The 57671-nt window shown below is 61.1% G+C and carries 45 protein-coding genes and 1 pseudogene (1 of these 46 running past the window's edge); 28 read left to right on the top strand and 18 right to left on the bottom strand.

Features of this window, described 5'->3' with window-relative positions; translation table 11 throughout:
* Window positions 1-1110, bottom strand: the 5' portion of a protein-coding gene (locus AACW30_RS06525) for an amino acid ABC transporter permease (protein WP_106579518.1). 72 nt of this gene lie to the left of the window's left edge; 1110 of the gene's 1182 nt are visible here — the first part of the coding sequence; the start codon lies at window positions 1108-1110; its stop codon lies off the left edge, out of view.
* 72 nt (window positions 1111-1182) lie between these two features.
* Entirely contained in the window at window positions 1183-2214 is a 1032-nt protein-coding gene (locus AACW30_RS06520; protein ID WP_106579519.1) for an amino acid ABC transporter substrate-binding protein, read from the bottom strand.
* Window positions 2215-2561: 347 nt separating this feature from the next.
* Between AACW30_RS06520 and AACW30_RS06515 the strand changes: the two genes are divergently transcribed.
* Both AACW30_RS06515 and rhlB read left to right on the top strand, forming a co-directional pair.
* Window positions 2562-3218 (top strand): alpha/beta hydrolase, encoded by a 657-nt coding sequence (locus AACW30_RS06515; RefSeq protein ID WP_106579520.1) that lies wholly within the window; start codon window positions 2562-2564, stop codon window positions 3216-3218.
* A gap of 96 nt (window positions 3219-3314) precedes the next feature.
* Window positions 3315-4784, top strand: a complete 1470-nt coding sequence (gene rhlB / locus AACW30_RS06510) for an ATP-dependent RNA helicase RhlB (RefSeq protein ID WP_200624535.1) — start codon at window positions 3315-3317, stop codon at window positions 4782-4784.
* 123 nt (window positions 4785-4907) lie between these two features.
* Here the strand turns inward: rhlB and moaE are convergent, their stop codons facing one another.
* The 6 genes from moaE to AACW30_RS06480 form a co-directional block, all read right to left on the bottom strand.
* Window positions 4908-5357 (bottom strand): molybdopterin synthase catalytic subunit MoaE, encoded by a 450-nt coding sequence (gene moaE / locus AACW30_RS06505; protein WP_106579522.1) that lies wholly within the window; start codon window positions 5355-5357, stop codon window positions 4908-4910.
* A gap of 2 nt (window positions 5358-5359) precedes the next feature.
* Entirely contained in the window at window positions 5360-5602 is a 243-nt protein-coding gene (gene moaD, locus AACW30_RS06500) for a molybdopterin converting factor subunit 1 (protein ID WP_106579523.1), read from the bottom strand.
* Window positions 5599-6072 (bottom strand): cyclic pyranopterin monophosphate synthase MoaC, encoded by a 474-nt coding sequence (gene moaC, locus AACW30_RS06495; protein ID WP_056858942.1) that lies wholly within the window; start codon window positions 6070-6072, stop codon window positions 5599-5601. Before moaC ends, moaD begins: the two co-directional genes overlap by 4 nt.
* Window positions 6073-6188: 116 nt before the next feature.
* Complete coding sequence (locus AACW30_RS06490; protein ID WP_200624534.1) at window positions 6189-9920, bottom strand: autotransporter domain-containing protein; 3732 nt, start codon at window positions 9918-9920, stop codon at window positions 6189-6191.
* 315 nt (window positions 9921-10235) lie between these two features.
* Window positions 10236-11630, bottom strand: coding sequence for a PhoH family protein (locus AACW30_RS06485; RefSeq protein WP_053254513.1), 1395 nt, complete (start codon window positions 11628-11630; stop codon window positions 10236-10238).
* A 348-nt stretch (window positions 11631-11978) separates the two neighbouring features.
* Window positions 11979-13103 (bottom strand): polysaccharide deacetylase family protein, encoded by a 1125-nt coding sequence (locus AACW30_RS06480; RefSeq protein WP_200624533.1) that lies wholly within the window; start codon window positions 13101-13103, stop codon window positions 11979-11981.
* Between the two features lie 682 nt (window positions 13104-13785).
* Here AACW30_RS06480 and yaaA point away from each other — a divergent pair.
* The 15 genes from yaaA (at window position 13786) to AACW30_RS06405 (ending at window position 33729) form a co-directional block, all read left to right on the top strand.
* On the top strand, window positions 13786-14565 hold the full coding sequence (yaaA, locus tag AACW30_RS06475) for a peroxide stress protein YaaA (RefSeq protein WP_106579528.1): 780 nt from the start codon (window positions 13786-13788) through the stop codon (window positions 14563-14565).
* A gap of 899 nt (window positions 14566-15464) precedes the next feature.
* Window positions 15465-16781, top strand: a complete 1317-nt coding sequence (locus tag AACW30_RS06470) for a nucleotide sugar dehydrogenase (RefSeq protein WP_106579580.1) — start codon at window positions 15465-15467, stop codon at window positions 16779-16781.
* 83 nt (window positions 16782-16864) lie between these two features.
* Entirely contained in the window at window positions 16865-18346 is a 1482-nt protein-coding gene (gene alg8, locus AACW30_RS06465; protein ID WP_164487910.1) for a mannuronan synthase, read from the top strand.
* A 36-nt stretch (window positions 18347-18382) separates the two neighbouring features.
* Window positions 18383-19549 carry an alginate biosynthesis protein Alg44 gene (locus AACW30_RS06460; protein WP_106579530.1) on the top strand — a complete coding sequence of 389 codons (1167 nt, stop codon included), beginning with the start codon at window positions 18383-18385 and terminating at the stop codon, window positions 19547-19549.
* An 86-nt stretch (window positions 19550-19635) separates the two neighbouring features.
* Window positions 19636-21063 (top strand): alginate biosynthesis TPR repeat lipoprotein AlgK, encoded by a 1428-nt coding sequence (gene algK, locus AACW30_RS06455; protein ID WP_234452619.1) that lies wholly within the window; start codon window positions 19636-19638, stop codon window positions 21061-21063.
* Window positions 21060-22547 carry an alginate export family protein gene (locus AACW30_RS06450; RefSeq protein ID WP_119738436.1) on the top strand — a complete coding sequence of 496 codons (1488 nt, stop codon included), beginning with the start codon at window positions 21060-21062 and terminating at the stop codon, window positions 22545-22547. The genes algK and AACW30_RS06450 overlap by 4 nt, the downstream gene beginning before the upstream one ends.
* A complete protein-coding gene (gene algG / locus AACW30_RS06445) occupies window positions 22547-24121 on the top strand; it encodes a mannuronan 5-epimerase AlgG (protein ID WP_124416479.1) in 1575 nt (524 codons plus the stop codon). Before AACW30_RS06450 ends, algG begins: the two co-directional genes overlap by 1 nt.
* A gap of 11 nt (window positions 24122-24132) precedes the next feature.
* Window positions 24133-25581, top strand: a complete 1449-nt coding sequence (locus AACW30_RS06440; protein WP_106579582.1) for an alginate O-acetyltransferase — start codon at window positions 24133-24135, stop codon at window positions 25579-25581.
* Between the two features lie 8 nt (window positions 25582-25589).
* Window positions 25590-26699 (top strand): mannuronate-specific alginate lyase, encoded by a 1110-nt coding sequence (locus tag AACW30_RS06435; RefSeq protein ID WP_119738432.1) that lies wholly within the window; start codon window positions 25590-25592, stop codon window positions 26697-26699.
* A gap of 216 nt (window positions 26700-26915) precedes the next feature.
* Window positions 26916-28448, top strand: a complete 1533-nt coding sequence (locus AACW30_RS06430; RefSeq protein ID WP_106579534.1) for an MBOAT family O-acyltransferase — start codon at window positions 26916-26918, stop codon at window positions 28446-28448.
* Between the two features lie 12 nt (window positions 28449-28460).
* Entirely contained in the window at window positions 28461-29645 is a 1185-nt protein-coding gene (locus AACW30_RS06425) for an alginate O-acetyltransferase (RefSeq protein WP_200624532.1), read from the top strand.
* A 16-nt stretch (window positions 29646-29661) separates the two neighbouring features.
* The gene (locus AACW30_RS06420) at window positions 29662-30318 is read left to right on the top strand and encodes an alginate O-acetyltransferase AlgF (protein WP_053254501.1); all 657 of its coding nucleotides are present in this window, start codon (window positions 29662-29664) and stop codon (window positions 30316-30318) included.
* A 173-nt stretch (window positions 30319-30491) separates the two neighbouring features.
* The gene (locus AACW30_RS06415) at window positions 30492-31943 is read left to right on the top strand and encodes a mannose-1-phosphate guanylyltransferase/mannose-6-phosphate isomerase (protein WP_106579536.1); all 1452 of its coding nucleotides are present in this window, start codon (window positions 30492-30494) and stop codon (window positions 31941-31943) included.
* A 494-nt stretch (window positions 31944-32437) separates the two neighbouring features.
* Entirely contained in the window at window positions 32438-32902 is a 465-nt protein-coding gene (locus tag AACW30_RS06410) for a multidrug transporter (protein WP_106579538.1), read from the top strand.
* Window positions 32903-32916: 14 nt separating this feature from the next.
* Complete coding sequence (locus AACW30_RS06405) at window positions 32917-33729, top strand: SDR family oxidoreductase (RefSeq protein WP_119738424.1); 813 nt, start codon at window positions 32917-32919, stop codon at window positions 33727-33729.
* Here the strand turns inward: AACW30_RS06405 and AACW30_RS06400 are convergent.
* Entirely contained in the window at window positions 33726-34583 is an 858-nt protein-coding gene (locus tag AACW30_RS06400) for a LysR family transcriptional regulator (RefSeq protein ID WP_169368261.1), read from the bottom strand. The two genes, AACW30_RS06405 and AACW30_RS06400, sit on opposite strands and share 4 nt — an antisense overlap.
* Before the next feature lie 111 nt (window positions 34584-34694).
* Here AACW30_RS06400 and AACW30_RS06395 point away from each other — a divergent pair, with 111 nt between their 5' ends.
* Together AACW30_RS06395 and AACW30_RS06390 are read left to right on the top strand one after the other, a co-directional pair.
* The gene (locus AACW30_RS06395; protein ID WP_200624531.1) at window positions 34695-35882 is read left to right on the top strand and encodes an MFS transporter; all 1188 of its coding nucleotides are present in this window, start codon (window positions 34695-34697) and stop codon (window positions 35880-35882) included.
* On the top strand, window positions 35875-36276 hold the full coding sequence (locus tag AACW30_RS06390) for a nuclear transport factor 2 family protein (protein WP_119738417.1): 402 nt from the start codon (window positions 35875-35877) through the stop codon (window positions 36274-36276). Before AACW30_RS06395 ends, AACW30_RS06390 begins: the two co-directional genes overlap by 8 nt.
* A gap of 119 nt (window positions 36277-36395) precedes the next feature.
* Here AACW30_RS06390 and AACW30_RS06385 read toward each other — a convergent pair whose 3' ends face one another.
* Genes AACW30_RS06385 through AACW30_RS06370 form a run of 4 tightly spaced genes read right to left on the bottom strand, consistent with a single transcriptional unit; the run spans window position 36396 to window position 41156 of the window.
* A complete protein-coding gene (locus tag AACW30_RS06385) occupies window positions 36396-37256 on the bottom strand; it encodes an efflux RND transporter periplasmic adaptor subunit (RefSeq protein WP_106579543.1) in 861 nt (286 codons plus the stop codon).
* A gap of 10 nt (window positions 37257-37266) precedes the next feature.
* A complete protein-coding gene (locus AACW30_RS06380) occupies window positions 37267-37467 on the bottom strand; it encodes a DUF1656 domain-containing protein (RefSeq protein ID WP_106579544.1) in 201 nt (66 codons plus the stop codon).
* On the bottom strand, window positions 37457-39634 hold the full coding sequence (locus AACW30_RS06375; RefSeq protein WP_169368258.1) for an FUSC family protein: 2178 nt from the start codon (window positions 39632-39634) through the stop codon (window positions 37457-37459). Before AACW30_RS06375 ends, AACW30_RS06380 begins: the two co-directional genes overlap by 11 nt.
* 10 nt (window positions 39635-39644) lie before the next feature.
* On the bottom strand, window positions 39645-41156 hold the full coding sequence (locus AACW30_RS06370) for an efflux transporter outer membrane subunit (protein WP_200624530.1): 1512 nt from the start codon (window positions 41154-41156) through the stop codon (window positions 39645-39647).
* Between the two features lie 182 nt (window positions 41157-41338).
* Here AACW30_RS06370 and AACW30_RS06365 point away from each other — a divergent pair, with 182 nt between their 5' ends.
* The 5 genes from AACW30_RS06365 to AACW30_RS06345 all read left to right on the top strand — a co-directional run bounded on the left by AACW30_RS06365 (window position 41339) and on the right by AACW30_RS06345 (window position 46762).
* Window positions 41339-42307, top strand: coding sequence for a LysR family transcriptional regulator (locus tag AACW30_RS06365; protein WP_010213008.1), 969 nt, complete (start codon window positions 41339-41341; stop codon window positions 42305-42307).
* 1108 nt (window positions 42308-43415) lie between these two features.
* Window positions 43416-44390 carry a 2-hydroxyacid dehydrogenase gene (locus AACW30_RS06360; protein WP_200624529.1) on the top strand — a complete coding sequence of 325 codons (975 nt, stop codon included), beginning with the start codon at window positions 43416-43418 and terminating at the stop codon, window positions 44388-44390.
* A 131-nt stretch (window positions 44391-44521) separates the two neighbouring features.
* Window positions 44522-45424, top strand: coding sequence for a chemotaxis protein CheV (locus AACW30_RS06355; RefSeq protein ID WP_200624528.1), 903 nt, complete (start codon window positions 44522-44524; stop codon window positions 45422-45424).
* 3 nt (window positions 45425-45427) lie between these two features.
* Window positions 45428-45910 (top strand): GNAT family N-acetyltransferase, encoded by a 483-nt coding sequence (locus tag AACW30_RS06350; RefSeq protein WP_200624527.1) that lies wholly within the window; start codon window positions 45428-45430, stop codon window positions 45908-45910.
* 108 nt (window positions 45911-46018) lie between these two features.
* A complete protein-coding gene (locus tag AACW30_RS06345) occupies window positions 46019-46762 on the top strand; it encodes a YkgJ family cysteine cluster protein (protein ID WP_106579550.1) in 744 nt (247 codons plus the stop codon).
* A gap of 19 nt (window positions 46763-46781) precedes the next feature.
* Here the strand turns inward: AACW30_RS06345 and AACW30_RS06340 are convergent, their stop codons facing one another.
* From AACW30_RS06340 to AACW30_RS06325, 5 genes and pseudogenes are all read right to left on the bottom strand, one after another.
* Complete coding sequence (locus AACW30_RS06340; protein ID WP_234452617.1) at window positions 46782-47945, bottom strand: transporter substrate-binding domain-containing protein; 1164 nt, start codon at window positions 47943-47945, stop codon at window positions 46782-46784.
* Window positions 47946-48104: 159 nt separating this feature from the next.
* A complete protein-coding gene (locus AACW30_RS06335) occupies window positions 48105-49151 on the bottom strand; it encodes a methyl-accepting chemotaxis protein (protein WP_442793519.1) in 1047 nt (348 codons plus the stop codon).
* 246 nt (window positions 49152-49397) lie between these two features.
* Window positions 49398-49592 (bottom strand): annotated as a pseudogene (locus tag AACW30_RS31490) (PAS domain-containing protein); the annotation flags it as partial.
* Window positions 49593-49786: 194 nt separating this feature from the next.
* Window positions 49787-50578, bottom strand: coding sequence for a transporter substrate-binding domain-containing protein (locus AACW30_RS06330; protein WP_200624525.1), 792 nt, complete (start codon window positions 50576-50578; stop codon window positions 49787-49789).
* Between the two features lie 165 nt (window positions 50579-50743).
* Entirely contained in the window at window positions 50744-50977 is a 234-nt protein-coding gene (locus AACW30_RS06325; protein ID WP_106579552.1) for a hypothetical protein, read from the bottom strand.
* Between the two features lie 218 nt (window positions 50978-51195).
* Between AACW30_RS06325 and AACW30_RS06320 the strand changes: the two genes are divergently transcribed.
* The 4 genes from AACW30_RS06320 to AACW30_RS06305 are packed head-to-tail and all read left to right on the top strand — an operon-like array spanning window position 51196 to window position 57496.
* Window positions 51196-52362: an efflux RND transporter periplasmic adaptor subunit gene (locus tag AACW30_RS06320; protein ID WP_106579553.1), complete on the top strand. Its 1167-nt coding sequence runs from the start codon at window positions 51196-51198 to the stop codon at window positions 52360-52362.
* Window positions 52359-55454, top strand: a complete 3096-nt coding sequence (locus AACW30_RS06315; RefSeq protein ID WP_119735568.1) for a multidrug efflux RND transporter permease subunit — start codon at window positions 52359-52361, stop codon at window positions 55452-55454. The genes AACW30_RS06320 and AACW30_RS06315 overlap by 4 nt, the downstream gene beginning before the upstream one ends.
* 10 nt (window positions 55455-55464) lie before the next feature.
* The gene (locus tag AACW30_RS06310; protein ID WP_053254480.1) at window positions 55465-56142 is read left to right on the top strand and encodes a heavy metal response regulator transcription factor; all 678 of its coding nucleotides are present in this window, start codon (window positions 55465-55467) and stop codon (window positions 56140-56142) included.
* A complete protein-coding gene (locus tag AACW30_RS06305) occupies window positions 56132-57496 on the top strand; it encodes a heavy metal sensor histidine kinase (RefSeq protein WP_106579555.1) in 1365 nt (454 codons plus the stop codon). Before AACW30_RS06310 ends, AACW30_RS06305 begins: the two co-directional genes overlap by 11 nt.
* The last annotated feature ends 175 nt before the right edge of the window (window positions 57497-57671 follow it).

Genomic DNA, 57671 nt, shown 5'->3' with positions numbered 1-57671 from the left:
GTACACGCTCATGGTGATGGCAATAACCTCGATGGCCTGGCCGGTCTGGTTGAGCACCGTACCGGCAAACAGCGACACCATTTCCGGGTAGCCGATACCGGCGGCCAACGACGAGTTCTTCGCCAGGTTCAGGTATTGGCTGGTCAGCGGCGGAATGATCACCCGCAGGGCTTGCGGAATGATGACCTTGCGCAGCGTCGGCCCAGGGCGCAGGCCCAGGGAGCGCGCGGCTTCGGTCTGGCCGTGGCTGACGGACTTGATGCCCGAACGCACGATCTCGGCAATAAACGCCGCCGTGTAGACGGTAAGCGCCAGGGTCAATGCCAGCAGTTCGGGGATCAGTACCCAGCCGCCCACGAAGTTGAAGCCTTGCAGCTTGGGCATTTCCCAATGCAGTGGCGCGCCGAAAATCAGGGCGCACAGCGCCGGGATCAGAATGAACAACGCCAGACCCGCCCAGAACTTATGGAAGGGTACGCCGGTGGCTTCAAAGCGCTTGTTGGCCCAGCGAGCCATCAGCACGATTGCCACGATGGCGACCACGACGCTGACCACAAACGGCCAGAAACCGTCGGCGGCAATCGCTGCCGGCATGTTCAGGCCACGGCTGCTGACAAAAAACGTGTCACCAAAGTTATGGCTGTTGCGCGGCCCCGGCATGGTCAGGAACACCGCGAAGTACCAGAACAGGATCTGCAACAGCGGTGGGATGTTGCGGAAGACTTCCACATACACCGTCGCCAGTTTGTTGATCATCCAGTTGGGCGACAAACGCGCCACGCCGATGATAAAGCCGAGCAGGGTCGCCAGGACCACACCGATCACGGTCACCAGCAAGGTGTTGAGCAGACCGATCACAAAGACGCGGGCATAGCTGTCCGATTCGGTGTAGTCGATCAGGTGCTGAGCGATGCCGAAGCCGGCACTGCGCTCAAGAAAGTCGAACCCCGAGGTAATGCCCCGGTGTTGAAGGTTGGTCTGTGTATTGTTGAAGAGGTACCAGCCCAGCGCGACGACCGCCACAATCGTGATGATCTGGAAGAGCCACGCACGCACTTTAGGGTCGCTGAAGCTGAGCTTCTGCTTGGGTGCGCCGATTTGATTTTGCATGAAGTGCCCCGCAAATAATGGAACAGAACATCACCCGGTGGTTGGCCCACCGGGTGATAGAACCATCAGCGATCAGCGCACAGGGGGTGCGTATTGAATGCCACCGTTGGTCCACAGTGCGTTCAAGCCACGGTCGATTTCCAGTGGTGTGCTTTTGCCGAGGTTTTTCTCGAACACTTCACCGTAGTTACCGACCTGCTTGACGATCTGGACAACCCAATCTTTCTTCACTTTCAGGTCTTTGCCGTATTCGCCGTCAGCACCCAGCAGACGCGCAACGTCCGGGTTCTTGGTGGACTTGGCTTCAGCTTCGACGTTTTTCGAAGTGATACCGGCTTCTTCAGCGTTGAGCATGGCGTAGCCAACCCAGCGCACGATGGCCAGCCACTCGTCGTCGCCGTTACGCACGACCGGGCCCAGAGGTTCTTTGGAAATGGTTTCCGGCAGCACCACGTAGTCTTTCGGCGAGGCCAGCTTGCTGCGCTGTGCGTAGAGCTGGGACTTGTCGGAAGTCAGCACGTCACAACGACCGGATTCCAGCGACTTGGCGCTTTCATCGGAGGTGTCGAAGGTGATCGGGGTGTATTTGAGGTTGTTGGCGCGGAAGTAGTCCGACACGTTCAGCTCAGTGGTGGTACCGGCCTGGATGCAGATGGTTGCACCGTCCAGTTCCTTGGCACTTTTCACGCCGAGCTTGTTGTTAACCAGGAAGCCAACACCGTCGTAGTAGGTGATGAAGCCCGGGAATTTCAGGCCCATGCCGGCATCGCGAGAGCTGGTCATGGTGGTGTTGCGCGACAGGATGTCGACTTCGCCGGACTGAAGCGCGGTGAAACGCTCCTTGGCGTTCAACTGGCTGAATTTGACCTTGGTCGCATCACCGAAAACGGCAGCGGCCACAGCGCGGCAAACGTCAGCGTCGATCCCCAGGATCTTGCCGCTGGCATCCGGCACCGAGAAACCCGGCAGGCCGTCACTCACGCCACATTGCACGAAGCCTTTCTTCTGCACAGCGTCCAGGGTTGCGCCGGCTTGGGCGAAACCACTGACACCCAATACGGCGGCCGCGCACACGATGGCCAGGGTGGATTTCAATACCTTCATTCAAACCTCCAGTTTTGCTCTTGTTGTGTCGGAGCTCGAACCTCAGCGCACCCTTATGAGGCGATATCGACCCGTGTTGGCTTTTTTTAGGGTCAAGCGGCATGAAGTTGTCGCAGTAATTCCAGTTGCTATCCCCCAAGCGGCAGTCACTGATAGTGTTACCGTCGTGAGTTAGTCCTGACATCGACCTACACATAGCAAGGCCCGTACCAGAGTGATGGCTGAGTCGTTTCAGCCCATGGTCAATAGGAAAAGATTCAACCTTGCGACATTCTCTTAACAGATCAACCCGTCACGCACCGTTCCGACGCACCCAATCGGAGCGCACGCACATTAATGGAGCAGACATGACCGAACCCTTGATTCTTCAGCCCGCCAAGCCCGCAGACGCCTGCGTAATCTGGTTGCATGGCCTGGGTGCCGATCGCTACGACTTCCTGCCGGTGGCCGAGGCGCTGCAGGAAAAATTGTTGACCACCCGCTTTGTGTTGCCTCAGGCGCCGACGCGTGCGGTGACCATCAATGGCGGCTACGAGATGCCCAGTTGGTACGACATCAAGGCCATGAGCCCGGCCCGTTCGATCAGCCTGGAAGAGCTGGAAGCCTCCACCACCATGGTCACGGACTTGATCGAGGAGCAGAAGAGAACCGGAATAGACGCTTCGCGTATTTTCCTTGCCGGTTTTTCCCAGGGTGGCGCCGTGGTATTCCACACCGCTTTCCTGAAATGGCAGGGCCCGCTGGGCGGCGTCATTGCCCTCTCCACCTACGCCCCCACCTTTGGCGATGAACTGCAATTGTCCGCCAGCCAACAACGCATTCCCGCGCTGTGCCTGCACGGCCAGTACGATGATGTGGTGCAGAACGCCATGGGCCGCAGCGCCTACGAGCATTTGAAGAGCCGTGGTGTCACCGTGACATGGCAGGAATACCCAATGGGGCACGAAGTGTTACCCCAGGAGATACACGACATCGGAACCTGGCTGACCGCTCGCCTAGGCTGAAAACCGCACATTATGTAGCCGTGTGACCAACGCACTACGCCGCGCCCGATTCTTGCATTACACTGGCCGGCGTACATTCCTTAACCAATTAATGAGATGACCGTGCTCAAAGCACTTAAGAAGATGTTCGGCAAAAGCGAGGCTGAGCCGCTCGCGCCTGTTCCCAGTGCTCCTGTCCCCTCATCCGGCAGCCGCAATGACGGTAAACAGCCAGACCGGACCGCACCTGCTGCCTCACCGAAGAAGCCACCGGTGATCGCGCCTGAACCGGCAAAATCCGCCGAGGCCGAGCCTGCACCTGCGCCCAAGGCACCCCGCCGCGAACGCGCGCCCAAAGCGCCCGTGATTGCGTGGAAACTTGAAGACTTCGTCGTCGAGCTACAGGAAGGCAAAACCCGCTTCCACGATTTCAAACTGGCGCCGGAACTGATGCACGCCATTCAGGACCTGGGGTTCCCGTACTGCACGCCGATCCAGGCGCAGGTGCTGGGTTTCACCCTCGCCGGCAAAGACGCCATCGGCCGCGCGCAGACCGGCACCGGCAAGACCGCCGCGTTCCTGATCTCGATCATCACCCAGCTGCTGCAAACGCCGCCGCCCAAAGAACGCTACATGGGTGAGCCGCGCGCACTGATCATCGCGCCGACCCGCGAGCTGGTGGTACAGATCGCCAAGGACGCCGCCGACCTGACCAAGTACACCGGCCTCAACGTCATGACGTTCGTGGGCGGCATGGACTTCGACAAGCAGCTCAAGCACCTCGAAGCTCGCCATTGCGACATCCTGGTTGCCACCCCGGGCCGCCTGCTCGACTTCAACCAGCGTGGCGATGTGCACCTGGACATGGTCGAAGTGATGGTGCTGGACGAAGCCGACCGCATGCTCGACATGGGCTTCATCCCGCAAGTGCGTCAGATCATTCGCCAGACCCCGCCGAAAAACGAGCGCCAGACGCTGCTGTTCTCCGCGACCTTCACCGAAGACGTGATGAACCTCGCCAAGCAGTGGACCACCGACCCGTCCATCGTCGAGATCGAGGCGCTGAACGTTGCCAGCGAAAACGTCGAACAGCACATCTACGCCGTGGCCGGCGCCGACAAGTACAAGCTGCTTTACAACCTGGTCAATGACAACGGTTGGGAGCGCGTGATGGTGTTTGCCAACCGCAAGGACGAGGTGCGCCGCATCGAAGAACGTCTGGTGCGCGATGGCGTCAACGCCGCGCAACTGTCGGGCGACGTGCCGCAGCACAAGCGCATCAAGACCCTGGAAGGCTTTCGCGAAGGCAAGATTCGCGTGCTGGTGGCCACCGACGTGGCCGGGCGCGGGATTCACATCGACGGCATCAGCCACGTGATCAACTTCACCCTGCCGGAAGTGCCGGACGACTACGTCCACCGCATTGGCCGTACCGGGCGTGCCGGCGCTGCGGGCGTGTCGATCAGTTTTGCAGGCGAGGATGACTCGTATCAGTTGCCTTCGATCGAGACGTTGCTGGGCCGCAAGATCAGCTGCGAGACGCCGCCAACGCATTTGCTGCGCGCTGTGGAGCGTAAACGCCCGTAAGCCGAATGCGATTAAACATGTGGGAGCTGGCTTGCCTGCGATGCAGACACCTCGGTGAGTCAGTCCCACCGCGGTGATGCTTTCGCAGGCAAGCCAGCTCCCACATTGGGTTTTGCATCAACCTTACTTCCAACGATCCGCCGCCGCGTGATCGCTGCCCCGCCCTTCCACCCAACGCGGCCCTTCAGGCGTGTTTTCCTTTTTCCAGAACGGCGCCCGCGTCTTCAGGTAGTCCATCACAAACGCACAGGCCTCAAACGCGGCCTGGCGATGCGCGCTGGCGGCAGCCACAAACACAATCGGCTCGCCCGGTTCAAGCGCGCCGATCCGGTGCAGCACTTCCAGCTTGAGCAATGGCCAACGCTGTTCGGCCTCGACCGTTATCTTGGCCAAGGCTTTTTCGGTCATGCCCGGATAGTGCTCAAGAAACATCCCCGACACGTCGCGACCATCATTGAAGTCGCGCACATAGCCGACAAAACTCACCACCGCGCCGACGCCGACATTGGCTGCGTGCATCGCATTGACTTCGAAGCCCGGATCAAACGCCTCGGCCTGTACGCGAATAGCCATGCTCAGCCTCCCGTCACGGGCGGGAAAAACGCCACTTCGTCGCCGGCCTGCACCGGCTCATCAAGGCCGCACAGTTCTTCGTTACGCGCGCACATCAAGCTGGACTCATTGAGCACGGCAAACTCCGGGTCATTGGCCAACGCGAGGCGCACCGCATCGACGGTGGCGAAATCGCCTTCCATCTCCAGCGAATCAAAGCCCACCGCTTCGGCGTAGCGGGCAAAAAACAATACGTTGATGCTCATGCCTGGTCCGCCTTGAAATGCCCGCTTTTGCCGCCAAGCTTTTCCAGCAGGCGAATACTTTCGATGGTCATGCCGCGGTCCACGGCCTTGCACATGTCGTAGATCGTCAGCGCCGCGACGCTGGCGGCGGTCAGCGCCTCCATCTCCACGCCGGTCTGGCCGCTGAGCTTGCAGCGCGCAAGGATATGCACGGCGTCCACGCCGTCGGCGCGCAGCTCAACCTTTACACCGGTCAACATCAGCGGGTGGCACAGCGGAATCAGATCACTGGTTTTTTTCGCCGCCTGAATCCCGGCAATACGGGCCACGGCAAACACGTCACCCTTGGGGTGGGCGCCGTCGACAATCATTTTCAGGGTGTCGGGCAGCATGCGCACCCGCGCTTCGGCCACGGCCTCGCGGAACGTCACGGCTTTGTCAGTGACGTCGACCATGTGGGCGCGACCTTGGGAATCGAGATGAGTCAGCACAGGGATACTCCTGATCAGAAGCGGCAATTGTAAACCCGTGACTCAAATTTGCGCAGGGCTGTTTATCCCATGAATAAAGGGGCGCAATGCGCCCCTTTATGCAGGACAACACCAGGTTAGAAGCGGAAGGTGAATCCGGCATTGATCCCGTTGTTGTTACCGCGGTTGGACAGCAAACCGCTGTAGTTCAAGGACACCAGCGTGTCCTTGGTCAAGGCCATTTCCGCGCTGGCCTTGATCACCGCGCCATCACGCGCCACGGGCACGCTGTTGACAGCGAAGGCGGTGTCGCTGCCGGCAAACTTCAGCGAGGCGTCACGATCGGTGTCGCCAAACTGATGCTCCCAACCCAGCTCGCCGCGCAAGGTGACGGCCGATGTCGAGCTGACCGGCAATTGGGTATGCGCGCGCAGGCCCAGGGTGGACAGCGTGGCGTCCTGGCTTTGCTTGCTGGCATGCAAAGCGGCGGCGCCGCCCTTCTCCTTGAACGAATCACTCTGGTAGTTCAGGTACGTCAGGTTGGCGAAGGGTTCGAACAGGTTCCATTGGGTGTAGCCGATCTCGGCAAACACCTGGTCGGTCCGCGCGTTGTAGTCGGCCTTGTCGTAGTCCGACTGGTTGGCGTAAGCCACGCGGCGCGAAGTGTCCAGGCGATGCCAGGTGGTGGCGCCACCCAAGCGCAGGGCAATCGCCTCGAAGCGTTTGCCGCCATAGACCGACAGGTGATAGTTGTCGCTGTCCGCCGAAGCCGACTCACCATTGAGATGGCTCTGGGTGTAGCCAGTCGCTGCGCCCACACGCCAGCCGTCACCAACCTCGGTGTCCAGCCCCAGCAGCACACCACTGGTGGACGAGGAATAACCGCTGGCATTGTTGTCGCCGCTGACGTTGTTGCGACCACCCAACAGTTGCACCCAGCCGCCGTTGTCGCGGGCGTCGATCTGCGCGCTGGAGTCCAATGACTGAGCCTGTTGCAGCCGGCCGTTGACCGCCTCACGAAGGTAGCGGCTGTCAGCCATTTGCGCTGCCGCCACATCCGAATGCAGTTGCCCTGACAGCTGCTTGAACGCCGCCTGCGCCTGGGCTGCCGAGTCTGAAGCGAGCAGGCTTTCATACACTGGGCTACCCGCGCCCAATGCCTCGGCCGCCGTCGCCACGGCGCGCTCGTTACGGGTTTGCGCAACGCTGGCAAAGGTCGTCTGGTTGCGTTCTACGGCCAGGGTCAGCGCGTTAGGCTGGTAATTGAGTTGGGTCCCGATGAACAGATAATTAGGCGAGATCGCCGCAAACTGTCCATTGATACCCTGGGTGGCGGTGAGGATGTTGAACGGCTGGCCCAACAAGCTACGCGCCTCGGTGGCGGACAACAGGTTAGGGCTGTTCTCCAGAGACACGGTCACCACACCGCCATTGAGGGTGGCGACGCCGCTGCTCTGGATCTGGTCGCTTCGCCCGTTGGGGCCGACTTCGACGGCATACACCGAGCCCGGGTTGAAGGTCACGTCGCCCGTGTGCAGCATGCCAATCGAGTGACCCGGTGCCACACGGCCACCGCTGTTGACGGTCAAGGCACCCACCGTGCCGTTGCCGGCCAGTGTGCCGCCCAGCGTGGTCATCACGCCGTTATCGGCATTGCGCGTGCCCACAGCGCTGTCATCCACGGTTACGGCGGACGTCAATGAACCGTCCACCGACAGCTTACCGCCGCGCACCCACGTGCTGCCGGAGTAGGTGTTCTGGCCTTCCAGCACCAGTTCGCCATCGCCGGACTTGGCCAGACTGCCGACATAGGTCGTGCCGGTGAGCAAGTCTTTGCCACGGGCCAGCGTTGCCTGTTCGCGCGCATGGCCGATTTCGTATTCAAACTGATCATCGTCAGAGGCATTCGCCGGCAAACCGTTGAGCCAACCTTTTTGTTGCTGGGTGGCCGCCCAGGTCGCCTGCTCGGTGGCGTCCTCTACACGGCGGGCGCGGATCGCTTCATCGGAAATCGGGTTAGCCCAGATATCGCGTGTGCCGGTAGGCAATGCCACCGCCACCGACCCCAGGAACTGCCCCGGCCCCTGCATGGCTTTTTGCAGGTTGGGCAAGCCCCAACCGCTGACCACGCCGGGCACTTGCGGGGTGCCTGGCGCGGCATCGTGCACCGGTTGCAGGTTGTCGTAGGTGCGACCGCCAGTCAGGGTGCCCACGGGCGTGTCCGGACCGTCCGGCGCTTGCAGGCTGGAAGTGGTCAGCAACACATCACGGGCCTGGCTGGCGGTCATGTAAGGGAAGCGCTGGATCACCAGCGCCAACGCCCCGGAGACGCTCGGCGCTGCGGCCGATGTACCGTTGGCATTCGGGATGATTTCACCTTCTGGCCCGGTGGACGGAATCCCCGAGACGCCCATCACGCACCACCACTTGGAGGTGCCGCAACGGTTGTAGACCTGCGCGCTGGTCTCGTCGTAACCGGTGATCGAGAGGAATTTGCCTTCGATGTCCGGCTTGAAAAACGGCAGGTTGGCGTTGGTGTCCGGGTTGGCACCGTGGCTGTCGTTACCCGCCGAGATGATCTGGATAAAGGTGTTTTGCCGCGCCGCGTCGGCCATGGCGTCCATCCAGGTTTTCTGCCCGGCGTGGGCCTTGTCCCAGAACGGGCGATAGGCAGCCTTCATGTCGCGCAAGTTGTCCGCCGCACTGTCGCCGACATCGCCGAAGTGGTTTTCTACGTCGTTGCGCGAGTTCTGCCCCCAGCTCTGGTTGACGATCGACACATTCTTCGCGGCCAGCGCGTTGTAGCTGGCCATGAACGCGTTGTAGTCCAGATCGTTGGAGCCCTGGAAGCGGTTGTCGTCGGTGCCGCCGGTATTGGCGACAAAAATATTCGCGTCAAACGCGATGCCGTGCATGCCGGTGCCGTTGCGGCTGGCGCCGAGTACACCGGACATTTCCGTACCGTGGCCGTCGTTAATGGTGGGGTCGTACTCACCGGAAATACTGAAGTGCTCGCCTTTTTGAAACTCGCCGTCCAGGGTGTCGTGGAGATAGCGCGGGTGGGTGGCGTAGTACTCGCCGGTGGACGTCACCGCCTGCACGCGGTCCTGGCCCTCGGCATTCTTGCCCTGGAACTCGAAGTGCTCGGTGAGAATGCCCGAGTCCAGCACGCCCACGTTCACACCTTTGCCGGTCATGCCCAAGGCATAGGCGTAGTACGCGTTGGTGCGGTCCAGGCCGGAGTTGACCTGGGCTTCGGGGGTTTTCCAGGTTTGCGCGTTGGCGCGCCAGTCACGGGTAGCGGCGGCCCAGGATTGGCCTGCGTTCAGCTGCGCGCTGAGGTTGCTGCTGACGCCCGGCTCTACGTAGGTGTAGGGCTTGGCAGCCGGCAGGTTGGCGAGGATAGCCTTGGAAAAATCGAGAATATTGGTGGTGTAACGTCCGCTGTTGCTGAAGAGCCGGCTGCGGTAGTAATCCAACCGCGAGGCGTAGTCCAGCGGGCGCTTGGTGTCGCCGAGCATGGCGCCGATGGTCAGGTTTTCGGGTTGCAGCTCGTAGTTTTGCTTGAGGGCTGAATCGAACTTGCCGGACTGTGCGGCGAAGTCCTTGGCGGCCAGATCGACGATGTCTGCGTAACCAAAGCGCAGGTTCTTGTAGACATCGGTGTTGGGACCAAACGATGCCACGGCTTTCCTGAAGGCCGACTCCAACACCTGGGCGGTGTAGGGGTTGCTGTCATCTGCCCAGGCCATTTGGCCCTGACCCAGCCATAAGGCCAGGCCGAGTGCGATGGGCGTGAGAGGTATCGACCTGAAACCTGAGGCGCGTTTACGTTGAGACAAAGTGGAGCCATTACCTGCTACTTCCATGTTCCTTTCCCTTTGGATATGTGCGTCGTCAATGAGCGATGTATCGGGCTTTTTGTAATAGGCAGGGTCACGCAGAAAACCCACACGGGTCTTCGAAACGTCGTCGAATCAATGAGGTGAATTTCCGACGGGGGTCACGCAATGTTCTTATGGTTTTTGCGGCGAGAAAAAATGTAACAAAATAATTACAAAGTCCACAAGCACCCACGGCGCTAAATCGCAGGCAAATGTCGCACATAACAAAAACCCCGGATTTCGCGAGAAATCCGGGGTGGTTCGTGGCATTTAGCCACCAACTACGACAGGGTCATGTTTTTACAGGTGGGACTCGGCGTACTCGGCCAGGATCGAACGAGGCACCCCTTGCAGCGCGATATGCACGCCGTTCGGGAAGTCCTTGAAGCGTTCCGTCAGGTAAGTCAGCCCGGAGCTGGTCGCGGACAGGTAAGGCGTGTCGATCTGAGCCAGGTTGCCCAGGCACACCACTTTGGAACCGGCACCGGCACGCGTGATGATGGTTTTCATCTGGTGCGGCGTGAGGTTCTGGCATTCATCGATCAAAATCAGGCTTTGCTGGAAGCTGCGGCCTCGGATGTAGTTGAGGGATTTGAACTGCAACGGCACTTTGCTGAGGATGTAATCGACGCTGCCATGGGTGTTTTCGTCATCCATGTGCAAGGCTTCGAGGTTATCGGTGATCGCGCCCAGCCACGGCTCCATTTTTTCTGCTTCGGTGCCGGGCAGGAAGCCAATTTCCTGGTCCAGGCCCTGCACACTGCGGGTGGCGATGATGCGGCGATAACGCTTGGTCACCATGGTCTGCTCGATGGCCGCGGCCAGGGCGAGGATGGTTTTCCCCGAACCTGCGGCGCCGGTCAGGTTGACCAGGTGGATGTCCGGGTCGAGCAGCGCATACAGCGCCAGGCTCTGGTAGATGTCACGCGGTTTCAGGCCCCAGGCTTCCTGGTGCAACAGGGGTTCCTGATGCAGGTCGAGGATCAGCAGTTTGTCGACCTGGATCTCTTTGATCCAGCCCACAAACCCCTGTTCGTCGATGATGAATTCATTGATATGCACGGCCGGCAGGTTGTCGGTCAGCTGTACCTGGTGCCAGGTGCGGCCGTGGTCCTGACGGGTTTCAACTTTGCTGACGCGGTCCCAGAACGAGCCGGTCATGGTGTGATAACCGCGCGACAACATCGACACGTCGTCAACGAGTTGGTCGGTACTGTAGTCCTCGGCAGCGATCCCACACGCTCGTGCCTTGAGGCGCATATTGATGTCTTTGGTCACCAGCACCAGGCGCAAGTCCTTGTCACGAGCGTGCAGGTCGATCAATTGGTTGATGATTTTATTGTCGTTCAGGTTTTCCGGCAGCAGGCTGTTGGGCTCGCTGCGCTTGTTCATCAGGATCGACAACAAGCCCTTGGGCCCGCTTTTGCCACGCTGGATCGGCACGCCGACTTCAACGTCCTCGGGCGAGGCTTCGCCCAGGGTCTTGTCGATCAGGCGGATGGCCTGGCGGCATTCGGCGGCAACGCTGTGGTGCCCGCTTTTGAGTTTGTCGAGCTCCTCAAGCACGATCATCGGGATGGCGACGTGGTGTTCTTCGAAGTTGAGCAGTGCGTTTGGATCGTGAATCAATACGTTGGTATCAAGCACATAAAGGATTGGCTGGTCGGAAGAAGGGTTACGTCCATGATCATCCATACTCGGTCACCTTTGTGGGAGCCAGTCGACGCAATACCTGGGCGGTGCTGCGCCTCGATTCGACCACCGACTGCACCGTAGTGACGTCAAGTGCAGTGCCCACATGAGGAGTCTTGGAAGACGCCACCTGTGTTGCAGGTTTCGGCGATCTGACTTCGTAATACCGCAAAAGCGATGACAGGAAAAAGCACTTTGACGCTTTTTTGAAGTTTATTTTTCAGGATGACGAATAGCACTAGCCGAGTGCCAGCCACCCCGTTAAAGTCGGAAGTCCGCCTGCATCGAAATGTCGCACAAAATCACCCCGAAAACGCCTCATCCCCAACAGGGCCGGGCACTTGCGCTTTTTCAGCGAAACGCCTCCCGGCAGTCCTGCCAACCCAGCCCACTTTGCGCCGTTGCCTGCAGCAACATCGGCAACGCGACCCGTGCCTTGTCCTGGGTGTCGTGAAACACAATCACGCCTTTGCGCCACAGCAACATCAACGTCAGCACCCGCTGCGCGGACTCATCAGCCTTGAGTTTGCCCGGTTCGTCCTGTGAATCGATGTCCCACAACGCCACCTGTAAACCTTGCGCCTGGAAGAAGCCCTGGCTGTCGGCGCGACGCTGGCCATAGGGCGGGCGAAACAGCGGCACGTAGTTTTCCGGCATCAGGTTCTGCGCCAGCGCAGCACTGCGGGTGATCGAGCTTTGCCAGTCGACCCAATGGCTGTGGGACCGGTACTGCCAACCCTGGGTGCCTACGCACTGGCCTTGGTACAGCGCCTGCACATCGGCGGCGGAACTGCGCTCCACACGGGTTTGCAGGCTGCTGCCGAGGGCGAAGAAAGTGGCGTTCATCTTTTGCTTGCGCAGGTAGTCGGTGAGCCAGTCGGTATTGCCGCTGACCGGCGCAGGGCCGCCGTCGAAGGTCAGCAGGAACAGGCGGTCGTTGAGTTCATCGCCATTGCGTTCGTGGTCGCCGAAACGCAGGACTTCACTGCTGATTTGTGGGAACAGTGCGGCTTTGCGCAGCAGTTCGTCGAGGTAGCGTTCGTGGAAATTATGGCTGGGGTTGGCCCAGCCTATATAGAAGGATTTGTCGCTGACCTGGAATTTGCCGGCTTGCTCGCGCAGGTCGTCCATGCTTTCGACCAGGTAGCAGAATGAGGCGTCTTCTTCGCAGCTTTGTTGGGCGAAGGTGTAGTTTTCCAACAGGCGCTGCCAGAGCTGGCGGCGCAGGTCGTCGATGGCGGCCAGGTTGATGATCTTCAGCCCCAGGCGTTGTTTGAGCGCGGCTTCGTCCTGGGCTTCGCTGGCGATTAAGCTGTGGGCGAACATCAGGATCTCGGCGCGAGAAGCGACATCGAACAGCGCGGGGCTGCTGAGCTTTTCGGGCCAGGTGGTGCGGTCCAGACTGGCTACGTCAACCGGCGCCGCCTGGGCGCCCAGGCACAGCAAACAAGCTGACAGTAAAAACGCAATTCGCACACGGGGTCTCCCTTTCCAGAGTTGTCGGGCACTATAGCCGATCGTCCGGGCTGGGTTATTGGGTTGGTGGGGATATCCGTTATGTGGGTGATGGCCGAGATGGAAGCCGAACTCAATCGAATGTGGGAGCGGGCTTGCCTGCGAGGGCATCAACCCGGCGTACCTGGCTGACCGAGTTGCCTGCATCGCAGGCAAGCCAGCTCCCACAGAAAAGCCAAGCACTGCGGTGCTGGCAGTTGAACTCGGTCAACGTGTGGGAGCGGGCTTGCTCGCGAAGGGGGTGGATCCGTCAGCTCATGGGTAGCTGGCACACTGCCTTCGCGAGCAAGCCCGCTCCCACATTTGGAGCCCAGCGCATCAGATAGAGGTGTGTTGCTGTGCGCTTGATCCGCTTCTACCACTCAGGTCGGCTACCAAGTCGCCGTGCTCTGCTTTTGATCTGACAGGCCCCGTCAACCACGCTGGCCGAACGCAGGCGAGGCGCCGGGTGGTGAGTGGTTACTTTTGGCTGGGCCGGCATTCCGGGCGTTTGCCAAAAGCGACCCGCCGTAAGCGCGCAACCACCAGCCGCCGTTACCGCAGCAACGGATACGCCCCCACAGCAGCCCCCTATCACCATCATAGGTGGAGTCAAACCCCGCGACCCCCTAGAATCCCCCCCACGATTACAGGAGCCAACTTCATGCTGATGGTGATTTCCCCCGCCAAAACCCTCGACTTCGAGTCCAAGCCGGTCACCCCGCGCTTCACCCAGCCGCAATACCTGGACCACTCCCAGGCGCTGATCGAACAACTGCGTGAACTGAGCCCTGCCCAAATCAGCGACCTGATGCACGTCTCCGACAAGATCGGCGGCCTCAACGCCGCGCGCTTCGGCAGCTGGACCCCAGCCTTCACGCCAGAAAACGCCAAGCAGGCCTTGCTGGCCTTCAAGGGCGACGTCTACACCGGCCTCAACGCCGAGACCTTCAGCGACGCCGATTTCACCTACGCCCAGGACCACCTGCGCATGCTCTCGGGCCTGTACGGCCTGCTGCGCCCGCTGGACCTGATGATGCCGTACCGCCTCGAGATGGGCACCAAGCTGGCCAACGCCCGCGGCAAGGACCTCTACGCCTTCTGGGGCACCCGCATCAGCGAGTGGCTCAACGAAGCGCTTGCCGAACAAGGCGATGACGTGCTGCTCAACCTGGCCTCCAACGAGTACTTCTCGGCGGTCAAACGCACGGCCCTGAACGCGCGGATCATCAACACTGAGTTCAAGGACCTGAAAAACGGCCAGTACAAGATCATCAGCTTCTATGCCAAAAAAGCCCGCGGCATGATGAGCCGCTTTGTGATCCAGGAGCGCATCAACGATCCGGCCAAGCTCAAGCAGTTCGATCTGCAGGGCTATCGCTTCAACGCCGAGCAGTCCAAGCCGGACAACCTGGTGTTCCTGCGCGATCACGCACCGGAATAAAGCCGTACCCGCTCTAAAAACACTGAAATCCAACTGTGGGAGCGGGCTTGCTCGCGAAGACTGGTCGAGTCAGAACATCGGTTACTGACAGACCGCCTGCGCGAGCAAGCCCGCTCCCACATTTTTTTGTGCGCATTTCAGGCCCACAATCGTCATTAATCTGGCGCCAAAAAATATCCTGTCGAATTCCTAACGAATCTTTCACTCGACATTTCTGAATTTTTTTCGTAGTGGCACCACTTTTTTAAAACACTAGTGGCACAAAACTATCCCTTCGTGCCAACTACCTGTAACTACTGGCCCAAATAGCAAGTGCTATCAATATAGTACCAGTGCCATCTTTTCTAATATTTCAAGAAATTTCCGAAAACAGGATGAGTGGCCAGGAACTTCACCCTAAAGCACCGCTCATACCACCGGTAACGAAATTCTCTGTTGCTGTAAGAGATGACTTACATGGCGACCAACGGAAGTAGCAAAGTTGTCACATTTAACTTTGACTCAGGGGTCATATTACAAACCGATTAGTTAAGCGCGGCGATAAGGATGCATTGCCACCCACTATAAGGCCAAGGCTCAGCTTCCCCTAATGGGTCAGTGAGACCACCCAAGGCATTGATACTTAAAGGCTTACAGCCTCTATCAAGGCTCTGCGGCACTGGCGCCAGGCCCTTCTCCCAGGAAGGCCGGCTGCATTACAGGGCAAGCCCCAATAACAAGGCCACGTTTCGCACAACTTGAGTGCAATAGTTAGTCACTCGTTATTCAACATGCCTGTACGCGGCAAGTCGGCGTCTATTCGCCCAACTTTCGCGGCATCAGTGACGCTTGCAAACATGAACTCCGGCCATCTAATTGGCATGATTAATATCGTCTTCAATGACAAAGAGGTAAATGCGATGCGCATCAGCATATTTGGTTTGGGTTACGTTGGCGCAGTGTGTGCCGGTTGCCTGTCTGCCCGTGGCCACGAAGTGGTCGGCGTGGACATCTCCAAGGAAAAGATTGACCTGATCAATGCGGGCAAATCGCCAATCGTTGAACCGGGTCTGGGCGAACTGCTGAGCCAGGGTATCGAGACCGGGCGGCTGCGCGGCACGACCAATTTCGCCGAGGCCATCCGCGATACCGACTTGTCGATGATCTGCGTGGGCACGCCCAGCAAGAAAAACGGCGACCTGGAACTCAACTACATCGAATCGGTATGCCGCGAGATCGGTTTTGTCCTGCGTGACAAAACCACCCGCCACACCATCGTGGTCCGCAGCACCGTATTGCCGGGCACCGTGGCCAATGTGGTGATCCCGATCCTCGAAGACTGCTCCGGCAAGAAAGCCGGCGTCGACTTCGGTGTTGCGGTCAACCCGGAATTCCTGCGTGAATCCACCGCCATCGCCGACTACGACCTGCCACCGATGACCGTCATCGGCGAGTTCGACAAAGCCTCCGGCGATGTCCTGCAGTCGCTGTACGAGGAACTCGACGCGCCGATCATCCGCAAGGACATCGCCGTTGCCGAAATGATCAAGTACACCTGCAACGTGTGGCACGCCACCAAGGTGACCTTCGCCAACGAAATCGGCAACATCGCCAAGGCCGTCGGCGTCGATGGTCGCGAAGTGATGGAAGTGGTCTGCCAGGACAAAACCCTCAACCTGTCCCAGTACTACATGCGCCCGGGCTTCGCGTTCGGCGGTTCGTGCCTGCCCAAGGACGTACGCGCCCTGACCTACCGCGCAGGCTCCCTGGACGTGGAAGCGCCGCTGCTCAACTCGCTGATGCGCAGCAACGAATCCCAGGTGCAGAACGCCTTCGACATCGTCGAAAGCCACGACAAGCGCAAAGTCGCCCTGCTGGGCCTGAGCTTCAAGGCCGGCACCGATGACCTGCGTGAAAGCCCACTGGTGGAACTGGCGGAAATGCTGATCGGCAAGGGCTACGACCTGAGCATCTACGACAGCAACGTCGAATACGCCCGTGTTCACGGCGCGAACAAAGACTACATCGAAGGCAAGATCCCGCACGTTTCGTCCCTGCTCAACTCGGACTTCGACGCGGTGATCAACAACTCCGACGTGATCATCCTTGGCAACCGCGACGAGAAATTCCGTGCCCTGGCGCATAACGCACCACACGGCAAGCAAGTGGTCGACCTGGTGGGCTTCATGTCCAAGGCCACCAGCGTGAGCGGCCGCACCGAAGGCATTTGCTGGTAACAGCAACAGCAAGTTCCGGGCTGCAAGCGTACCAATCCCCAGCGCTTGCAGCCTGGAGCCTTCTTCACCTTCGGATGACGCTTATGTCCAAGTTAAAACACGTACTGCTCCAATCCGCCGGCTGGCTGTTGTTTTTGAGCCTGCTGATGGGACTCGCCCTGCTGTTACCGGCGAGTACGTTCGACTCCGAGTCGAAGAATTTTATTTTCCTGATTGGCGCCGTCGGCATCTGGCGCTACTCGATGGGTGCTACGCATTTCTTTCGCGGCATGCTGTTCCTGTACGTGGTCTACCCACACCTGCGCCGCAAAGTGCGCAAGCTGGGCAAAGCCGCCGACCCCTCCCATGTATTCCTGATGGTCACAAGCTTTCGTATCGACGCGCTGACCACCGCTCAGGTGTACAGCTCGGTGATTCGCGAGGCCATCGAATGCGGCTTCCCGACCACCGTGGTCTGCTCGCTGGTGGAAATGAGCGATGAGCTGCTGGTGAAAAGCCTGTGGGAACGCATGAACCCGCCGGACCACGTGAAGCTTGATTTTGTGCGCATCGCCGGCACGGGCAAGCGCGACGGTCTGGCCTTTGGCTTTCGCGCCATCTCCCGCCACCTGCCGGATGACCGCGCCGTGGTTGCGGTGATCGATGGCGACACCGTGCTCGCCGAAGGTGTGGTTCGCAAGACCGTGCCGTGGTTCCAGCTGTTCGGCAATGTCGGCGGCCTGACCACCAACGAGTTCTGCGAAGTGCGCGGCGGCTACATCATGAGCGAATGGCACAAGCTGCGCTTCGCCCAACGCCACATCAACATGTGCTCCATGGCCCTGTCCAAGCGCGTGCTGACCATGACCGGGCGCATGTCGGTGTTCCGTGCCAGCGTGGTCACCGACCCAGGCTTCATCGCCGACGTTGAAAGCGACTCGCTGCAACACTGGCGCCTGGGCCGTTTCAAGTTTTTGACCGGCGATGACAAGTCCAGCTGGTTCAGCCTGATGCGCCTGGGCTACGACACGTTCTACGTGCCGGACGCCGCGATCAACACCGTGGAACACCCGCCGGAAAAGAGCTTTATCAAAGCCAGCCGCAAGCTGATGTTCCGCTGGTACGGCAACAACCTGCGCCAGAACTCCCGTGCCCTGGGCCTGGGTGTACGCCGACTCGGCCTGTTCACCAGCGTGGTGCTGTTCGACCAGCGTGTGTCGATGTGGACCTCCCTGCTTGGCCTGACGGTGGCCTTTATCGCCACCTTCAAATACGGCGGCGCATTCATCCTTGCGTACCTGCTGTGGATCGGCATCACCCGCCTGATCCTGACCCTGCTGCTGTCGTGCTCCGGCCACAAGATCGGCCCGGCCTACCCGGTGATTCTCTATTACAACCAGATCATGGGCGCGCTGGTGAAGATCTACGTGTTCTTCCGCCTTGATCAACAGTCCTGGACCCGCCAGGACACCAAACTGACCCGCGATTTGGCCAGCTTTCAACGTTGGTTCAACACCTGGTCGTCTCGGACCATGACCTTCTCCGCCGGCAGCATTTTCGTCGCCGTGTTGCTGATGATGGTCTGACCCTGCCAAGCCTGAATTAACTAGGAACTACACACCATGAATAGCCAAGTAAACGCCAACGTTGTCCACGAATCCGAAGCCCAGCGCCAACATGCCCGGGTGAAAATCCCGGCCAAGCTGCGCTTCTTCAACACCGACCGCACCCAGACCGAAGCACGGGTGATCGACCTGTCCGCCGGCGGCCTGGCGTTCACCGCCACTCAGCCGTTGACCGTCGGTGAAGTGCACAAGGGCCGCCTGCAATTTGTCATCGATAACCTCGGCCTGGCGATGGACGTAGAGCTGCAGATTCGCTCCTATGACCGCCAGACCGGCCGCACCGGTTGCCAGTTCCAGAACCTGGACGCCCAGGATATTTCCACCCTGCGCCACCTGATCACCTCGCACTTGTCCGGTGACATCGTGACCATGGGCGACGTGCTGGCGACCCTGCAGCGCGACAACTTCACCAAGGCGCGCAAGGTCAAGGACGGCGGCAGCAACATGAGCGCCGCGGGCCGCCTGCGCGCCGTTGTGTTCAGCGCAGGTATCTTCATCGTCGGCCTGGCAGCGTTCGGTTTCATCTTCAAATCGGTGTACGGCATGTACTTCGTCAGCCACGCTCAGGCTGGCCTCGTCAGCGTGCCGGGCATGAACGTGACCATGCCGCGTGACGGCACCGTGCAAAGCCTGCTCAAAGGTGACGCGGTCGCCGCCAAAGGCGCGCCACTGGCGACCTTCAGCACCAGCATGCTCGATGTGCTCAAGGGCCATCTGGACGAAGACCAACTGCAACCGGCCAAGGTTGAGGAGCTGTTCGGCAAGCAAATGACCGGCACCCTGACCTCGCCTTGCGATTGCGTGGTTGCCCAGCAACTGGTCGCCGACGGTCAGTACGCCAGCAAAGGCGATGTGATCTTCCAACTGGTGCCACGCGGCAGCCTGGCCAATGTGGAAGCGCGCTTCACCTACCGCCAGTTCGCCGACGTTCGCCCAGGCACACCGGTGAGCTTCCAGGTTGCCGACGAAGAACAGATCCGCACCGGCACCATCGTCAGCAGCACCAGCCTGAACAGCGCCGACCTGTCTTCCGACATCCGCGTGCAGATCAAGCCGGATGCGCCGCTGGACAGCACCTACGCCGGTCGCCCGGTAGAAGTGACCAGCGACCGCGGCCCATCGCTGAACTGGCTGATCGATAAAGCCACGGCTCACGGTCTGTAAGCGAGGACATGCCTGTGACGACTCCTATTCCGACTACTCCACAATCCTTGTGGGAGCGGGCTTGCTCGCGAAGGGATCAGCGCGGTATGCCTGATGTACCGCGTCGCCTGCTTCGCGAGCAAGCCCGCTCCCACATTGGATCTCTGTGCACACTGGCATTGGCGATCTCTTTGACTGGTTGCGCCGGCCTGCCCGACCAGCGCCTGGCCAACGAAGCCCTCAAGCGCGGCGACACGGTCACCGCCCAGCAAAATTACCAGCAGCTGGCAGACCTGGGTTACAGCGAGGCCCAAGTGGGCCTGGCCGATATCCAGGTGACCACCCGTGACCCCGAGCAAATCCGCCAGGCCGAAGCCACCTACCGCGCGGCCGCCGATACCTCGCCACGCGCCCAGGCCCGTCTGGGTCGCCTGCTGGTCGCCAAGCCCGGTGCCACCGAGGCCGAGCAGCACGAGGCTGAAGGCCTGCTGAAAAAAGCCTTTGCCAATGGCGAAGGCAATACCCTGATTCCGCTGGCGATGCTGTACCTGCAATACCCGCACAGCTTCCCCAACGTGAATGCCCAGCAACAGATCAGCAAGTGGCAGGCGGCGGGTTACCCGGAAGCAGGTTTGGCTCAGGTGCTGCTGTATCGCACCCAGGACACCTACGACCAGCATCTGGATGACGTGGAGCGCATCTGCAAGGCCGCGCTGAACACCACCGACATCTGCTACGTCGAGCTGGCCACGGTCTACCAGAAAAAAGCCGAGCCGGAAAAACAGGCCGAGCTGCTCAAGCAAATGGAAGCCGGCTACAGCCGTGGCACCGTCACCGCACAGCGTGTCGACAGCGTGGCCCGCGTGTTGGGCGATGCAACCCTGGGCAAGACCGACGAGAAAACCGCGCAAGCCCTGCTGGAAAAAATCGCCCCCGGCTACCCCGCTTCCTGGGTCAGCCTGGCGCAACTGCTCTACGACTTCCCGGAACTGGGCGACGTCGATCAAATGATGAAGTACCTGGACAACGGCCGCGCCGCCGACCAGCCGCGCGCCGAGCTGTTGCTGGGCAAGCTCTATTACGAAGGCAAGTGGGTCCCGGCAGATGCCAAGGCCGCCGAAGCACATTTCGAGAAAGCCGTGGGCAAGGAAGTGGCCGCCGATTACTACCTCGGCCAGATCTACCGCCGTGGCTACCTGGGCAAGGTCTATTCGCAAAAAGCCCTCGACCATTTGCTCACTGCTGCGCGCAACGGCCAGAACAGCGCCGACTTCGCCATCGCGCAATTGTTTTCCCAAGGCAAGGGCACCAAGCCCGACCCATTGAACGCCTACGTCTTCAGCCAGTTGGCTAAAGCCCAGGACACGCCAGAGGCCAATGACTTGGCCACGCAGCTAGAAGCCCCGCTCACGCCAGAGCAACGCGCCGAAGGCCAACGCCTGGTGCAACAGGAACTGGCCGCGCGCGGCACCCTGGCCCAGAGCACGCTGCAACTGCACGCCCTGCAAGAAGAAGACGGCGAGGAATCCCTATGAAGCTCAACCCATTCGTCAAGGCCGGCATCGGCCTGACCTTCGCCCTGCTGTGGTCGTGCCCGACCCTGGCCGCGCTGACCGAAGCCAAGAACTTCGGCCTGGAAGTCAAAGCCACCGCGCAATCGGAAGATGACCGCGACCTCGGCACGCAGAAAGGCGGCGACGTCAACGGCATCGGCCTTGACCTGCGCCCGTGGGTCTACGGCGAAAGCGGCGCGTGGAGCGCCTACGCCATGGGCCAGGCGGTCGTGTCGAGCGACATCATCGAGACCGACACGCTGCAACAGTCCTCCGATGACACCACCGAACAATCGAGCAACGACGACCGCAAAGCCAAAAAGAACTACCTGGCGCTGCGCGAGTTCTGGGTCGGCTACAGCGGCTTTACGCCCTACCCTGGCGAGATCCTCAAGTTCGGCCGCCAGCGCCTGCGCAATGACGACGGCCAATGGCGCGATACCAACATCGAGGCGCTGAACTGGACCTTCGACACCACCTTGCTCAAGGCCAACGTCGGCGCTGCCGAACGCTTCAGCGAATACCGCACCGACCTCAAGGAACTGTCGCCCAAGGACAAGGACCGCCAGCACTTCTACGCTGACGCCGCCTACCAGTGGACGCCGGGGCAGTGGATCGGCCTGCGCGGTCATCACACCCATGATGACGGCAAGCTCGATTACGCCGAACCGGGCGTAGCCACCGACCCGTTGGACAAGCGCGAAAACGGCGACCTGACCTGGCTCGGCATCGAAGCCAACAGCGACGCCTACAACTGGCGCAACACCAACACCGTCAACTACTGGGCCAGCGTCACCGGCATGAAAGGTGACCGCGACACGGTCAACGCACTCAACGCCGACGGCACCCGCCCCACCCAGGCCAAGCGCAGCGATGATGTGAGTGGCTGGGCGACTGACCTGGGCGTGCGCCTGCGCCTGGACCCGCAATGGCAAGTCGGCGCGGCGTACTCCCGCGCAAGTGCCAACTACGAGCAGAACGGCCTGCAAAGCAACCGTTCGAACTGGACCGGCACCCAGTCGCGCGTGCACCGCTTCGGCGAGGCGTTTCGTGGCGAGATGAACAACATGCAGTCCATGAGCCTGTTCGGTTCCTGGCAGCTGCGCGAGGACTATGACGCCAGCCTGGTCTATCACAAATTCTGGCGTGTCGACGGCAACAAACCGGTGGGCAGCAACGGCATCGATGCCGTGCAGAACAACACCGATGACGTGACCGGCGCGATCCTGTCCAGCACTTCCCTGCCGCTTGAAGACGGCAAGAAAGACCTGGGCCAGGAGATGGACCTGGTGGTCACCAAGTACTTCAAGAAAGGCCTGTTGCCGGCGGCGCTGAGCCAGTCGATCGACGAACCGTCGGCCCTGGTGCGCTTGCGTGCCGGTGTGTTCAAGCCAGGTGACGCGTATGGCAGCCAGGTCGACTCGTACATGCATCGCGCCTTTGTCGACGTGATCTGGAAGTTCTGATGGGAGCCTGCGCAATGATTCCTCAAAAAATGCTGGTTGCCGCGATGCTGATGGCCAGTGCCACAGCCTTCGCCGACACCCCGCAGCAGGGCAAGGCGCCGACCATCGCCAAAGAACTGCAACAGGCCAAGACCTACACCATCTCCAGCCCGCCGACCGCGCCGCTGGAAATGGCCAAGCCTGCGCTGCCGGACCTGTCGGGCTACACCGCCGCGGCGATGGAAAAGAAGATCGTCAGAAGCAAACCCGGCAAAGTCAGCATCCGCCGCATGATGCAGGAAGACGCGCTGAAGGACTTTATCGGCGGCGATAACAAGATGGCCGAATGGGTGGTGCGCCAGCACGGCATTCCTCAGGCGATCTTTGTCGACGACGGCTACCTGAACCTCAAGGACCTGCTCGGCAAAGTGCCCAAGCAATACCTGAGCGAAACCTCACCGGGTGTGTTTCTGGCCAAGCTGCCGATCGTGGTCGGGCGCAAGGGCATTCTGGAAATCGACAAGAAGACCCAGGAGCTGCGCCTGTCCCAGCAAGCCGGTTCGTTCCTGATCAACGACGGCCAGTTGTTTGTGCGTGACACAAAGATCACCGGCTGGAATGAAAAGACCAATGGCCCGGCGCTGTTTCAGTCGCCCAAGGAGTTTCGCCCGTTCCTGCTGGCCTGGGGCGGCACCGAGACTTACGTCGCCAACAGCAAAATGGCGAGCTTCGGCTACGCCAACAGTAAGTCGTACGGGGTGAGTATTTCCCAGTACACGCCGAACATGGCCAAGGTGCTCAAGCGCCCTGAGCCGACCGGCTGGATCGTCGATTCCGAGTTCTCGGACATGTGGTACGGCTTCTACTGCTACGAAACCACAGGCTTCGTGCTCAAGGGCAATACCTACAAAGACAACATCGTCTACGGCATTGACCCGCACGACCGTTCCCACGGCCTGATCATTGCGGACAACACCGTCTACGGCACCAAGAAGAAGCACGGCATCATCATTTCCCGGGAAGTGAACGACAGCTTCATCTTCAACAACCGCAGCTACGACAACAAGTTGTCGGGCCTGGTGATCGACCGTAACAGCGTGAACAACCTGATTGCCGACAACGAGATCTACCGCAACCACACCGACGGCATCACGCTCTATGAGAGCGGCGACAACCTGCTGTGGGGCAACAAGGTGATCAGCAATCGTCGCCACGGCATTCGCATCCGTAACAGCGTGAACATTCGCCTGTACGAAAACACCTCGATGGCCAACGGCCTGACCGGCGTGTACGGCCACATCAAGGATTTGACCGACACCGACCGCGACATCGCGCTCGACCCGTTCGACGCCAAGGTTTCGCTGATCGTGGTCGGCGGTGAACTGGCCGGTAACGGCAGCGGGCCGCTGTCGATCGACTCGCCCTTGAGTGTCGAGCTGTACCGCGTGTCGATGCTGGCGCCGACCAAATCCAGCGGCATCAGCTTCAACGGCGTGCTGGGTGATCGGCAGGAAGAAATTCTCGACCTGTTGGTGCGCCAACAGAAAGCCGTGCTGATCGACCCTGTCGAACGCCAGACCGAAATGCAGGACTGAGGATGACCCTTATGCACCCACACATGATCAAATTGCTGAGCCTCTCGGGTCTGACCCTCGGCCTGCTGGCGGCCAGCCAAGGCGTGCGCGCCGATGACGTCAAAGCGCCGACCTTTACCGCCGAACCGTGCTGCAGCCTGTGCCCCGCGGCCCATGACGCGAAGAACTACACCACGCGTTATCAGCAGAACTTCACCACCCTGGTGCAAGCCCAGGGCGACTGGCTGTTCCGTACCCAGGAAGACCTGCGCACCGAATTTGACACCAGCCCCGCCGGCTACAAACGCATGCAACAGCTGCACGATGCGTTCAAGGCCAAGGGCGTGGAACTGGTGGTGGTCTACCAGCCGACCCGTGGCCTGGTGAACCGCAACAAGCTCAACCCCGAAGAGAAAGCCAAGTTCGATTTCGACAAGGCACTGGGTAACTACAAAACCATGCTCGGCCGTTTCGCCAAGATGGGTTACGTGGTACCCGACCTGTCGCCGCTGACCAACGAGCAACTCCCGGATGAACTGCCGGCCCACGATTTCTATTTCCGCGGCGACCAACACTGGACGCCCTACGGTGCCCAGCGCACCGCGAAAATCGTCGGTGCCAAAGTGCGTGCGATGCCTGAGTTTGCGGACATTCCCAAGCGCGAATTCGAAACCAAGCGCTCCGGACGCATGGGCAAGACCGGTACCCTGCACAACATGGCCGGGCAACTGTGCGGCACCAGCTACGCGATCCAGTACATGGACCAGTTCACCACCGAGCCCAAGGGCGAAGCGGGCGACGGCGACTTGTTCAGCGATTCGGGCAACCCGCAGATCACCCTGGTCGGCACCAGCCACAGCGGCAAGAACTACAACTTCGCCGGCTTCCTGGAACAGGAAATCGGCGCCGACATCCTCAACGTCGCCTTCCCCGGCGGTGGCCTCGAAGGCTCGATGATCCAGTACCTGGGCAGCGACGAATTCCAGAAAACCCCGCCGAAAATTCTGATCTGGGAATTCTCGCCGCTGTACCGCCTCGACCAGGAGACCATCTACCGCCAGATGATGTCGCTGCTCGACAACGGCTGCGAAGGCAAGACCGCGCAGATGAGCGCCAGCACCACGCTCAAACCCGGCAAGAACGAATTGCTGGTCAACAGTTCGAACAAAGACCTGCGTAACAGCAGTCACCAGGTCGACATCCGCTTCGCCGACCCGTCGGTGAAAACCCTGCAAGCCACCCTCTGGTACATGAACGGGCGCCACGAGGACATCAAGATCGAGAAACCCGAAACATCCGATACAGACGGGCGTTTCGCCTTTGAACTGCGCACCGATGAAGACTGGGCCTCGCAGAACTTGCTGGCCGTGGAAGTGCAGGGTCCCGAAGCGGGCGCTGCCGCGCAGAAAGTCGAAGCGAAAATTTGCACACGCAACGTATTCCCTGCCGGTGGTCAACAGACCGCATCGGCCGGGCAATGAGGTTACCTATGCAGAAGTTATTGATTCCAACGCTGCTGGGCCTGGCGATGTTCGCCGGTTCAGTCAACGCCGCCGCGCCACTGCGTCCACCTCAGGGCTATTTCGCCCCGGTGGAAGCGTTCAAGACCGGCGACTTCAAGAATGACTGCGACGCCATGCCGGCGCCGTACACCGGCTCGCTGCAATTTCGCAGCAAGTACGAGGGTTCGGACAAAGCCCGTTCCACCCTGAATGTGCAATCCGAAAAAGCCTTTCGCGACAGCACTGCCGACATCACCAAGCTAGAAAAAGACACCAGCAAGCGCGTGATGCAGTTCATGCGCGACGGCCGTCCGCAGCAGCTCGAATGCACGCTCAACTGGCTGACCAGCTGGGCCAAGGCAGATGCGTTGATGTCCAAGGACTTCAACCACACCGGCAAGTCCATGCGCAAATGGGCGCTGGGCAGCATGGCCTCGGCCTATGTGCGCCTGAAGTTCTCCGACTCGCACCCGTTGGCCAACCACCAGCAGGAGTCGCAGGTGATCGAAGCCTGGTTCAGCAAAATGGCCGACCAGGTCGTCAGCGATTGGGACAACCTGCCGCTGGAAAAAACCAACAACCACTCCTACTGGGCCGCCTGGTCGGTGATGGCGACGTCCGTCGCCGTCAACCGTCGCGACCTGTTTGATTGGGCGGTGAAGGAATACAAGGTCGGCGCCAACCAGGTCGATGACCAAGGCTTCCTGCCTAACGAATTGAAGCGTCAGCAACGGGCGTTGTCGTATCACAACTACGCATTGCCGCCGCTGTCGATGATCGCAAGCTTTGCCTTGGTCAACGGCGTGGACTTGCGCCAGGAAAACAACGGCGCGCTCAAACGCCTTGGCGACAAAGTGCTGGCCGGGGTCAAAGACCCGGAGATCTTCGAGAAGAAGAACGGCAAAGAGCAGGACATGAAGGACCTCAAGGAAGACATGAAATTTGCCTGGCTTGAACCCTTCTGCACCCTCTACACCTGCGCCCCGGATGTGCTCGAACGCAAGCATGGCATGCAGCCGTTCAAGACCTTCCGGCTCGGCGGTGACCTGACCAAGGTCTACGACCCGACGCATGAAAAGGGCAACAAAGGAATCTGACGGAACCCGGTTACAAATGTGGGAGGGGGCTTGCCCCCGATAGCAGTGTGTCATTGAACACAGATGGCGGCTGTTAGACCGCCATCGGGGACAAGCCCCCTCCCACCGTTTGAGCCGGTTTCGTCAGTAGCAATGTTGTACGGCCTCCCCCGAAATCGTGGGGGGGTTTGGGGGGGCTCTGGCCCTTGACTGTCTGTTAAACATGGAGAGATCGGGATGGTTTTCTCGTCCAATGTGTTCCTGTTTCTGTTCTTGCCGATCTTTCTCGGCTTGTACTACTTGAGCGGGCAACGCTATCGCAACCTGCTGCTGCTGATTGCCAGCTACGTGTTCTACGCCTGGTGGCGAGTGGACTTCCTGGCGCTGTTCGCCGCTGTAACGCTGTGGAATTACTGGATCGGCCTCAAGGTCGGTGCAGCAGGCGTGCGCACCAAGCCGGCCCAGCGCTGGCTGCTGTTGGGCGTGGCGGTCGACCTGTGCATCCTCGGCTACTTCAAGTACGCCAACTTCGGCGTCGACAGCATCAACGTGATGATGAAGTCGGTGGGTCTGGAGCCGTTCATTCTCACCCACGTGTTGTTGCCGATCGGGATCTCGTTCTACATTTTCGAGTCCATCAGCTACATCATCGACGTGTACCGCGGCGACACCCCGGCCACCCGCAACCTCATCGACTTTGCGGCGTTCGTGGCGATCTTCCCGCACTTGATTGCCGGCCCCGTGTTGCGCTTTCGCGACCTGGCCGACCAGTTCAACAACCGCACGCACACCCTCGACAAGTTCTCCGAGGGCTGCACGCGGTTCATGCAGGGTTTCATCAAGAAGGTGTTCATCGCCGACACCCTGGCGGTGGTCGCCGACCATTGCTTCGCCCTGCAAAACCCCACCACGGGCGATGCCTGGCTGGGTGCGCTGGCGTACACCGCGCAGCTGTACTTCGACTTCTCCGGCTACAGCGACATGGCCATCGGCCTGGGCTTGATGATGGGTTTTCGCTTCATGGAAAACTTCAAGCAACCGTACATCAGCCAGTCGATCACCGAGTTCTGGCGTCGCTGGCACATCAGCCTGTCCACCTGGCTGCGTGACTACCTGTACATCACCCTGGGCGGCAACCGCAAAGGCACGCTGATCACCTACCGCAACCTGTTCCTGACCATGCTGCTCGGTGGTCTGTGGCACGGTGCGAACATCACCTACATCGTGTGGGGCGCCTGGCACGGCATGTGGCTGGCGATTGAAAAAGCCATCGGCCTCAACACCGCGCCGCGCAGCTTCAACGTGGTGCGCTGGGCCTTCACTTTCCTGCTGGTGGTGATGGGCTGGGTGATCTTCCGCTCCGAGAACCTGCACGTCGCCGGCCGTATGTACGGCGCAATGTTCAGCTTTGGCGAATGGTCGCTGTCGGAACTCAACCGCGCCAGCCTCACCGGCCTGCAAGTGGCAACCCTGGTGGTGGCGTACGCAACGTTGGCGTTCTTCGGCCTGCGCGATTTCTACACCAACCGCCCTGCCGAGAAAGCCAAGCCGGCCGACCCGAGCCTGATCAAGGCCGTGCCGGGCGACAACCCGGACAGCATCCACCAGCCAGGTTTCACTGTCGGCCAGGACGCCGCCGTGCAGCCGGCCTACTGGACCGCTGACTGGCCACGCTACGCCATGCGCGGCGCTGTACTGCTGCTGTTCGTGGCGTCGATTCTGAAACTGTCGGCGCAGAGTTTCTCGCCGTTCCTTTACTTCCAATTCTGAGGGGAGCCGACCATGACCCGTTCATTCCGCGTCCTCTATATCGCGCTGTTTCTGCTGGTGCTGCTGGCCCTGGGCGCCTGGTCGATGCGCAGCTTCTTCAGCTTCAGCACCAACGCCGACGCGACCGTGCTTAACGGCCGCTGGACCAAAGCCGTCGAGACGCACTACGACGACCAGTTCCCGATCAAGCGCATCGGCACCAACCTGTGGGCCGCGCTGGACTACAAGCTGTTCAACGAAGGCCGCCCTGGCGTGGTGCTGGGCCGCGATCACTGGTTGTACAGCGACGAGGAATTCAACCCGATCGTCAACGAAGACCAGAACCTGCAAGGTAACTACGCGCTGGTCGAAGGCGTGCGCCAGAAGCTCAAGGCTCAGGGCATTGAGTTGGTCATGGCGATTGTGCCGGCCAAGGTGCGCCTGTACCCGGAACACCTGGGCGAAGTGAAACCGGCGAGCATCCACGCCAACCTGTATGAGGACTTCCACGCCCGTGTCGCCGCCGACAAGATCATCGCGCCCGACCTGCTTGGCCCGCTGCAACAGGCCAAGCTGGGCGGCACGCAAGTGTTCCTGCGCACCGACACCCACTGGACCCCGGACGGCGCCGAAATTGCCGCCAAGCAACTGGCCAAGGTGATCACCGAAAAGGCCCCGCTCAGCGGTGAGCCGCAGCGCTTTGTCACCGAAGCCGAAAAAACCGAGCCGCATAAAGGCGACCTGCGTCTGTTCCTGCCGCTGGACCCGCTGTTCGAAAACCTGATGCCGCCCAAAGAGCCGCTGCAAAAACGCGTCACCCACCTGGCTGAAAACAAGGGCGACGATGGCCTGTTCAGCGACAGCGAAACCCCGGTGGCACTGGTCGGCACCAGCTACAGCGCCAACCCTAACTGGAACTTCGTCGGCGCCCTCAAGCAAGCCTTGCACAGCGACGTCATCAACTACTCCGAAGACGGCCACGGCCCGATTCTGCCGATGCTCAGCTACCTCAAAAGCGACGACTTCAAGAACAGCCCGCCACAGGTGCTGATCTGGGAGTTCCCTGAACGTTATCTGCCCGTCAACAACGAAATCGGTGATGCCGACCCGCAGTGGGTTGCGCAGCTTAAACAAGCCGGTTCGCGCCTACAGAACATGGCACTGAACACCCCAGCTAAAACCCAAAAATCCGAGACGCCCGACCGGGCGCAAAACTGAAAGAGAGGTAACTCACATGACTTTCACTACTACTCCGCGTCGTCTCGCCAAGACCCTGGCCATTGCTGCCGGCTTGAGCTTCGTATCGATGTCCGCCTTCGCCGGGGGCGACGCCGCCCTTTACGGCCCAACCGCGCCGAAAGGCTCAAGCTTTGTACGTGTGTACAACGCCAGCAACCAGGAAGTCAGCGCCACCGTCGGCGCCACCAACCTGAGCGACGTTGCGCCACTGGCCAGCAGCGATTTCAGCTTCATGCCCGGCGGTGACTACAGCGCCAAGGTCGGCAGCCAGACCGTGCCGGTCAAACTCGCCGCCGACCACTACTACACCCTGGTCAACAGCGGCAGCGGCCAGCCCCAGCTGATCGAAGAACCGCCGTTCAAGAACAAGCAGAAATCCCTGGTACGCGTGCAGAACCTCAGCGACAAGGCTCTGACCCTGAAAACTGCCGACGGTAAGACCGATGTGGTCAAGTCGGTGGCCGCCAAGGGCCGTGGCGAGCGCGAAATCAACCCGGTGAAGGTGAGCCTGGCGTTGTATGACGGTGACAAGAAAGTCGGCGATGTGAAGCCGGTGGCGTTGGAACGTGGTGAAGCGGCGGTGCTGTATGTCACCGGCTCGGGTTCGAGCATTTCGCCAGTCTGGGTGAAACGCCCAGTTTCGACCCGCTAATGATTTCTCTGTGGGAGCCGGGCTTGCCCGCGATGGCATCACCTCGGTGTCACTGACAGACCGAGTTGCCTGCATCGCAGGCAAGCCAGCTCCCACAGAGACCGAGACAAAAACAAGAGTGGAACGACAAACCTTCGTAGCTCTGACCCAAATCGATTCAAGGAGAAACCCCCATGATTCCAGTAATCCTTTCCGGTGGTAGCGGCTCACGTCTTTGGCCGCTTTCCCGTAAACAGTTCCCTAAGCAATTCCTGGCCCTGACCGGCGAGCACACCCTGTTCCAGCAAACCCTGGAGCGTCTGGTGTTCGAAGGCATGGACTCCCCTATCGTGGTCTGCAACAAGGACCACCGTTTCATCGTCAACGAGCAACTGAGCACGCGTAAGCTCGAATGCCAGCGCATCCTGATGGAGCCGTTCGGTCGCAACACTGCGCCGGCCGTGGCCCTGACAGCGATGATGCTGGTCAACGAAGGCCGCGACGAGCTGATGCTGGTGCTGCCGGCCGACCACGTGATCGACGACCAGAAAGCCCTGCAACGCGCCCTGGCCCTGGCCACCGTGGCCGCCGAGCGTGGCGAGATGGTGCTGTTCGGCGTACCGGCCACCCGTCCGGAAACCGGTTATGGCTACATCAAGTCCACCAACGATTCGCTGCTGCCCGAAGGCGTGAGCCGCGTTGAACAGTTTGTCGAAAAACCCAATGAAAAACGCGCCGTCGAGTTTGTCAAAAGCGGCGGTTACTTCTGGAACAGCGGCATGTTCCTGTTCCGCGCCAGCCGCTTCCTCGAAGAGCTGAAAAAACACGATCCGGACATCTACGACACCTGCCTGTTGACCCTGGAACGCAGCGAGCAGACCGCCGACACCGTGACCTTCGACGAAGCCACCTTCGCCTGCTGCCCGGACAATTCCATCGACTACGCCGTGATGGAAAAAACCCAGCGCGCCTGCGTGGTACCGCTGAGCGCCGGATGGAGCGATGTAGGTTGCTGGGCCTCGCTGTGGGCGGTCAACGACAAAGACGTCCACGGTAACGTCAGCAAAGGCGACGTGGTGATCCAGGACAGCCGCAATTGCATGATTCACGGCAACGGCAAGCTGGTGTCGGTGATCGGCCTGGACAACATCGTGGTGGTGGAAACCAAGGACGCGATGATGATTGCCCACAAGGACAAGGTCCAGGGCGTCAAGCAGATGGTCAGCACCCTGAACGACCAGGGCCGCAGCGAAACCCAGAACCACTGCGAAGTCTATCGTCCGTGGGGCTCTTACGACTCGGTGGACATGGGCGGCCGCTTCCAGGTCAAGCACATCTCGGTCAAGCCGGGCGCGTGCCTGTCCCTGCAAATGCACCACCACCGCGCCGAGCACTGGATCGTGGTCAGCGGCACGGCCGAAGTCACGTGTGACGAGAACGTGTTCCTGCTCTGCGAGAACCAGTCCACCTACATCCCGATCGCCTCGGTGCACCGCCTGCGCAACCCGGGCAAGATCCCGTTGGAAATCATCGAAGTGCAATCGGGCAGCTACCTGGGCGAAGACGATATCGAGCGGTTCGAAGATATCTACGGACGCTCCACCCCGGTAGAACGTGGCGTGTCGGTGAAAACTATCGCGCAGTAAAACAGTCGTAGAAAGAAGCCCTCATCCAGCCCATTGCGTCCCCTATCCGCAGTGGGTTGGGTGGGGGCTTTTTTTGTGGGTTTTGGGGGGAATGTGCAGGCCTCATCGCAGGCAAGCCAGCGCCCACAGTTAACCGCATTCCAGCGGGTGTACCCGGTCAACTGTGGGAGCTGGCTTGCCTGCGATGGCGTCCGAAAGCACACCAAGACTCATGCACTGAACACCAGAGCTACCTGAACGGGACCAGCCTTCAATGGGCTAAGAACGGTTTGGTCTTGGTCGGGGCGTGCACCGAAGGATTGCAGGCGGATTCTTTTGCTCAGGCAGTCAGTCATCGGGGGCAAGCCCCCTCCCACCTTTTGATTGGTGAATGCAGTCCAAGGTGGGCGCTGGCTTGCCTGCGATGGCGGCCGCCCAACCAACACACCGCTCAAGCTCGCCAATCCCACCTACGCTTAAGTTAGGATGCTCGTTCCCTATTCGAGGTGGTCTCCATGTTCTTCGGCGTTCTCCTGATCATCACCTGGCTGATCCTGCTGCTGCGCTACCCGGCCAAGGCGTTGCCGGTGTCGCTGGCGGCCGCCGTCGGCCTGGGCTGTGTGGCGATTTGGGTAGTGTGGCTGGACAGCCGCGAAGCCTCGCAACTGTCGCGCCTGGAACTGCGCATCAGCTATGCGCCGCAGGAATGCCCGCCAGATCGACCGCTCAAACTGGTCCTGAGCAACGGCAACGACGTACCGCTGACCGAACTGCGCTGGCGCGTTGCAGCCTATGCGCCGGGCGACTCCGTCAACCTGGCCGACAATGTCTACGCCGCCCCACGCTATCGCGGCCCCGGCGAGCTGCAGGCCGGCGCCACCTGGGACGACTGCCTGCCCACACCACCGCTGCGCCCCGGCTACCGCCCACAAACCCTGGAATTTCGCGCCGAGCACCTGCAAGGCAGTTTCTCGGACTGACAAAGGATTGATTCATGCCCACTGTACTGATCACCGGCTGCTCCAGCGGCATCGGCCGCGCCCTGGCCGATGCCTTCAAAACCGCAGGCTATGAAGTGTGGGCCAGCGCCCGCCAGCCTGATGATGTCAGCGCCCTGGCTGCCGCCGGTTTCAAGGCCGTGCAACTGGACGTCAACGACGCCATGGCGCTCAAGGCGCTCGCCGAACAGATCGGCGGGCTGGACGTGCTGATCAACAACGCCGGTTATGGCGCCATGGGCCCGCTGCTCGACGGCGGCACCGAGGCCATGCAACGCCAGTTCGAAACCAATGTGTTTTCCATCGTCGGCGTGACCCAGGCGCTGTTTCCTGCGCTGCGTCGCGCCAAAGGCCTGGTGGTGAACATCGGCAGTGTCTCCGGCGTCTTGGTGACACCGTTTGCCGGCGCCTACTGCGCCTCGAAAGCGGCAGTGCACGCGCTGAGCGACGCACTGCGCATGGAGCTGGCGCCCTTTGGTGTGCGCGTGATGGAAGTGCAGCCGGGCGCTATCGACACGCACTTTGCGAAAAACGCCGGCGCCCAGGCCGAGCTGTTGATCAACGAAAAATCGCCATGGTGGCCGTTGCGCGAAGGCATTCGTGCGCGCTCCCAGGCCTCGCAGAACAACCCGACCTCAGCCGAGCAATTCGCGGCGCAGGTGTTAAAGGCGGTGCAACAGTCAACGCCGCCAAGGCTGCTGCGCGCGGGCAATGGCTGTCGGGCGCTGCCACTGATGGCGGCCCTGGTGCCCAAGGCCCTGTTGGAAAAAGTGTTGAAGAAGCGCTTCGGCCTGTCGGGCTCGCTCTAGCCTTTCATGAAATCAATAAACGCCCGCACCTTGAGCGGCAAATGCCGGGTGTCCGGGTACATCGCGTAGATCCCCTGTGGCGCAAAGCGATGGTCCGCCAACAAGCGCACCAAGCGCCCCGCCGCCAGGTCATCCTGCACCAACCATTGCGGCAGCACCGCCACGCCGTGGCCGCGCACGGCAAACGCCTGAAGCACGGCCGCACTGTCGGCCACCAGCGCAGTCGGCCCGGCACGGTATTGATGCTCGCCGCCGGCCGGGTCGGTCAGGCTCAGTTCGGTCAAACGGCCATGGCCCAGCTTGGGCACCTGTTCCAACGCATCCAGCGTTTGCACCTCGGCAAACTCGGGCGCCGCCACTGCAAACACCTCAAAGGTCGACAACTGCACCGCACGGTGGTTGGAGTCGAGCAGGCGACCCAGTCGAATCGCCACATCAAAGCGTTCGGAGATCAAATCGGCGTGGGTCGAGGAGGTGGACAAGTGAATGTTCAGGTCCGGGTGCAAGCGGCGAAAGGCTTCCACCGCCGGAGCAACCACTGCCAGCGCGTATTCCACCGTGGTGGTGATGCGCAACGTGCCTTTGAGCTGGGCATGCTCGGAGCGCGCCTCCTCCACCGCCAGGCGCGCTTCTTCAAGCATGCGTGTGCAGCGCAGGTAAAAGCGCTCGCCGGCATCGGTCAGCGCCAGTTGGCGGGTGTTGCGGGTCAGCAGGGTCACGCCCAGCTCCGCCTCCAGGCGCTTGAGGTTGAAGCTGACCACGGCGCGGGTCTGGCCCAGCAAATCGGCCGCTGCGGTAAGCGAACCGGCCTCTACTACAGCCTTGAAGGTGTCGAATCGGTCCAGGCTGACCATCGGCCACGCCCTCCTTTGTCAAAATATTTTTGACAAACTAACAGGCAAACCGGCGTAGCCCAAACCCTGCCGGCGGCCTACCCTGCGCGCTTCATTCGCAGGATCGCGTCCATGACCTACCGCTCGAAAGTCGCCTGGATCTTTTTATTCGGCTTTGCCCTGGACCTGGTGAACATGTTCGTCGCCACGGTCGCCTACCCGGACATCGCCCGCGAACTGCACGCCTCGGTCACGCAATTGGCCTGGATCAGCAACGCCTACATGCTTGGGTTGACCGTGATCATTCCCCTGAGCGTGTGGCTGGCGGCACTGATGGGCGAGCGAACGCTGATCGCGGCGAGCCTGCTGTTATTCGCGGGGGCTTCGCTGATGGTCGGCCAGGCGAGTTCGATCCAAACCCTGATTGGCTGGCGGGCGCTGCAAGGCTTGGGCGGCGGACTGCTGATTCCCGTGGGTCAGGCCATGGCCTACCGGCACTTTCCAGCGGCAGAACGCAGCCAGTTGACGGCGCGGGTGATGTCAGTGGCGCTGCTGGTGCCGGCGCTGTCGCCGGCCCTTGGCGGGTTGATTGTCGACAGCCTGTCGTGGCGCTGGATCTTCTATGCCAACCTGCCGCTGGCGTTGATCACTTTGCTGCTGGCACTGCTGTGGATAAAACCTGACGCGCCTGCCACGGAGCGCCCGGCCCTGGACGTGGGCAGCATCTTCAAGCAGATCCGTAGCCCGATGCTGCGCGTGGCGATGTTGGTCTATCTGTTCATCCCCGGCGTCTTTATCGGTACCAGCCTGATCGCCATCCTCTACCTGCGCGGCCTCGGCTATGACGCCACGCAGACCGGCGCGCTGATGCTGCCGTGGGCACTGGCGTCGGCGCTGGCGATTTTCCTGAGCAAAACACTGTTTAACCGCTGCGGCCCCAAACCCTTGCTGCTGGCGGGCATGGCGTTGCAATGCATCGGCATCCTGTTGCTCAACCAACCCGCCTGGGTGATTGCGGCCTATGCCTTGATGGGCCTGGGTGGCAGCTTGTGCAGCAGCACCGCGCAGACGCTGGCGTTTCTCGACATACCCGCAGAACGCATGGGCCATGCCAGCGCCCTGTGGAACATCAATCGGCAAGTGAGCTTTTGCCTCGGCGCGGCGGCGCTCAGTGCGCTGTTGTCGGCCTTGGATTCCTTCGCCATAACCTTCACGATAGCGGCAGCCCTGACACTGCTGCCCCTTTTTGCAGTGCTGCGCCTGGACGCTTCCAGAGTACGGACACTGCTTCACCCAGCCAACGAGCCCAGCCATGATTGATTACAGCGATTTTTTTGAAGAAGTGATCCAGACCCATGTCGAGATCGAGCAATGGTTTGCCGGCGTTGCGCCTGAAGGCACACTGCAAACGTTGCTGGCGCGCTTCTCACCCGACTTCAGCATGATCGCGCCCGCCACCGGTACGCGGGTAAATGCGGCCGGGGTGAAGGCACTGTTTACCCGCCTTGGCGGTATGCGCCCGGGCTTGAAAATCACCTTGAGCGAGATGACCGGGATCGACCGCCATGCACGCGGCGCCACGGTGACCTACCGCGAACACCAGATCGATGACAGCGGCACGCAGACTGATCGACGCGCCACCGTGGTGTTCGAAAAGCAGGCCAGTGGCGCCTTGCTGTGGCGCCATCTGCACGAAACCTTTATCAAGGCTTAACAGGGTCAAAACTATGGGAGCGGGCTTGCTCGCGAAGGCGGTGGAACAGTCAACACTTGCTTCAACTGACACTCCGTCTTCGCGAGCAAGCCCGCTCCCACATAAGCCTGCTCCGGCCGTTAGTGTTGCGTTGGGTTGACGATGACGGTGCAAGTAATGCCCGCCGCCAACAGCACGCCGTCGGGCACTTCATCAATGTGAATGCGCACCGGCACGCGCTGGGCCAGGCGCACCCAGTTGAAGGTCGGGTTCACATCGGCGATCAGTTCGCGGCTCTCGGGGTTATCGCGGTCGTAGATGCCGCGCGAGATGCTTTCCACGTGCCCCTTGAGCGTCTCGCCACTCATCAATTGCATATCGGCCTCATCACCAACTTTGACGTGGGGCAGCTTGGTTTCTTCAAAGAAGCCATACACCCAGAACGAATTCATATCGACCACGGCCATTTTTGCTTCGCCGATGCGCGCGTAATCGCCCCGGTGCACGTTGAGGTTGGTGACGTAGCCGTCCACCGCCGCCACCACTTGAGTGCGTTTCAAATTCAGCTCAGCCGCTTCCAACTGCGCCAGCGCGTGTTGGTAATCGGCCAACGCCGAGTCGGCGATGTTGCTCGCGTCGTCGCGGTTTTCCTTGGAGATCACCAGGGCGTCGAGGTCGGCGCGGCGGTGCGCGTTGACCTTGCGCATCTCCCACGTGGCCTTGCGCGAAGCCACCAGCGACTGCGCCTGCTTGACCGCGATGCGGTAGTGCTCGGGGTCGATCTGCATCAGCAGGTCGCCCTTCTTCACCAACTGGTTGTCACGCACCGGCACCTCCACCACTTCACCGGTGACGTCGGCCGCCACGTTGATGATGTCGGCGCGCACACGACCGTCGCGGGTCCACGGGGTCTCCATGTAGTGCACCCACAGCGTGCGGCCAATCCAGATCGCCAAAGCCAGTACCAGCAAGGTCGCGAGCAGGCTGAAAAACTTTTTCATCGGGGCATTCTCAACGGTAGACGGTCAGCGCCAGGGCGCCGAACAAGCAGACGAACAGGCTCAGGCGCAGCAACGCCGGGTGCCAGAAAAAACGGTACAGGTCGAACCCGGCCAGGAAGCGGTCCAAGGCCCAGGCCAGCCCTGCGGCGATAAAAAACATCAGGGTCATGGTCGGCATGTAAATGCCGTGGAATGCGATTTCACGAGGCATTCGGGGATCCTTTGAGGGCAGCCAGGGGCGATTGCGGGTCCAGCAACGACGTACGGATAAAGTGCAGGTAGCTTTTCACCCGGCGCAACGCCGAGGTGTCGAAGTGCGGGGCGAAGGGTTCATCGGTGGCTTGCACGCGGCTGATCGCATGGTCGACGGCAATCAACCCGCGCTCCAGGTTGCTGGCGCTTGGTTGCAGGAACAGCCGCACCAGCGAGCGGCCCATCACGCGGATCGCCTGGCGCCAGGGTTGCGACTCGGCATACGCCGGGTGCACCGGCAATATCGCCTGCTCCTTGCGCAACTCGATGATCGCGTGGCCGACTTCCAGCACCACGAACATCCAGCGCAGCAAGTCGCGTTGCACGTTTGGCTGGCCGACGGCGAGGCCGTAGGCCTGGTGCAGCAGGTCGCGGGTGCGGCTTTCAAAACTCGACGCCAGACCCTTGAGCTTGCCGCTGATGGCGTACACCACCTGCTCACGCAGATCCTGTTCCAGGCGGCGCCATAACCAGCGGCTGTTCGGCGGCAGGATAATCGCGCCAGCTGCCGCGCACACCAGCATGCCAATGACCATGGCGATGTAGTCATTGATAAAGCTGTAAGGGTTGTAGACCGTGAGGTTGTCCGGCACCGAGCCGGTGCTGAAAAAGATCAGCAAGCCTACGCCGACGCCGGCGTATCGCGGGCGGGAGGCGAGGAACGAACCGAAGATAATCACCGGCGCAAGCATCATGCACAGCAGCGGGAAGCCGTCGATCCACGGGAACACAAAGAACATTTCGACGAAGCCCACCAACGCGCCGATCAAGGTGCCGCAAGCCATCTGGAAGGCCATGCGTTTCGGGTTGGGCGTGGCGGCGGACAGGCCGACGGTGGCGGCGGCGATCAGGGTCATGGTCGCGCCGCTGGGCCAGGCGGTGGCCACCCAGTAACTGCCCAGCACGATCAGGATAAAGGACGCACGAATCCCTGAAGCGGCGCAGGCCAGCCAGTTGGTTTTCGGCGTGTAGGCTTCGCTCCATCGCTCGCGCTCATGGCTGTGATCGGCCAGTGATGCGTGGGTCTGCGCGTAGTTGTGCAGGTCATCGACAAAGCGGTAAAGCAACTCGTAGGCGGTATGAAAATCCAGCTGCTCGGCTTCGCTCGGATTGCCCTGCTGAAAATTCGCACGCAGGCTGCGCACCTTGGCGGGCAGTCCATCCTTATAGGCGCTCAATTGATTGACCAGGCGCGCCGCGTCGGGGCTGGTGAGCGCACGGCCGGAGAAACCGTCAAGGACTTCGGCCAGGTCTTGCAGGCCGGGCTTGATGGCCGCGGCAACGTGATCGGCTGCATCCGTGCGCAGCCGCTCAAGCAACTGGTGCAAGGCGTTGAAGCGCGTGGTGATGCTCATGAATTCGCTGTTGAGGCGACTCAACCGGCCATTGCGCCGCCGCATGTGCGGGTCTTCAAATACGGTAACGCTGCGCAGCCCTTCCAGGCCCACGGCCTCGGCGATAAAGCGCACATTGCTGGCCTCGAACCCTTCACGCTGGCTGCGCCCACGCAGGCCGTCGGTGACAAACAGCGCGAACACGCCGAAGCGCTGGTACAAGGCGTTGCGCATCGCGGCGCTGCTGGTTTGCGGCAGGATCGCGGCGCTGACCAACGTCGAGCACAGTATTCCCAAAGAGATTTCCAGCACCCGCCACACCGCCGCCATAAAGGCCCCGTCCGGGTGCGCCAGCGCGGGCAAACCCACCATCGCCGCGGTGTAACCCGCCAGCACAAACCCATAGGCGCGAAAGTTGCGATTACGCGTCGCACCGGCCGTGCAAATGCCCACCCAGATCGCCAACGCGCCGAGGAACAATTCGGTGTTCTGCGCAAACAAAGCGATCAACAAGACCATCACCGCCGACCCCGTCAGGGTGCCCAGGAAGCGGTAAAAACTCTTGGCGAAGACCTGGCCGCTCTGCGGTTGCATCACGATAAACACAGTGATCATCGCGGTGCGCGGTTGCGGCAGTTCCAGGCGCATCGCCAGCCACAGTGTGAGGAACGCGGCGATCAGCACCTTGAAGATATAGACCCAGGTCACGCCATCGCTGCGTGCCCAGTCGAAAAAACCACGGCGCCACTCCAGGGAGTGCAACCAGCGCAGCGGTGCAGGCAAGGGCGTCATCAAATCCTACTCAGTGATCAAACACGGCAAGCGCCGCCGGGGTTTTGCTCGGGAGGGTCCTGGTGTCTGGCGGCACATCGTTGCCGGCGCCGAGCCCGCCGCCCAGGGCGGTGACCAGTTCGGCGTGGGCACTCAGGCGTGCGGCCTGCACCTGTTGCTCGATTTGCTGCTGGCGGAACAGCAAGGTCTGGGCGTTCAGCACGTTGAGGTAATCGGTGAGGCCGCGCTGGTAGGCGATCATCGCGATGTCGTAGGTTTTCTGCGCAGAGGCCACGGACTGCGCAGCGAAGGACGCTTGCTTGTCCATCGATTCGCGACGGATCAACTGGTCGCTGATGCCCTTGAGCGCGTTGACCAGCGTCTGGTTGTACTTGGCCACGGCCAGGTCATAACCGGCGCTGGCTTCGCCCAGTTGCCCACGCAAACGACCGCCGTCGAAGATCGGCAAGGTGATCGCCGGGCCGACGTTGTAGTTGAGTTTCTCGCCACTGAGAAACCCCAGCATGGCGCCGCCGGTCGCCATGTAGCCGAGGCTGCCGACCAAGTCGACGTTGGGATAGAACCCGGCATGCGCCACATCGATGCCACGCGCTTGCGCGGCGACTTGCCAGCGGCTGGCGACCACGTCCGGGCGCTGACCGAGCAATTGCGCCGGCAAGCTCGACGGTAATTTCAGCGGCGCGGCGAGGGACAAACTCGGGCGTTGCAGTTGCGCGCCCTCGCCCGGACCTTTGCCCGCCAAGGCAGCCAACTGGTTACGGCTCAGGGCGATTTCCTCGTCCAGCGCGTCGAGCTGGCGATGGGTCTCCGGCAACGGCGTTTCGGCCTGGCTGACGTCGAAGTGCGTGCCGATCCCGGCGTTCAGGCGTTTATTGGCCAAGTCGAGAATCTGCTGTTGCTGGGCCAGGGTGGCGGCGACGATGTCGCGGTTGGCGTAATGCAACGACAACTGGATGTAGGCGCGCACCACGTTGTTCTGCAATTCGAGCTGGGCCTGGCGCGCTTCGGCGGCGCTCATATGCGCCAGGTCGACGGCGCGTTCGCTGGCGTTGCTTTCGCGGCCCCACAGGTCAAGGGCATAGCTCAGGCCCAGGGACGAATTGTTGTCCCAGGTGGTTGTTCCGCTCAACTCGCCGGGGCCGTAGAACTGATCCTTCGGCCAGTTGTGGCGTTTGAGGGTGGTGTCACTGTTGATCTGCAACGACTCAGCCGACTCGGCAATGCCGGCCATGGCCCGCGCCTCACGCACCCGCGCGGCGGCCATGGCCAGGCTCGGGCTGTTTTGCGTGGCACGTTGCACCCACTGATTGAGTTGCGGATCGCCATAGGCTTGCCACCATTGCGTGGTGGGCCAGTGGGCGTCGTGGGCGGCACTCTGGATGGCTTGGTCGGTGGCCAGGTTATTGGCGTTGAGGGCCTGGCCTTGGGGGGCGATTCCTCCGGTTCCGATGCAGCCGCTGATTGCTAACGATAAGGCCCAAACACTGAGAGTCTTCAGCTCTCTGATGATGTGACGCGGCACGGCAAGCGTATTCCTGAGGTAGTGTTGCGCAAGAGGTGGCGCAATTCTAGGGGGCGGCATGGGGAACGATAAGCTGGCATTCCTGTGAATCTTTGTTACCGTTCAGGCGATAATCCGTTGGTAGGGATCACTGGACGGCGTAACTTTCTGTCACAATTTGCTATCTCCCCTGAGAACACTCCATGGACACTTTGCAAAACATGCGCGCTTTCAGTTGCGTGGCCGAAGCCGGCAGCTTCACCGCCGCCGCCGTGCAACTGGACACCACCACGGCCAACGTCTCGCGCGCGGTCTCCAACCTGGAAGCCCATCTGCAAACCCGCTTGCTCAACCGCACCACCCGCCGCATCGCGCTGACCGAAGCCGGTAAACGCTATTTGCTGCGTTGCGAGCAGATCCTGGCCTACGTGGAAGAAGCCGAAGCCGAAGCCAGCGACGCGCACGCGCGGCCGGCCGGGCAGTTGAAAGTGCACACCATGACCGGTATCGGCCAGCATTTCGTGATTGACGCCATTGCCCGCTACCGCCGGACGCATCCCGACGTGACCTTCGACCTGACCCTGGCCAACCGCGTGCCGGACTTGCTCGATGAGGGTTACGACGTGTCGATCGTGCTGGCCAGTGAATTGCCGGACTCGGGGTTTGTGTCCCAGCGACTGGGCATTACCTACAGCATCGCGTGTGCGTCGCCGGATTACGTCAAGGCCAAGGGCTGTGCGCAACGGCCGCAGGATTTGCTCAACCATGCGTGCCTGCGGTTGGTGAGCCCGGTGATCCAGCTGGATAAATGGACCTTCAACGGGCCGGAAGGCCAGGAAAGTGTGGCGATCAATACGTCGCCGTTTCTGGTTAATTCGGCGGACGCGATGAAAACGGCGATCACCAGTGGCATGGGCGTGGGGTTGTTGCCGGTGTATGCGGCTATCGAGGGGTTGCGTAACGGCACGCTGGTGCGGGTGATGCCTAACTACCGTTCGCAAGAGCTGAACTTGTATGCGATCTACCCGTCGCGCCAGTACCTGGATGCGAAGATCAAGACGTGGGTTGAATACCTGCGCGGGTCGTTGCCCGAGATTTTGGCGGCGCATCAGGCGGAGTTGGTGGCGTATGAGTTGAGTGGGAGTCTTAGCGGGGCGCGGTTGGCTAACTGACTGGGCTTTGGGGTCGGGTTTTGGGGGGCATATCCGGTATTTGCGTGATGGCCACTTAGGGTTCCGCCCTTACGGCGGGTCACTTTGGAAAAGCCCCAAAGTAACCAAAGGGCTCTTGCCCCACCACTCGGCACCTCGCTTAGGCTCGGTGTGCCCTCACTCCGGCTTGAATCCGTGGGCCGCCGTGACGGGCCATCCATGGCCCAACACGGCTAACCCGGCGTCCTGCCGGGTTACCCACGGATTCAAGCCTGCGTTCGGCCAGCGTGGTTTAACGGGGCGCCTAAGATCAAGATCAAGATCTACAGCACGGCGGCCTAGTAGCCGACCTGAGTGGTTAGATCAAAAGCGCAAGCGAGGCGGCCTGACAGCCGACCTGATCTTGAAGGCTGAACTCAATCAAAGGTGGGAGCTGGCTTGCCTGCGATGGCATCTACTGGTTATGCCTGATACACCGAGGTGTCTGCATCGCAGGCAAGCCAGCTCCCACAGAAAAGCAAAAGCAGAGTGGTGGTGGAGGCTGAACTCGGTCAACTTGTGGGAGCGGGCTTGCTCGCGAAGGCGGTGGGTCAGTGACACATGAGCTGACTGACACACCGCTTTCGCGAGCAAGCCCGCTCCCACATTTAGAACTCTGTGCATCAGATGGAAGTGTGTTGCTGTGCGGTTGCCCTGCTTTTGCTTCAACCACTCAGGTCGGCTTTCAGGCCGCCGTGCTCTGCTTTTGATCTGCTTTTGATCTTGATCTGACAGGCCCCATCAACCACGCTGGCCGAACGCAGGCTTGAATCCGTGGGTAACCCGGCAGGACGCCGGGTTAGCCGCGTTGGGCCATGGATGGCCCGTCGCGGCGGCCCACGGATTCAAGCCGGAGTGAGGGCACACCGAGCCTGGGCGAGGTGCCGAGTGGTGGGGCAAAGACCTTTTGGTTACTTTTGGGGCGTTTGCCAAAAGTGACCCGCTGTAAGAGCGGAACCCTAAGTGGCCGTGACCGCAGCAACGGATATGTACTCAACCGCTCAACCAAACAGCACCAAAAGGCTCCCCCCAATCCCCCAAGAATGTTAGCGTGCTTAGCATTCTTCCGTAGTCGATGAGCCCGCCTGCAATGAAAAAGACCGTCCTCGCCTTCAGCCGTGTCACCCCGGAAATGATCGAACGCCTGCAACAGGATTTCGACGTCATCGCCCCCAACCCAAAGCTGGGCGACATCAACGCTCAATTCAACGAAGCCCTGCCCCACGCCCACGGTTTGATCGGCGTAGGCCGCAAGCTCGGCCGTGCACAGCTCGAAGGCGCAAACAACCTGGAGGTGGTCTCCAGCGTGTCAGTAGGCTACGACAACTACGACGTGCCCTACTTCAATGAACGCGGAATCATGCTCACCAACACCCCCGACGTACTCACCGAAAGCACCGCCGACCTGGCCTTCGCCCTGCTGATGAGCAGTGCACGCCGCGTGGCCGAACTGGACGCCTGGACCAAGGCCGGCCAGTGGAAAGCCAGCGTCGGCGCGCCACTGTTCGGTTGCGATGTACACGGCAAAACCCTCGGCATCGTCGGCATGGGCAACATCGGCGCCGCCGTGGCCCGGCGTGGACGCCTGGGCTTCAATATGCCGATCCTGTACAGCGGCAACAGCCGCAAGACCGCGCTGGAACAGGAATTGGGCGCCCAGTTCCGCAGCCTCGACCAATTGCTGGCCGAGTCGGACTTCGTCTGCCTGGTGGTGCCATTGAGCGACAAGACCCGCCACCTGATCAGCACCCGCGAGTTGGGCCTGATGAAATCCAGCGCGATCCTGATCAATATTTCCCGTGGCCCGGTGGTGGACGAGCCGGCGCTGATCGACGCCCTGCAAACCCGGAAGATTCGCGGTGCCGGCCTGGACGTGTATGAACAGGAGCCGCTGGCCGAGTCACCGCTGTTCCAGCTGAGCAACGCCGTAACCCTGCCGCATATCGGCTCGGCCACCCACGAAACCCGTGAAGCCATGGCCAACCGCGCCCTGGACAACCTGCGCAGCGCCTTGCTGGGCCAGCGCCCGCAGGACTTGGTGAACCCACAGGTCTGGAAGGGCTGACACCTCCCCCCGGTGGGAGCGGGCTTGCTCGCTCCCACACACGCCAGCCCTGCATAAATCCGGTTAAAGCCTGACGCGCCCAAGTCGATAACCCTCTATAGATCGTCATTCCTGATCCACAGAAGGTTTTTATGTCCACCACCAAAGCCCGCGCAGATTCACTCTCGCTTCTGCTCTTTACCTTGCGCAGCGGCAAGCTGATGGCGATCAACCTGCTGAAAGTCAGCGAAATCATCCCCTGCCCGGGGCTGACCAAGCTGCCGGAGTCTCACCCTCACGTCAAAGGCATCGCCACGCTGCGCGGTGCCTCGCTGTCGGTGATCGACCTGAGCCGCGCGCTGGGCGAAATGCCCCTGGAAGACCCCAACGGCGGCTGCCTGATCGTCACTGACGTCAGCCGCTCCAAGCAGGGCTTGCATGTGCAGGCGGTGAGCAAGATCGTGCATTGCCTGACCACCGACATTCGTCCGCCGCCGTATGGCTCCGGTGGCAACCGCTCGTTCATCACCGGGGTCACTCAGGTCGAAGGCGGGCTGGTGCAGGTGCTGGATATCGAAAAGGTCATCCACGGCATCGCCCCGGCACCGGTTGAAGCGGCGCCCACCGACCTGACCATGGAGGAGGCCGAAGTACTCGGCAATGCGCGGATTCTGGTGGTGGACGACAGCCAGGTCGCCCTGCAGCAATCGGTGCACACCCTGCGCAATCTCGGCTTGACCTGCCACACCGCACGCAGCGCCAAGGAAGCCATCGACGTGCTGCTGGAACTGCAAGGCACGGTCGAGCAGATCAACGTGGTGGTCTCGGACATCGAAATGTCCGAAATGGACGGCTACGCCCTCACCCGTACGCTGCGCGAAACCCCGGATTTCCAGGAGCTGTACGTGCTGCTGCACACTTCTTTGGACAGCGCGATGAACAGTGAAAAGGCTCGCCTGGCCGGTGCCGACGCGGTGCTGACCAAGTTCTCTTCGCCCGAACTGACCAAGTGCCTGGTGGTTGCCGCCCAGACTGTGGCGCAAAAGGGCTTGTAACCGGTGAGGCAATACTTCCACCTGTTACGCCGCGACCTGACTAGCAACCTGCCCGCTCCGCAGTGGCCGGCCGATACTCGGCTGGGTCATTACCGTGATGAACTGGCCCCGGCGATTCATGCGGTGCTGCGCATGACCCAGGAGCAGGGCGGCGGCCGTGTCGCCAGCCTGGCGCAATGGCGCCAGCAGTTTGTCACCGATGCCGAGTTCGACCCGACGCTGTGCCTGGTGGTCAGCAACGCCGAGGGCATCCTCGGTGTAGCCCAGTGCTGGACCAGCGCGTTTATCAAGAACCTCTCCGTGCATCCCTGCGCCCAGGGCCAGGGGCTGGGCCGCGCGTTGTTGCTGCACAGCTTTGAGGTGTTCAAGCAACGCGGCGAACCCTACGTCGACCTCAAGGTGCGCGAAAGCAACCTGCGCGCCCGACAACTGTATGAAAGCGCGGGCATGGTTTTTGTGCTGCGCGACCGGGTGCCCGAGGACTGACAGGCACTGGCGCATAACTTGCTTCGCAAGAGGCAGAACAGTGCATAGAGGCAAAAACCCGTCACTGTTCAAGAGTGCCCTCTGACCTTGCCTGGTGACAGATCCTCCATGAACACTCACTTTTCCTGCGTGGGTTGCGGCAAATGCTGCACCGACCATCATGTGCCCCTGACCCTCGAAGAAGCGCGGCAGTGGGCGGCTGACGGCGGTAACGTCATCGTTCTGGTGGAGGGTTTTCTCGCCGATGGCCTGGGCTTGCCCCTGCAACAGCGCGAACACGCCGAGCGCCGTTCGGTGGTGGTGCCCAGCGGCAATACCGAGGCGTTTGTGGCGATCACCTTTGCCGCTTACAACGCCGGGCGCTGCCGGAATCTTGACGAAGACAACCGCTGCAACATCTATGAGCGCCGCCCGCTGGTGTGTCGCATCTATCCGATGGAGATCAATCCGCATATCCCACTCAACCCTGGCGCCAAGGACTGCCCGCCGCAATCCTGGGAACAAGGGCCGGCGCTGATCGTCGGCGGCGAATTGATGGACCTGGAATTGGCGCAGTTGATCCAGCGCTCGCGCCAGGCCGACCGCGATGACGTGCAGACCAAAGAGGCCGTGTGCGCCCTGCTGGGCATTTGCACCACCGCGCTCAAGGGCGATGGGTTTACCGCCTACCTGCCGGACATGAACGCCTTTGCCCAGGCGATGGAGTTGGCGATCGATCAGCCCGCCGTCGCCAACGAGTGGGTGTTTCATGTGTCCGGGCTGGATATTGCCGAACAGCTGCTGGATGCCGGCGCCAGGATCGCCACCCAGGTGCCGGCCAACTACGCGTTTATTTCCTTGCGGGCGTCATAGGCCCGCCGCCTGCGAGGGTTTACAGGCTGGCGATACACTCGATTTCGATCCGCGCATTCAACAGCAGTTTGCCGGCGGCAAAGGTGGTTCGGGCAGGAAGCCGGCCTGCGGGGAAATAACTGGCATACACCTCGTTCATTGCCGGGAAGTCTTTGACATCGGCAAGAATCACCGTGCATTTGGCTACCCTGTCCATCGCCAAGCCCTTTGTCTTGAGTGTGCCACGCAAGTTTTCCAGGGCCTGGGCGGTTTCTGCGCGAATGCCTCCGCGCACCAACTTGCCATTTTCATCCAGGCCCAACACGCCCGCGAGATACAGGGTGTGCCCAACCTGCACCACCTCCGAGTAAGGAAACCCACCCTGCGCCGGTGTGTAAATCATCCGGGCCGATGCGGATTCAGCCGCAGCGGGTGCCAGATAAGGCTGGGTAATGGCCGCGTATTTGCCACTGTCCTTCAAACGCTGCAGGGCCTTGTTCAGCGCCGCGGTCAATTGCGGGTCGGTTTTGCGCACCGCAATGGCCGGGCCGCTGCCCAACAACTCGTCATTGATCACTGGCCCTGCGAAGGCAAACGCTTTGCCTTGAGGGGTGTTCAGCAACGCCTGGGTGATTTCAACCGTGTCTTGCAAGGTCGCGTCCAACTCACCGGCCTTCAAGGCCTTGATCAGCTCGGCATTGAGGTTGAATTGACGTACCTGCACCCCTTTGGGCGCCCACCGTGCCAGCGCAAACGCGGCTCGACTGGTGCCCGTCAGTACGCCCACGCGTTTGCCCCTGAGCGAATCGGGCGTGGGTAAAAGGCTGGAACCTGTGGGCGCGACCAATCGGCTTTCAAGGGCATAGAGCGGATGGGTGAAGTCGACTGTTTCGCGCCGTGGCGGCGTCGCGGTCATCGGCATGATGGCGTCAAAACGCCCGGCCTGGAGCGCCGCAAGGTTGGTTGCATAAGGCTGATCGACCCACACGCAGCGGGCGTTGAGCTCAGCACACAAGGCGTTGCCCAGCTCGATATCCAACCCGACGAGTTCGCCTTGCTCGTTGCGATATTCAAATGGCGGTACATCCGCCTCGACGCCGAAGCGGATTTCGCTCCACGGGTTTACCGGAGGGGGAGCCACCGCGCATCCGCTCCCGGCCAACATCATCAGCGCCAGCGCCAATATTCTTCTTGTCGTAGTCATAGACCTGTCCTGTTCAAAAGTGGTGTGAGACGTCCGTGCTCTATCACTCACGGCCCGAACGCACCCGACGTTCTAACAAGCACTGACTGGTCTTTAACTACGACACGCCTGTTTGTTTCATAGGAGAATTCCCAAATTCAGCCTAGACGCTTTTTAGCCTCAGCGCCGTCGGCCCCAGAACTCCTGCGCAAGCAGACGTAGATCTTCCGCCAGCGCCGCCACGTCACCTGAACTGCACTGGCTCTGCTGCCCGGCGCTGACGGTGGCTTCGCCGGCATTGCGGATGCCGACGATAGTGCGATTGATGTCCTCGCTTACCGCGCTCTGCTCCTCTACCGCCGCGGCAATCTGTTGACTCATCGCGGTGATCTGGGTGACACGCTGGCTGATGCCATCCAGCGCCGCCGCCGCCCGCTGTGCCTGCTCGACACTTGCCTCAACATGCTCGCTGCTGTGTGACATGGCTTGCACCGCATCGCGGGCTCCGCCTTGCAGGGTGCTGATCATGCGCTGGATTTCATTGGTCGATTGCTGGGTGCGCTGAGCCAGGCCGCGCACTTCGTCGGCGACCACGGCAAAACCACGGCCCTGCTCGCCAGCCCGCGCGGCCTCGATGGCCGCATTGAGGGCCAGCAGGTTGGTCTGCTCGGCAATGGTCCGGATGACTTCCAGCACGCCGCTGATTTCACCGCTGTGGCTTTCCAACTGCTGAATCACTTCGGTGGCGCGCGCCAACTCCTGAGATAAACGCAACACCGCATCACGGCTTTCGTCGACGCGCTGATGGCCTTCACGGGTTTCGCTGCCGGCCTGGTCCGCGGCCCGGGAAGCCTGCAGCGCATGGTCGGCAACCTCGGCCACGCTGGCGGCCATCTGATGGATCGCCGCCGCCACCTGATCAGTCTGGGCCTGTTGACCGAGCCTGCTGGCGTGACTGTTGTGCAGGTGCTTGACCAGGTGCGCAGCATGCCCCGCCAACCGCTGGGACGCATCGCCGATGCGCCCGACCACCGCGCCCACTTGGGCTTCGAGCATTTGCAGGGCGAATTCAATCTGCCCGCACTCATCCCTGCGCCCGGTATAGATCGCCTGGCTCAACGGGTTGTCGGCGATCAATCGCGCGCGTTGATTGAGTTGCGCCAGGGGACGCATGATCGCTTTGATCCCGACCGCCCCGATCAGACACCCAACCGCCGGCGCCAGCAGTTGCCAGGCCAGCGAATAAGAGGCCAGGCCCCGACTCAACGCCCACGTTACCGCGCAGCTGCCGACCACCCAGGCCGACAACTTGAAGCCCATGCCGAGCGTCGGCAGCCTCTGGTGTTTACCCGCGCGCAGCTGCGCATAAGCGTGTTCTGCCGCCGCCACCGTGCGCGGGTCCGGCTGGGTGCGCACTGACTGATACTCCACCGTCGCCCCTTCGCGGGTGACCGGCGTGGCATAGGCGCTGACCCAATAGTGGTCGCCGTTCTTGCAGCGGTTTTTCACCATGCCCATCCAGGACCGGCCACTTTTGAGGGTCCGCCACATGTGCGCAAACGCCGCAGGCGGCATATCGGGGTGGCGCAACAGGTTATGTGGCGAACCAAGTAATTCGTCACGGCTATAGCCGCAGACATCGATGAAATCCTGGTTGGCGTAGGTCATCGCGCTGGTCAGGTCGGTGGTTGAGAGGATATTGGCGTCGGGGGCAAAGTCCACATTCCGACCGGTGACCGGCAGATTGATCTTCATGGATAAGCGCGCTCGTAATTATTGGAGGAGTCGGCAGGGCGTCGACTCTAAGCGCACTCAGGGGGCGAACACTGATCCAGCTCATGTTCCGCGCAATTAATTAGCCATCACTGGTCGGAAGGCGGCTCGTTCAGATTGTAGGGCTGCACGATGCGTTGGTATTCACCGCTCTGGCGCAGTTGTTCAAGCGCTCGGTTGAGGTCCTGGCGCAAGGCGGTGTCCGGTTTGCGCACCGCGATGGCCGCGCCATCACCCAGCAGTTCAGCCGACACGACAGGACCCAGGAAGTCGAAATCCTGGCCCTGCGCGGTGTCGAGCAGTGCCTTGCGGATTTCCACCGTGCCTTGCAGCGTCGCATCGATATGGCCGGCCACCAGGCTGCGCGCCAATTCGTCATTGAGCCAGAAACTCTTGATGATGACGCCCGCTGGCGCCCACTTGATTCGAGCAAAGGCTTCGCGGTTGCTCCCCAGCAGCACGCCAACCCGCTTGCCCCTGAGCGACTGCAGCGTCGGCATCAGGCCTGAGGTCTTGCGCCCTACCAGCCGAGTGGTGAACGGGTACAGCGTATCCGTGAAATTGACCCATTGGCGCCGCCTGGAGGTGGGCGCCATGCCCATGATCGCATCGAACCGCCGGCCCTCAAGCGCAGGAAAACTCTCCATCAGGACCTGATCAACCCAGGTACAACGCACACTGAGTTGCTGGCACAACGCGTTTCCCAGGTCGATATTGAGCCCCACCAGTTGATCGTGCTGGTTGCGGCTTTGGAACGGCGGGAATTGCGCGGCGACCGCGAAACGGATCTCGCGCCGTGGTTCGTCAGCTGTTGCAGGCGTGCAGAAAACAGCGGCCAGCAGGGATAAGGCAGGCGCAACACAGACACGTATCGAAACCACAAGGTACGTCCTTTTCCGGAAAGTCCAGCGTCACCACGCCCCGGCGCAATCCACCCGGGGCGAAGCAAATGCTGTGCAAGCTTTCAAGAAACGGTCGTGCACCTGCAATCAGAAACATCAGCGAGTGATGTAAGGCAATGCCGACAAATAGGTGACCGATTACTCTCAGCGTTTACCCATCGAACGGCGAGTGCCCGGCGGCGCCATACCTGGCGACTTGGTATGGCCGTTTTTGGCGCCATTTTTGTACCAAGGCTGGGCAGCATTCTTGGCCCCGGCCAGTTCACCCGGCTTGAACGGAAACTTGAACGCCGGGATCTCGGCTTTTTCAACGCTTTCAGCGCTGGCCGGATCGACGAGGTCGGCCGCTTCAACAGGGGATTGTGTCGGGGAAGTCATGGAAGCTCCGGGCATGCAGAAAATGAGGCGGCGGCCGGCTTGCGGGCCGCGCTGGCGCGCAGTATACCTGCGCGCCCCGGATCTTTAACCACCGCCTGTACGAATGGTCTGACTTTACTGACAGCGCTGTCAGTTAGCAGTCACCGTGCTGACCGGGTTGGCGGGCTATAAAGAAAGCATCTTCATTCTCCCACCCCTTTGCCCCGGCGCCTCACCCCATGCACATTCAACGAAAAACCGCCCTGACCGTGGGTGTCCTCGTGGTAGTGGCGATTGCAGCCTGGGCCGTGACCCGGCCCGCCAAGACCAAACTGGCGGCGCCGAGCGCAATTCCGGTGCGGGTGGTGAGCGTCGTGCAACAGGACATTCCCCGTTTTGTCAGCGGCATCGGCTCGGTGCTGTCGTTGCACAGCGTGGTGATCCGCCCGCAAATCGACGGCATCCTCACCCAATTGCTGGTCAAGGAAGGCCAATTGGTCAAAACCGGCGACCTGCTGGCGACCATCGATGACCGCTCGATCCGCGCGAGCCTCGACCAGGCCAAGGCGCAGCTGGGGGAAAGCCAGGCGCAACTGCAAGTCGCGCTGGTCAACCTCAAGCGCTACAAGGAATTGAGCATCGACGACGGCGTGTCGAAGCAGACCTACGACCAGCAACAAGCCTTGGTCAACCAGCTCAAAGCCACGGCGCAAGGCAACCAGGCCGCCATCGACTCCGCTCAAGTACAGCTTTCCTACACCCAGATTCGCTCTCCGGTTACAGGTCGCGTCGGCATTCGCACGGTGGATGAAGGCAACTTCCTGCGCATGAGTGATACCCAGGGCTTGTTCTCCGTGACGCAGATCGACCCGATTGCGGTGGAGTTCTCACTGCCGCAACAAATGCTGCCGACCCTGCAAGGCCTGATCGCATCGCCGACTCAAGCCAGCGTCGACGCCTACATGGGCGCCGACACCGACGGCCAGACCGGCGACTTGCTCGGTGAAGGCCACTTGAGCCTGATCGACAACCAGATCAGCTCCACCACCGGCACCTTGCGCGCCAAGGCCGAGTTCAAGAATGCATCGCAGCGCCTGTGGCCGGGGCAACTGGTGACCATCAAGATCCAGACCGCCCTCGACAAGAATGCCCTGGTGGTGCCGCCGACCGTGGTGCAGCGCGGCCTGGATTCGCATTTCGTGTACCGGGTCAACGGTGACAAGGTCGAGATTGTGCCCGTGCAAATCGCTTACCAGGACAGTGACGTGAACATCATCAAGGGCGTGCAGGCTGGGGATGTATTGGTCAGCGACGGCCAGTCGCGGCTCAAGGCCGGCGCCCAGGTCGAAGTGCTCAAGGAGCCGCCACAAACCATCCAGACGGTAGACGCCAAGGTGCAGCCATGAGCGGCAGCCGCTCGCCGTCGGCCTGGTGCGTCGACCACCCGGTCGCCACCCTGCTGCTGACCTTCGCCTTGGTGCTGCTGGGGTTGATCGCCTTCCCGCGCTTGGCCGTCGCCCCACTGCCGGAAGCGGAATTTCCGACGATCCAGGTCACTGCGCAGTTACCCGGCGCCAGCCCGGACACCATGGCATCGTCGGTGGCCACCCCGCTGGAGGTGCAATTCAGCGCCATCCCCGGCATGACGCAAATGACCTCCAGCAGCGCCTTGGGCTCCAGCCTGCTGACGCTGCAATTCACCCTGAACAAAAGCATCGATACCGCCGCGCAGGAAGTGCAAGCGGCGATCAACACCGCCTCCGGCAAGCTGCCCAGCGACATGCCAAGCCTGCCGACCTGGAAGAAGGTCAACCCGGCGGACAGCCCGGTGCTGATCCTCAGCGTCAGTTCCGACAGCATGCCCAGCACCGAGCTGAGCGACTACGTGGAAACTCTGCTGGCTCGTCAGATCAGCCAGATCGACGGCGTCGGCCAGATCAACATCACCGGCCAGCAGCGCCCGGCGATTCGCGTACAGGCTTCGCCCGACAAACTCGCAGCGATTGGCCTGACCCTCGCCGACGTGCGTCTGGCCATTCAGCAATCGAGTTTGAACCTGGCCAAGGGCGCGATTTACGGGGAGAACAGCGTGTCGACCCTGTCGACCAACGACCAGCTGTTTCACCCGGATGAATACGGCCAGTTGATTGTTTCCTACAAGAACGGCGCACCGGTTCAACTGCGTGATATCGCCAAAGTCATCAACGGTTCGGAAAACGCCTACGTACAGGCCTGGTCGGGCGACACGCCCGGCGTGAACCTGGTGATTTCGCGCCAGCCCGGCGCCAACATTGTCGAAACCGTGGACCGCATTCAAGCCGAGCTGCCACGCCTGGAAGGCATGTTGCCGGCCTCGGTGCAGGTCAGCGTCTTGACCGACCGCACCAAGACGATTCGCGCCTCGTTGCATGAAGTGGAAGTGACGTTGCTGATTGCCATCTTGCTGGTGGTGGCGGTGATGGCGCTGTTCCTGCGTCAATTGTCGGCGACGATGATTGTGTCCAGCGTGCTCGGCGTGTCGCTGATCGCCAGTTTTGCGCTGATGTATGTACTGGGTTTCAGCCTGAACAACCTTACGCTGGTGGCGATCGTCATTGCCGTGGGCTTTGTGGTGGACGACGCCATCGTGGTGGTGGAGAACATTCACCGCCATCTGGAGGCAGGCCTCGATAAACGCGAAGCGGCGATCAAGGGTTCCGGCGAGATTGGCTTTACCGTGGTGTCCATCAGCTTCTCGCTGGTGGCGGCGTTTATTCCGCTGCTGTTCATGGGCGGCGTGGTCGGACGGCTGTTCAAGGAGTTTGCGCTGACGGCCACCTCGACCATCCTGATTTCGGTGGTGGTGTCACTGACGCTGGCGCCGACGCTGGCCGCGCTGTTCATGCGCGCGCCAACCCATCACGCCCACGACAAACCCGGCTTCAGCGAACGCCTGCTGGCCGGCTACGCGCGCAACCTGCGTCGCGCGCTGGCTCATCAACGCACGATGGCGGCGATCTTCATGGTGACCCTGGCCCTGGCCGTGGTCGGCTACATCTTTATCCCCAAGGGTTTCTTCCCGGTGCAGGACACCGGTTTCGTGCTCGGCACCAGCGAGGCCGCGGCCGACGTGTCGTACCCGGACATGGTCGCCAAGCACAAAGCCCTGGCCGAGATCGTCAAGGCCGACCCGGCGGTGGAAGCGTTTTCCCACTCGGTGGGCGTGACCGGCAGCAACCAGACCATCGCCAACGGCCGCTTCTGGATCGCCTTGAAAGACCGCGGTGACCGCGATGTGTCCGCCAGCCAGTTCATCGACCGCATCCGCCCGAAACTCGCCAAGGTGCCGGGCATCGTGCTGTACCTGCGCGCCGGCCAAGACATCAACTTAAGCTCCGGCCCGAGCCGCGCCCAGTACCAATACGTGCTCAAGAGCAACGACGGCCCGACGCTGAACACCTGGACCCAGCGCCTGACTGAAAAACTGCGCGCCAACCCGGCCTTTCGCGACCTGTCCAACGATCTGCAACTGGGCGGCAGCATCACCCACATCAGCATCGACCGCCAGGCCGCCGCGCGCTTCGGCCTGACCGCCACCGATGTCGACCAGGCGCTGTATGACGCCTTCGGTCAGCGCCAGATCAACGAGTTCCAGACCGAAATCAACCAGTACCAGGTGGTGCTGGAACTCGACACCCAGCAACGTGGCAAGGCCGAGAGCCTGAACTACTTCTACCTGCGCTCGCCGCTGACCAACGAAATGGTGCCACTGTCGGCGCTGGCCAAGGTCGACCCGCCCACCGTGGGGCCCTTGTCGATCAGCCATGACGGCATGTTCCCGGCCGCCAACCTGTCGTTCAACCTCGCGCCTGGCGTGGCGTTGGGCGATGCAGTGATCATGCTTAACCAGGCCAAGAATGAAATCGGCATGCCGTCCACCATGATCGGCACATTCCAGGGCGCGGCCCAGGCGTTCCAGAGTTCGCTGGCCAGCCAGCCCTGGCTGATCCTCGCGGCGCTGGTGGCGGTCTACATTATTCTGGGTGTGCTGTACGAGAGTTTCGTGCACCCGCTGACGATCATCTCGACGTTGCCTTCGGCAGGCTTGGGCGCGCTGATCATGCTGTGGCTGCTGGGCCAGGACTTTTCGATCATGGCCCTGATCGGCCTGGTGTTGCTGATCGGCATCGTCAAGAAAAACGGCATCCTGATGATCGACTTTGCCCTGGACGCCCAGCGCGTGCGCGGGCTGGCGCCCGAGGAGGCGATTTATGAAGCCTGTGTCACGCGGTTCCGGCCGATCATCATGACCACCCTCGCCGCCCTGCTCGGCGCGGTGCCGCTGATGCTCGGCTCTGGCCCGGGCGCGGAGTTGCGCCAACCGCTGGGGATTGCGGTGGTCGGCGGCTTGCTGGTGAGCCAGGCGCTGACGCTGTTCACCACGCCGGTCATATACTTGTACCTTGAGAAGTTTTTCCACAGGCCCAAACCAGCGCTGGCGCTGGCGACCACACACTAAAGGCGGGGTCATGCGCGTCCTGATTATTGAAGATGAAGAAAAAACAGCGGACTACTTGCACCGCGGCCTGACGGAACAGGGCTACACCGTCGATGTGGCGCGTGAAGGCGTCGAGGGCTTGCACCTGGCGCTGGAAAACGATTACGCGGTGATCGTGCTCGACGTGATGCTGCCCGGCCTCGACGGCTTCGGCGTGTTGCGCGCGCTGCGAGCGCGCAAGCAAACGCCGGTGATCATGCTCACCGCCCGCGAGCGCGTGGAAGACCGCATTCGCGGCTTGCGCGAAGGCGCCGACGATTATTTGGGCAAACCGTTTTCGTTCCTCGAACTGGTGGCGCGCCTGCAAGCGCTGACCCGCCGCAGCGGCGGGCATGAGCCGGTACAGGTCACCGTCGCTGACCTGTGGATCGATCTGATCAGCCGCAAGGCCAGCCGCAACGGCCTGCGCCTGGACTTGACCGCCAAGGAGTTCTCGCTGCTCAGCGTGTTGGCACGCCGCCAGGGTGAAATCCTCTCGAAAACGGCGATTGCCGAGATGGTCTGGGACATCAACTTTGACAGCGACGCCAACGTCGTCGAAGTCGCAATCAAGCGCCTGCGCGCCAAGCTCGACGGGCCGTTCGAGCACAAATTGCTGCACACCATTCGTGGCATGGGGTATGTGCTGGAGAACCGCAGTGTCGGCTAACTCCATCGCCCTGCGCCTGAGCGGTATGTTCACGCTGGTGGCGCTGCTGATCTTCGTGTTGATCGGCGGCGCGCTGTACCAGCAAGTGGACCGCGGCCTTGGGTTGTTGCCGGGCGCCGAGCTGGATGCGCGCTACAGCGTGCTCGAATCCTCGGTGAACCGCTTTGGTACACCGGACCACTGGGCGAAAATCACCGCCAAACTGAAATTGCTCGGTGAAGAAGACAAGCGCATCCGCTTCTGGGTGGTGAGCAGCGATCCGAACTACGAATACGGCAACCCGGATGCACAGATCCGCGCGTTCGCCGCAGGGCCCACCGGTAAGCGCGACTTGCGCCTGCCGGGGCGCGAGTACCCGTTCAAGGTGTTGGTGAGCCAATTCGCGGCGAAAGAACAGCGCCCGCCGCTGCGCTTTATGATCGCCATCGACACGGAAAACTTCCGCGCGACTCAGCATCAGTTGCTGGTAGCGCTGATCGGCCTGGCGTTTGTCGGCGTGGTGCTGGCGGCGCTGCTGGGGTTCTGGGTATCGCGCATCGGCCTCAAGCCGTTGGGCAAGCTCTCGGATGAAGCGCAGAAGCTTGCGCCGCCCAAGCTCTCGGGGCGCTTGCAACTGTCGCCGTTGCCGCCGGAGTTGAGCCAGTTCGTCAATTCGTTCAATTCCACGCTGGATCGGGTGGAACAGGCTTATTCACGCCTGGAATCGTTTAATGCCGATGTGGCCCATGAGCTGCGTTCGCCGCTGACCAACCTGATCGGCCAGACGCAGGTGGCGCTGACGCGCGGGCGTTCGGCTGAGCATTATTTCGAGGTGCTGCAATCCAATCTTGAAGAGTTGGAGCGGTTGCGCTCGATCATCAATGACATGCTGTTCCTGGCCAGTGCGGACCAGGGCAGCAAGGCCACCAAGCTGATCGAAAGCTCGCTGGCGGATGAGGTGGCGACCACGCTCGACTACCTGGATTTCATCCTCGAAGACGCCCAGGTTCAAGTGCGGGTGCGTGGCGATGCGTTGGTGCAGATCGAGAAAGCTCACTTGCGTCGTGCGTTGATTAATCTGCTCAGTAATGCGGTGCAGCACACCGCGGCGGGGCAGGTTATCGAGGTGAATATTGAGGTGCAGGAGCATCAGGTGGCGATTGGGGTGACCAACCCTGGGGATGAAATTGCCAGCGAGCATTTGCCACGGCTGTTCGAGCGGTTTTATCGGGTGGATGCCTCGCGCAGCAACAGCGGGGCGAATCATGGGCTGGGGTTGGCGATTGTGAAGGCGATCGCTTTGATGCACGGCGGGGATGTGTTTGTGCGCAGTGAGGGTGGGGGGAATACGTTTGGCATTACCCTGCCGGTGTAGGGGATGGTTTGCTGGGGGCATATCCGTTGTTTGGGTGATGGCTGCTTTGGGTTCCGCCCTTACGGCGGGTCACTTTGGAAAAGCCCCAAAGTAACCAAAGGGCTCTTGCCCCACCACTCGGCACCTCGCTTAGGCTCGGTGTGCCCTCACGCAGGCTTTGGACCGTGGGCCGCCG

The organism is Pseudomonas sp. MF6747, assembly GCF_963890955.1.
Lineage (GTDB): Bacteria > Pseudomonadota > Gammaproteobacteria > Pseudomonadales > Pseudomonadaceae > Aquipseudomonas.
The sequence above is the reverse complement of the archived record's forward strand: the minus strand, read 5'-3'. Positions and strand labels throughout refer to the sequence as shown.

Excerpts from the sequence above, each read along its gene's own strand:
- AACW30_RS06520 (WP_106579519.1), bottom strand. The coding sequence starts at position 2,214 with ATGAAGGTATTGAAATCCACCCTGGCCATCGTGTGCGCGGCCGCCGTA.
- AACW30_RS06515 (WP_106579520.1), top strand. The coding sequence starts at position 2,562 with ATGACCGAACCCTTGATTCTTCAGCCCGCCAAGCCCGCAGACGCCTGC.
- rhlB (WP_200624535.1), top strand. The coding sequence starts at position 3,315 with ATGACCGTGCTCAAAGCACTTAAGAAGATGTTCGGCAAAAGCGAGGCT.
- moaE (WP_106579522.1), bottom strand. The coding sequence starts at position 5,357 with ATGGCTATTCGCGTACAGGCCGAGGCGTTTGATCCGGGCTTCGAAGTC.
- moaD (WP_106579523.1), bottom strand. The coding sequence starts at position 5,602 with ATGAGCATCAACGTATTGTTTTTTGCCCGCTACGCCGAAGCGGTGGGC.
- AACW30_RS06490 (WP_200624534.1), bottom strand. The coding sequence starts at position 9,920 with ATGGAAGTAGCAGGTAATGGCTCCACTTTGTCTCAACGTAAACGCGCC.
- AACW30_RS06485 (WP_053254513.1), bottom strand. The coding sequence starts at position 11,630 with ATGGATGATCATGGACGTAACCCTTCTTCCGACCAGCCAATCCTTTAT.
- yaaA (WP_106579528.1), top strand. The coding sequence starts at position 13,786 with ATGCTGATGGTGATTTCCCCCGCCAAAACCCTCGACTTCGAGTCCAAG.
- AACW30_RS06470 (WP_106579580.1), top strand. The coding sequence starts at position 15,465 with ATGCGCATCAGCATATTTGGTTTGGGTTACGTTGGCGCAGTGTGTGCC.
- alg8 (WP_164487910.1), top strand. The coding sequence starts at position 16,865 with ATGTCCAAGTTAAAACACGTACTGCTCCAATCCGCCGGCTGGCTGTTG.
- AACW30_RS06460 (WP_106579530.1), top strand. The coding sequence starts at position 18,383 with ATGAATAGCCAAGTAAACGCCAACGTTGTCCACGAATCCGAAGCCCAG.
- algK (WP_234452619.1), top strand. The coding sequence starts at position 19,636 with ATGCCTGATGTACCGCGTCGCCTGCTTCGCGAGCAAGCCCGCTCCCAC.
- AACW30_RS06450 (WP_119738436.1), top strand. The coding sequence starts at position 21,060 with ATGAAGCTCAACCCATTCGTCAAGGCCGGCATCGGCCTGACCTTCGCC.
- algG (WP_124416479.1), top strand. The coding sequence starts at position 22,547 with ATGGGAGCCTGCGCAATGATTCCTCAAAAAATGCTGGTTGCCGCGATG.
- AACW30_RS06440 (WP_106579582.1), top strand. The coding sequence starts at position 24,133 with ATGCACCCACACATGATCAAATTGCTGAGCCTCTCGGGTCTGACCCTC.
- AACW30_RS06435 (WP_119738432.1), top strand. The coding sequence starts at position 25,590 with ATGCAGAAGTTATTGATTCCAACGCTGCTGGGCCTGGCGATGTTCGCC.
- AACW30_RS06430 (WP_106579534.1), top strand. The coding sequence starts at position 26,916 with ATGGTTTTCTCGTCCAATGTGTTCCTGTTTCTGTTCTTGCCGATCTTT.
- AACW30_RS06425 (WP_200624532.1), top strand. The coding sequence starts at position 28,461 with ATGACCCGTTCATTCCGCGTCCTCTATATCGCGCTGTTTCTGCTGGTG.
- AACW30_RS06420 (WP_053254501.1), top strand. The coding sequence starts at position 29,662 with ATGACTTTCACTACTACTCCGCGTCGTCTCGCCAAGACCCTGGCCATT.
- AACW30_RS06415 (WP_106579536.1), top strand. The coding sequence starts at position 30,492 with ATGATTCCAGTAATCCTTTCCGGTGGTAGCGGCTCACGTCTTTGGCCG.
- AACW30_RS06410 (WP_106579538.1), top strand. The coding sequence starts at position 32,438 with ATGTTCTTCGGCGTTCTCCTGATCATCACCTGGCTGATCCTGCTGCTG.
- AACW30_RS06405 (WP_119738424.1), top strand. The coding sequence starts at position 32,917 with ATGCCCACTGTACTGATCACCGGCTGCTCCAGCGGCATCGGCCGCGCC.
- AACW30_RS06400 (WP_169368261.1), bottom strand. The coding sequence starts at position 34,583 with ATGGTCAGCCTGGACCGATTCGACACCTTCAAGGCTGTAGTAGAGGCC.
- AACW30_RS06395 (WP_200624531.1), top strand. The coding sequence starts at position 34,695 with ATGACCTACCGCTCGAAAGTCGCCTGGATCTTTTTATTCGGCTTTGCC.
- AACW30_RS06390 (WP_119738417.1), top strand. The coding sequence starts at position 35,875 with ATGATTGATTACAGCGATTTTTTTGAAGAAGTGATCCAGACCCATGTC.
- AACW30_RS06385 (WP_106579543.1), bottom strand. The coding sequence starts at position 37,256 with ATGAAAAAGTTTTTCAGCCTGCTCGCGACCTTGCTGGTACTGGCTTTG.
- AACW30_RS06380 (WP_106579544.1), bottom strand. The coding sequence starts at position 37,467 with ATGCCTCGTGAAATCGCATTCCACGGCATTTACATGCCGACCATGACC.
- AACW30_RS06375 (WP_169368258.1), bottom strand. The coding sequence starts at position 39,634 with ATGACGCCCTTGCCTGCACCGCTGCGCTGGTTGCACTCCCTGGAGTGG.
- AACW30_RS06365 (WP_010213008.1), top strand. The coding sequence starts at position 41,339 with ATGGACACTTTGCAAAACATGCGCGCTTTCAGTTGCGTGGCCGAAGCC.
- AACW30_RS06360 (WP_200624529.1), top strand. The coding sequence starts at position 43,416 with ATGAAAAAGACCGTCCTCGCCTTCAGCCGTGTCACCCCGGAAATGATC.
- AACW30_RS06355 (WP_200624528.1), top strand. The coding sequence starts at position 44,522 with ATGTCCACCACCAAAGCCCGCGCAGATTCACTCTCGCTTCTGCTCTTT.
- AACW30_RS06345 (WP_106579550.1), top strand. The coding sequence starts at position 46,019 with ATGAACACTCACTTTTCCTGCGTGGGTTGCGGCAAATGCTGCACCGAC.
- AACW30_RS06340 (WP_234452617.1), bottom strand. The coding sequence starts at position 47,945 with ATGACTACGACAAGAAGAATATTGGCGCTGGCGCTGATGATGTTGGCC.
- AACW30_RS06325 (WP_106579552.1), bottom strand. The coding sequence starts at position 50,977 with ATGACTTCCCCGACACAATCCCCTGTTGAAGCGGCCGACCTCGTCGAT.
- AACW30_RS06320 (WP_106579553.1), top strand. The coding sequence starts at position 51,196 with ATGCACATTCAACGAAAAACCGCCCTGACCGTGGGTGTCCTCGTGGTA.
- AACW30_RS06315 (WP_119735568.1), top strand. The coding sequence starts at position 52,359 with ATGAGCGGCAGCCGCTCGCCGTCGGCCTGGTGCGTCGACCACCCGGTC.
- AACW30_RS06310 (WP_053254480.1), top strand. The coding sequence starts at position 55,465 with ATGCGCGTCCTGATTATTGAAGATGAAGAAAAAACAGCGGACTACTTG.